Annotated in this window: 57 protein-coding genes and 2 tRNA genes (1 of these 59 cut by a window edge); 34 read left to right on the top strand and 25 right to left on the bottom strand. The window is 63.1% G+C overall.

Translation table 11 applies throughout. The features are described from left to right. The first annotated feature begins 94 nt into the window (after positions 1-94). The 10 genes from nagZ (at position 95) to FJW05_RS01685 (ending at position 9,691) form a co-directional block, all read left to right on the top strand. Positions 95-1,114, top strand: a complete 1,020-nt coding sequence (gene nagZ, locus FJW05_RS01640) for a beta-N-acetylhexosaminidase (RefSeq protein ID WP_140627255.1) — start codon at positions 95-97, stop codon at positions 1,112-1,114. 62 nt (positions 1,115-1,176) lie between these two features. Beyond that, entirely contained in the window at positions 1,177-1,977 is an 801-nt protein-coding gene (locus FJW05_RS01645; protein WP_140546603.1) for a ScpA family protein, read from the top strand. Then, the gene (gene scpB / locus FJW05_RS01650) at positions 1,974-2,729 is read left to right on the top strand and encodes an SMC-Scp complex subunit ScpB (RefSeq protein ID WP_095765016.1); all 756 of its coding nucleotides are present in this window, start codon (positions 1,974-1,976) and stop codon (positions 2,727-2,729) included. The genes FJW05_RS01645 and scpB overlap by 4 nt, the downstream gene beginning before the upstream one ends. Before the next feature lie 179 nt (positions 2,730-2,908). After that, positions 2,909-3,127 carry a twin-arginine translocase TatA/TatE family subunit gene (locus FJW05_RS01655; protein WP_027167260.1) on the top strand — a complete coding sequence of 73 codons (219 nt, stop codon included), beginning with the start codon at positions 2,909-2,911 and terminating at the stop codon, positions 3,125-3,127. 83 nt (positions 3,128-3,210) lie between these two features. Beyond that, positions 3,211-3,939: a Sec-independent protein translocase protein TatB gene (gene tatB / locus FJW05_RS01660; RefSeq protein ID WP_140627256.1), complete on the top strand. Its 729-nt coding sequence runs from the start codon at positions 3,211-3,213 to the stop codon at positions 3,937-3,939. Further along, positions 3,936-4,799, top strand: coding sequence for a twin-arginine translocase subunit TatC (gene tatC / locus FJW05_RS01665; RefSeq protein WP_140627258.1), 864 nt, complete (start codon positions 3,936-3,938; stop codon positions 4,797-4,799). The genes tatB and tatC overlap by 4 nt, the downstream gene beginning before the upstream one ends. A gap of 487 nt (positions 4,800-5,286) precedes the next feature. After that, positions 5,287-6,591: a serine--tRNA ligase gene (gene serS / locus FJW05_RS01670; RefSeq protein WP_140627260.1), complete on the top strand. Its 1,305-nt coding sequence runs from the start codon at positions 5,287-5,289 to the stop codon at positions 6,589-6,591. A 4-nt stretch (positions 6,592-6,595) separates the two neighbouring features. After that, positions 6,596-7,354 (top strand): 5'/3'-nucleotidase SurE, encoded by a 759-nt coding sequence (gene surE / locus FJW05_RS01675; RefSeq protein WP_140627262.1) that lies wholly within the window; start codon positions 6,596-6,598, stop codon positions 7,352-7,354. Positions 7,355-7,367: 13 nt separating this feature from the next. After that, positions 7,368-8,021, top strand: a complete 654-nt coding sequence (locus FJW05_RS01680; RefSeq protein ID WP_140627265.1) for a protein-L-isoaspartate(D-aspartate) O-methyltransferase — start codon at positions 7,368-7,370, stop codon at positions 8,019-8,021. Positions 8,022-8,158: 137 nt separating this feature from the next. After that, positions 8,159-9,691, top strand: a complete 1,533-nt coding sequence (locus tag FJW05_RS01685; RefSeq protein WP_140627267.1) for a peptidoglycan DD-metalloendopeptidase family protein — start codon at positions 8,159-8,161, stop codon at positions 9,689-9,691. Between the two features lie 110 nt (positions 9,692-9,801). Here FJW05_RS01685 and FJW05_RS01690 read toward each other — a convergent pair whose 3' ends face one another. Further along, the gene (locus FJW05_RS01690; RefSeq protein WP_140627268.1) at positions 9,802-10,692 is read right to left on the bottom strand and encodes an NAD-dependent epimerase/dehydratase family protein; all 891 of its coding nucleotides are present in this window, start codon (positions 10,690-10,692) and stop codon (positions 9,802-9,804) included. 96 nt (positions 10,693-10,788) lie between these two features. On the opposite strand from FJW05_RS01690, the gene FJW05_RS01695 reads away from it, so the two are divergent. Further along, positions 10,789-11,625, top strand: a complete 837-nt coding sequence (locus tag FJW05_RS01695; protein WP_181164821.1) for an AraC family transcriptional regulator — start codon at positions 10,789-10,791, stop codon at positions 11,623-11,625. A gap of 10 nt (positions 11,626-11,635) precedes the next feature. Here the strand turns inward: FJW05_RS01695 and FJW05_RS01700 are convergent, their stop codons facing one another. Next, positions 11,636-12,508: an ATP-binding protein gene (locus tag FJW05_RS01700; RefSeq protein ID WP_140627272.1), complete on the bottom strand. Its 873-nt coding sequence runs from the start codon at positions 12,506-12,508 to the stop codon at positions 11,636-11,638. Positions 12,509-12,775: 267 nt separating this feature from the next. Between FJW05_RS01700 and yajC the strand changes: the two genes are divergently transcribed. The 6 genes from yajC to FJW05_RS01730 all read left to right on the top strand — a co-directional run bounded on the left by yajC (position 12,776) and on the right by FJW05_RS01730 (position 18,452). Continuing rightward, positions 12,776-13,114: a preprotein translocase subunit YajC gene (gene yajC, locus FJW05_RS01705; RefSeq protein WP_095765024.1), complete on the top strand. Its 339-nt coding sequence runs from the start codon at positions 12,776-12,778 to the stop codon at positions 13,112-13,114. Positions 13,115-13,168: 54 nt separating this feature from the next. Beyond that, entirely contained in the window at positions 13,169-15,712 is a 2,544-nt protein-coding gene (secDF, locus tag FJW05_RS01710; RefSeq protein WP_140627274.1) for a protein translocase subunit SecDF, read from the top strand. Between the two features lie 28 nt (positions 15,713-15,740). After that, the gene (locus tag FJW05_RS01715) at positions 15,741-16,130 is read left to right on the top strand and encodes an Mth938-like domain-containing protein (RefSeq protein WP_140627276.1); all 390 of its coding nucleotides are present in this window, start codon (positions 15,741-15,743) and stop codon (positions 16,128-16,130) included. After that, positions 16,131-17,000, top strand: a complete 870-nt coding sequence (locus FJW05_RS01720; RefSeq protein WP_246673167.1) for a phytoene/squalene synthase family protein — start codon at positions 16,131-16,133, stop codon at positions 16,998-17,000. A 76-nt stretch (positions 17,001-17,076) separates the two neighbouring features. Further along, positions 17,077-17,502 carry a hypothetical protein gene (locus tag FJW05_RS01725; protein WP_140543708.1) on the top strand — a complete coding sequence of 142 codons (426 nt, stop codon included), beginning with the start codon at positions 17,077-17,079 and terminating at the stop codon, positions 17,500-17,502. Continuing rightward, positions 17,502-18,452 carry a sterol desaturase family protein gene (locus tag FJW05_RS01730; RefSeq protein WP_181164822.1) on the top strand — a complete coding sequence of 317 codons (951 nt, stop codon included), beginning with the start codon at positions 17,502-17,504 and terminating at the stop codon, positions 18,450-18,452. The genes FJW05_RS01725 and FJW05_RS01730 overlap by 1 nt, the downstream gene beginning before the upstream one ends. 8 nt (positions 18,453-18,460) lie before the next feature. Here FJW05_RS01730 and FJW05_RS01735 read toward each other — a convergent pair whose 3' ends face one another. From FJW05_RS01735 to FJW05_RS01755, 5 genes are all read right to left on the bottom strand, one after another. After that, the gene (locus FJW05_RS01735; RefSeq protein ID WP_348639800.1) at positions 18,461-18,682 is read right to left on the bottom strand and encodes a type II toxin-antitoxin system RelE/ParE family toxin; all 222 of its coding nucleotides are present in this window, start codon (positions 18,680-18,682) and stop codon (positions 18,461-18,463) included. An 81-nt stretch (positions 18,683-18,763) separates the two neighbouring features. Continuing rightward, positions 18,764-19,066, bottom strand: a complete 303-nt coding sequence (locus FJW05_RS01740) for a type II toxin-antitoxin system ParD family antitoxin (RefSeq protein ID WP_140627280.1) — start codon at positions 19,064-19,066, stop codon at positions 18,764-18,766. A 73-nt stretch (positions 19,067-19,139) separates the two neighbouring features. Then, positions 19,140-20,549, bottom strand: coding sequence for a methylenetetrahydrofolate--tRNA-(uracil(54)-C(5))-methyltransferase (FADH(2)-oxidizing) TrmFO (gene trmFO / locus FJW05_RS01745; protein WP_140627282.1), 1,410 nt, complete (start codon positions 20,547-20,549; stop codon positions 19,140-19,142). A gap of 430 nt (positions 20,550-20,979) precedes the next feature. Further along, positions 20,980-21,120, bottom strand: coding sequence for a DUF1127 domain-containing protein (locus FJW05_RS01750; RefSeq protein WP_140627284.1), 141 nt, complete (start codon positions 21,118-21,120; stop codon positions 20,980-20,982). Between the two features lie 51 nt (positions 21,121-21,171). After that, positions 21,172-21,312 carry a DUF1127 domain-containing protein gene (locus tag FJW05_RS01755; RefSeq protein WP_095765031.1) on the bottom strand — a complete coding sequence of 47 codons (141 nt, stop codon included), beginning with the start codon at positions 21,310-21,312 and terminating at the stop codon, positions 21,172-21,174. 234 nt (positions 21,313-21,546) lie between these two features. Here FJW05_RS01755 and FJW05_RS01760 point away from each other — a divergent pair, with 234 nt between their 5' ends. Together FJW05_RS01760 and FJW05_RS01765 are read left to right on the top strand one after the other, a co-directional pair. Continuing rightward, entirely contained in the window at positions 21,547-22,665 is a 1,119-nt protein-coding gene (locus FJW05_RS01760; protein WP_140627286.1) for a DUF2157 domain-containing protein, read from the top strand. Continuing rightward, positions 22,662-23,237 (top strand): GDYXXLXY domain-containing protein, encoded by a 576-nt coding sequence (locus FJW05_RS01765; protein WP_140627288.1) that lies wholly within the window; start codon positions 22,662-22,664, stop codon positions 23,235-23,237. The genes FJW05_RS01760 and FJW05_RS01765 overlap by 4 nt, the downstream gene beginning before the upstream one ends. A gap of 154 nt (positions 23,238-23,391) precedes the next feature. Here the strand turns inward: FJW05_RS01765 and FJW05_RS01770 are convergent. Further along, positions 23,392-23,476 (bottom strand) — tRNA-Leu (locus FJW05_RS01770). Positions 23,477-23,911: 435 nt separating this feature from the next. On the opposite strand from FJW05_RS01770, the gene tig reads away from it, so the two are divergent. The 3 genes from tig to FJW05_RS01785 all read left to right on the top strand — a co-directional run bounded on the left by tig (position 23,912) and on the right by FJW05_RS01785 (position 26,709). Beyond that, on the top strand, positions 23,912-25,411 hold the full coding sequence (gene tig, locus FJW05_RS01775; protein WP_140627290.1) for a trigger factor: 1,500 nt from the start codon (positions 23,912-23,914) through the stop codon (positions 25,409-25,411). 177 nt (positions 25,412-25,588) lie between these two features. Next, positions 25,589-26,116, top strand: a complete 528-nt coding sequence (locus FJW05_RS01780) for a hypothetical protein (protein WP_246673168.1) — start codon at positions 25,589-25,591, stop codon at positions 26,114-26,116. 212 nt (positions 26,117-26,328) lie between these two features. Next, positions 26,329-26,709, top strand: coding sequence for a cytochrome c family protein (locus tag FJW05_RS01785; protein ID WP_140627292.1), 381 nt, complete (start codon positions 26,329-26,331; stop codon positions 26,707-26,709). Positions 26,710-27,050: 341 nt separating this feature from the next. On the opposite strand, the gene FJW05_RS01790 is transcribed toward FJW05_RS01785, so the two are convergent. From FJW05_RS01790 to map, 8 genes are all read right to left on the bottom strand, one after another. Beyond that, the gene (locus tag FJW05_RS01790; RefSeq protein ID WP_140627294.1) at positions 27,051-27,524 is read right to left on the bottom strand and encodes an aminoacyl-tRNA deacylase; all 474 of its coding nucleotides are present in this window, start codon (positions 27,522-27,524) and stop codon (positions 27,051-27,053) included. 129 nt (positions 27,525-27,653) lie between these two features. Then, complete coding sequence (locus FJW05_RS01795) at positions 27,654-28,043, bottom strand: cytochrome C oxidase subunit IV family protein (protein WP_140627296.1); 390 nt, start codon at positions 28,041-28,043, stop codon at positions 27,654-27,656. Between the two features lie 27 nt (positions 28,044-28,070). Next, complete coding sequence (locus tag FJW05_RS01800; RefSeq protein WP_140627298.1) at positions 28,071-28,790, bottom strand: heme-copper oxidase subunit III family protein; 720 nt, start codon at positions 28,788-28,790, stop codon at positions 28,071-28,073. A 10-nt stretch (positions 28,791-28,800) separates the two neighbouring features. Beyond that, a complete protein-coding gene (locus FJW05_RS01805; protein WP_140627300.1) occupies positions 28,801-29,505 on the bottom strand; it encodes a cytochrome c oxidase subunit 3 in 705 nt (234 codons plus the stop codon). Next, the gene (gene ctaD, locus FJW05_RS01810) at positions 29,502-31,271 is read right to left on the bottom strand and encodes a cytochrome c oxidase subunit I (protein ID WP_095765041.1); all 1,770 of its coding nucleotides are present in this window, start codon (positions 31,269-31,271) and stop codon (positions 29,502-29,504) included. Before ctaD ends, FJW05_RS01805 begins: the two co-directional genes overlap by 4 nt. Before the next feature lie 21 nt (positions 31,272-31,292). Continuing rightward, positions 31,293-32,177, bottom strand: coding sequence for a cytochrome c oxidase subunit II (locus FJW05_RS01815; RefSeq protein ID WP_140627303.1), 885 nt, complete (start codon positions 32,175-32,177; stop codon positions 31,293-31,295). Between the two features lie 148 nt (positions 32,178-32,325). Beyond that, a complete protein-coding gene (radC, locus tag FJW05_RS01820) occupies positions 32,326-33,087 on the bottom strand; it encodes a DNA repair protein RadC (protein WP_140627305.1) in 762 nt (253 codons plus the stop codon). Positions 33,088-33,122: 35 nt separating this feature from the next. Continuing rightward, a complete protein-coding gene (gene map / locus FJW05_RS01825; RefSeq protein WP_140627307.1) occupies positions 33,123-33,950 on the bottom strand; it encodes a type I methionyl aminopeptidase in 828 nt (275 codons plus the stop codon). A 415-nt stretch (positions 33,951-34,365) separates the two neighbouring features. Here map and FJW05_RS01830 point away from each other — a divergent pair, with 415 nt between their 5' ends. Beyond that, positions 34,366-34,671 carry a DUF982 domain-containing protein gene (locus FJW05_RS01830; protein ID WP_140627309.1) on the top strand — a complete coding sequence of 102 codons (306 nt, stop codon included), beginning with the start codon at positions 34,366-34,368 and terminating at the stop codon, positions 34,669-34,671. A 12-nt stretch (positions 34,672-34,683) separates the two neighbouring features. On the opposite strand, the gene FJW05_RS01835 is transcribed toward FJW05_RS01830, so the two are convergent. Both FJW05_RS01835 and FJW05_RS01845 read right to left on the bottom strand, forming a co-directional pair. Then, positions 34,684-35,370 (bottom strand): aspartyl/asparaginyl beta-hydroxylase domain-containing protein, encoded by a 687-nt coding sequence (locus FJW05_RS01835; protein WP_140627311.1) that lies wholly within the window; start codon positions 35,368-35,370, stop codon positions 34,684-34,686. Between the two features lie 978 nt (positions 35,371-36,348). Further along, a complete protein-coding gene (locus FJW05_RS01845; protein ID WP_140627313.1) occupies positions 36,349-37,320 on the bottom strand; it encodes a LysR family transcriptional regulator in 972 nt (323 codons plus the stop codon). 99 nt (positions 37,321-37,419) lie between these two features. Between FJW05_RS01845 and FJW05_RS01850 the strand changes: the two genes are divergently transcribed. Then, positions 37,420-37,866, top strand: coding sequence for a cupin domain-containing protein (locus FJW05_RS01850; protein WP_246673171.1), 447 nt, complete (start codon positions 37,420-37,422; stop codon positions 37,864-37,866). Between the two features lie 77 nt (positions 37,867-37,943). Here the strand turns inward: FJW05_RS01850 and FJW05_RS01855 are convergent. From FJW05_RS01855 to phaC, 3 genes are all read right to left on the bottom strand, one after another. Then, positions 37,944-38,018 (bottom strand) — tRNA-Glu (locus tag FJW05_RS01855). Positions 38,019-38,472: 454 nt separating this feature from the next. Next, on the bottom strand, positions 38,473-39,633 hold the full coding sequence (locus FJW05_RS01860; protein ID WP_246673173.1) for a YcbK family protein: 1,161 nt from the start codon (positions 39,631-39,633) through the stop codon (positions 38,473-38,475). 326 nt (positions 39,634-39,959) lie between these two features. Further along, positions 39,960-41,795: a class I poly(R)-hydroxyalkanoic acid synthase gene (phaC, locus tag FJW05_RS01865; protein ID WP_140627318.1), complete on the bottom strand. Its 1,836-nt coding sequence runs from the start codon at positions 41,793-41,795 to the stop codon at positions 39,960-39,962. Positions 41,796-41,892: 97 nt separating this feature from the next. On the opposite strand from phaC, the gene FJW05_RS01870 reads away from it, so the two are divergent. The 5 genes from FJW05_RS01870 to recJ all read left to right on the top strand — a co-directional run bounded on the left by FJW05_RS01870 (position 41,893) and on the right by recJ (position 47,977). After that, positions 41,893-42,297: a hypothetical protein gene (locus FJW05_RS01870; RefSeq protein ID WP_181164823.1), complete on the top strand. Its 405-nt coding sequence runs from the start codon at positions 41,893-41,895 to the stop codon at positions 42,295-42,297. A gap of 41 nt (positions 42,298-42,338) precedes the next feature. Continuing rightward, a complete protein-coding gene (locus FJW05_RS01875; protein WP_140627320.1) occupies positions 42,339-43,556 on the top strand; it encodes an LL-diaminopimelate aminotransferase in 1,218 nt (405 codons plus the stop codon). A gap of 57 nt (positions 43,557-43,613) precedes the next feature. Next, a complete protein-coding gene (locus tag FJW05_RS01880; protein ID WP_140627322.1) occupies positions 43,614-44,927 on the top strand; it encodes a homoserine dehydrogenase in 1,314 nt (437 codons plus the stop codon). Positions 44,928-45,069: 142 nt separating this feature from the next. Further along, a complete protein-coding gene (gene glpX / locus FJW05_RS01885; RefSeq protein WP_140627324.1) occupies positions 45,070-46,053 on the top strand; it encodes a class II fructose-bisphosphatase in 984 nt (327 codons plus the stop codon). Positions 46,054-46,192: 139 nt separating this feature from the next. Beyond that, positions 46,193-47,977 (top strand): single-stranded-DNA-specific exonuclease RecJ, encoded by a 1,785-nt coding sequence (gene recJ, locus FJW05_RS01890; protein ID WP_140627326.1) that lies wholly within the window; start codon positions 46,193-46,195, stop codon positions 47,975-47,977. A gap of 163 nt (positions 47,978-48,140) precedes the next feature. Here recJ and FJW05_RS01895 read toward each other — a convergent pair whose 3' ends face one another. From FJW05_RS01895 to folE, 3 genes are all read right to left on the bottom strand, one after another. Further along, positions 48,141-49,106 carry a patatin family protein gene (locus FJW05_RS01895; RefSeq protein ID WP_140628174.1) on the bottom strand — a complete coding sequence of 322 codons (966 nt, stop codon included), beginning with the start codon at positions 49,104-49,106 and terminating at the stop codon, positions 48,141-48,143. 84 nt (positions 49,107-49,190) lie between these two features. After that, positions 49,191-49,649, bottom strand: coding sequence for a phosphoribosyl-AMP cyclohydrolase (gene hisI, locus FJW05_RS01900; RefSeq protein ID WP_140627328.1), 459 nt, complete (start codon positions 49,647-49,649; stop codon positions 49,191-49,193). 43 nt (positions 49,650-49,692) lie between these two features. Then, positions 49,693-50,325 (bottom strand): GTP cyclohydrolase I FolE, encoded by a 633-nt coding sequence (gene folE, locus FJW05_RS01905; RefSeq protein WP_095765060.1) that lies wholly within the window; start codon positions 50,323-50,325, stop codon positions 49,693-49,695. 237 nt (positions 50,326-50,562) lie between these two features. On the opposite strand from folE, the gene FJW05_RS01910 reads away from it, so the two are divergent. Next, positions 50,563-51,009, top strand: coding sequence for an iron-sulfur cluster assembly scaffold protein (locus tag FJW05_RS01910; protein WP_140627330.1), 447 nt, complete (start codon positions 50,563-50,565; stop codon positions 51,007-51,009). 9 nt (positions 51,010-51,018) lie between these two features. On the opposite strand, the gene FJW05_RS01915 is transcribed toward FJW05_RS01910, so the two are convergent. Next, entirely contained in the window at positions 51,019-51,924 is a 906-nt protein-coding gene (locus FJW05_RS01915; protein ID WP_140627332.1) for a LysR substrate-binding domain-containing protein, read from the bottom strand. Between the two features lie 92 nt (positions 51,925-52,016). Between FJW05_RS01915 and FJW05_RS27330 the strand changes: the two genes are divergently transcribed. The 4 genes from FJW05_RS27330 to thrS form a co-directional block, all read left to right on the top strand. After that, the gene (locus tag FJW05_RS27330) at positions 52,017-52,178 is read left to right on the top strand and encodes a hypothetical protein (protein WP_181164824.1); all 162 of its coding nucleotides are present in this window, start codon (positions 52,017-52,019) and stop codon (positions 52,176-52,178) included. 92 nt (positions 52,179-52,270) lie between these two features. Next, positions 52,271-52,624 carry a membrane protein insertion efficiency factor YidD gene (gene yidD, locus FJW05_RS01920; protein ID WP_140628177.1) on the top strand — a complete coding sequence of 118 codons (354 nt, stop codon included), beginning with the start codon at positions 52,271-52,273 and terminating at the stop codon, positions 52,622-52,624. Between the two features lie 145 nt (positions 52,625-52,769). Next, entirely contained in the window at positions 52,770-53,582 is an 813-nt protein-coding gene (gene blaOXA, locus FJW05_RS01925; protein ID WP_140627334.1) for a class D beta-lactamase, read from the top strand. A gap of 163 nt (positions 53,583-53,745) precedes the next feature. Further along, positions 53,746-54,987 carry the 5' portion of a threonine--tRNA ligase gene (gene thrS / locus FJW05_RS01930; protein WP_140627336.1) on the top strand. Its footprint extends 732 nt past the window's final position, so 1,242 of the gene's 1,974 nt are visible here — the first part of the coding sequence; its start codon is at positions 53,746-53,748; its stop codon lies off the right edge, out of view.

Genomic DNA, 54,987 nt, shown 5'->3' on the forward strand with positions numbered 1-54,987 from the left:
GCGCCGGCTTTTCGTTGTGGACGGTTGCGGGCTTTTGCTGGTCCGAGGGCAGGGGTGATTCCCTTGGCTCGCTCAAAGCCTTAAGCTTCCGGGCATGAGCGAATCAAAATCCATGATCCTCGGCTGCGCCGGGAAATCCCTCACAGAGGACGAAATCCATTTCTATCGGGACGAACGTCCTTGGGGCTTCATCCTGTTTGCGCGCAACATCGGCGAGGCCGGGCAGATCCGCGACCTCATCGCCTCGATGCGCGACTGCATCGGTCGCCCCGACGCTCCGATCTTCATCGACCAGGAAGGCGGCCGGGTGCAGCGCCTGCGCCCGCCGCTGGCGCCGAACTACCCGGCCGGGGGCGCGCTTGGCGCATTGTGGCGCGACGATCGCGAGGCAGGCCGCCGCGCCGCCTGGCTGATGGCACGGCTGCATGCCTTCGATCTCTCGCGCCTCGGCATCACCGCCGACTGCCTGCCGGTGCTCGATGTGCCCGTCGAAGGCGCCAGCGACGTCATCGGCGCGCGCGCCTATGGCAAGGAGCCCAATGCTGCGATCGAGCTTGGCCGGGCCTCGGCCGAGGGGCTGATGTCGGGCGGCGTGCTGCCGGTGATGAAGCATATTCCCGGCCACGGCCGCGCCTTTGCCGACACGCATTTCGCGCTGCCGACCATCGATACGCCGATCGAGGAGCTCAGACGGCATGATTTTGCCCCGTTCAAGGCGTTGAACGAGCTGCCGATGGCGATGACGGCGCATGTCGTCTACAGCGCGGTCGACCCTGACAATCCGGCGACGACGTCCGCCAAAGTCGTCGATCAGGTGATCCGCGGCGAGATCGGCTTCGACGGGCTGCTGATGAGCGACGACACGTCGATGAAGGCACTTTCTGGGGATTTCCCGACAAAGGCGGCCTCAATCCTTGCGGCCGGCTGCGATCTCGTCCTTCACTGCAACGGCGTTTTCGAGGAGATGTCGGGGATCGCGTCGCGCACGACGGCGCTGTCAGGCAAGTCTTTGCAGCGCGCCGAGCGGGCGCTGACCTATATAAAGGATCGCGACGCCGCCGATGAAACGGCCATACGCGCAGAATTCGCCACCTATTTCGAAGCGGTGGCCTAAACCGAAGGGACGAAAGGCAAGTGGCGGAGACATTGGAAGGCAAGGCCGCGAAGGCCGCACCGATGGACCGCCTGTGGGCCGAGAACGACGATTCACGCTTGACCGGCGACCCGTCGCTGGTCGTCGACGTGGCGGGTTTCGAAGGCCCGCTCGATCTTCTTTTGCATCTTGCCCGCAACCAGAAGGTCGATCTGGCGCGCATTTCTATCCTGGCGCTCGCGGAGCAATATCTGGCCTTCGTCGAAAAAGTGCGGGCGCTGAGGCTAGAGCTTGCCGCCGACTATCTGGTGATGGCGGCGTGGCTCGCTTTCCTGAAGTCGAAGCTCTTGATACCGAAACAGCCGGGCGAAGAGGGCGAAAGCGGCGAGGAACTGGCGGCCGTGCTGCAATTCCGGCTGAAGCGCCTTGAAGCCATGCGCGACGCCTCGGCGCGGCTGGTGAACCGCAACCGCCTTGGCCGTGACGTCTTTGCGCGCGGCATGCCGGAAATGGTCATTGTCGAGAAGCGCAACAGCTTTTCGGCTTCGCTCTACGATCTGCTCACCGCCTATGCGCAGCAGCGCCAGCGGCAGGCGATCAACAATGTGACGATCGCCCGGCGCGCCGTGTGGTCGCTCAAGGATGCACGCGAGGTGCTGGCGCGGCTGATCGGCTCGGTCGGCGACTGGACGACGCTCGACAGCTTCCTGATCGAATATCTGGCGGCGCCGGAAGAGAAGCGCACGGCGATGGCCAGTTCCTTCGCGGCGACGCTCGAAATGGTGCGCGAGGGCAAATTGGAAGTGCGGCAGGACCAGGTGTTCGCGCCGATCTATCTGCGCGGCCGCGCAGAAGGGGTAAGGGCAGTCGAGGTGGTATCATGAGCGAACGCGCCAACGCTTCGGTCATCCCGTTCAAGGTCGAGGACGAACCGGAAGACGAGATGGCCGAGCAGGGTTCCATCGAAAACCCCGCCGAGCGGCTGCAGTTGTCGGAAGCCGTGCGCATGGCCGAGGCGATTATTTTCGCCAGTGCCGAGCCGGTCAGCGAAAAGCAGCTTGCCGCGCGCCTGCCGGAAGGCGTCAACATTGCCGCCGCAATGGCGGACCTGCAGGAAATCTATGCCAAGCGCGGCGTCAACCTGGTACGGGTCGGCGATGCCTGGGCCTTCCGCACCGCGGGCGACCTGGCTTTCCTGATGAGCCGGGACTCCGTGCAGCAAAGGAAGCTCTCGCGCGCGGCGCTCGAAGTGCTGGCGATCATCGCCTATCACCAGCCGGTGACGCGCGCCGAGATCGAGGACATCAGGGGCGTCGAAACGTCGAAGGGCACGCTCGACACGCTGCTGGAAACGGAGTGGGTCAGGATGCGCGGGCGCCGCCGCACGCCCGGACGGCCGGTGACCTACGGCACTACGGACGCTTTCCTCGATCATTTCGCGCTGGAGGAAATCCGCGATCTGCCCGGCATGGAAGAGCTGAAAGGCGCTGGCCTGCTCTCGACGCGCATGCCGGCGAATTTCTCGATGCCGGTTCCGCCGGCCGATCCGGACGCGCTCGCCGAAGACGAGGATGCGCTGACCGATATCGACCTCGAGGAGCTCGGGCTGCTGACGCCGCGCGTCACCGACGAGTGATCATCAAATCGCCGCGAATGGTCTATTAGCAGAGGCTGCGCGGATTCGTAGCAAGCCGCTCACGCTGAAAGTGCGTGACATCCGCTAGCCATTTTATCAACTTCGTAGCGGTTGTGTTTGAATCCCCGAGCGAAAACGCATAGATCATCGCCGAGGGAAACCATTCGAGAGAGATTGTTATGGGTTCATTTTCGATTTGGCACTGGATGATCGTGCTGGTCATCGTGCTTCTGGTGTTCGGCCGCGGCAAGATCCCGGAACTGATGGGCGACATGGCCAAGGGCATCAAGAGCTTCAAGAAGGGCATGGCCGACGACGACGCCGACGACAAGCGTACCGTCGAACATCGCGCTGACGAGACTGTTTCGCCGGCCAAGGAAAAGGTCAGCAAGAGCTGATCTTGGTTGTTGCTTTGAGCATGCCGTTGTCCCAAAACCGCTTCGCATTTTTGGGCGGCAGGCACCCGTCGGAATAGATTGTCATGTTCGAAGTCGGTTGGAGCGAGCTGCTGGTGATCGCGGTCGTCATGATCGTGGTCGTCGGGCCTAAGGATTTGCCCAACATGCTGCGCACCTTCGGCCGCACCGCGGCGAAACTGCGCGCCATGGCCGGCGACTTCCAGAAGCAGTTCAACGAAGCGCTGAAGGAAGCCGAGCTCGACGATGTGAAGAGCTCGATCGATAGTCTTCGCGGCCTCAATCCGATGAACGAGGTGCGCAAGCAGCTCAATCCGTTCGAGCAGGCCGCGGCCGATGTGCGCGCCGGGGTCGATACGATGATGAAGCCCAAGCCGGCCGCCGATCCGGCGGAGCCGGCAGCGGAAACGCCGCAGGCCGCCGAGCCGCTCAAGAACGGTGCGACGGACCTGCCCGGCGTCGGTGGACCCGAGGCTGCCTCTGCCGCTCCAGCCTTCCCGGCCATGACCGACGCCTCCGTCACCGCACCGGGTTCGGACACCGCCGTGCCGGCCAAACCGGCGAAAAAGGCGGTGACCGCCAAGGCAAGGACCGCCGGCGCAGCGGCGAAAACAGCAGCGGCATCAAAGCCGTCGGCAGCGAAAGCGCCGGCCAAATCCTCGCCGGCTGCGGCTAAAGCCGCCGCGCCCGCCAGCAAGGTGGCGCCCAAGACTGAGACAAAACCTGCCGCGGCGAAGAAGCTGGTCGCGAAGAAGGCAACCGACGGCAAGAAGATGACGGGCGGGACCAAGTGAGCGTTTCGGACAAGGAAAAGGAAGAAATCGAGAAATCGTCCGCGCCGCTGATCGAGCATCTCATCGAGCTGCGCCGCCGCCTGATCTGGTCGCTGGGCGGCTTCTTCGTCGCCTTTCTCGTCTGCTTCTTCTTCGCCAAACGCCTGTTCAACCTTCTGGTCGTCCCCTTCAAATGGGCGACACAGTGGGCAGGGCTCGACCCGCATAAGGTCGAGCTGATCTATACCGCGCCGCAGGAGTTCTTCTTCACCCAGGTGAAGCTTGCCATGTTCGGCGGCATGGTGATCGCCTTCCCGCTGATCGCCACTCAGATCTACAAGTTCATCGCGCCCGGCCTCTACAAGAACGAGCGCAGCGCCTTCCTGCCGTTCCTGATCGCATCGCCCATCTTGTTCGTGATGGGCGCCTCGCTGGTCTATTTCTTCTTCACCCCGATGGTCATGTGGTTCTTCCTGGCCATGCAGCAGACCGGCACCAACGACCAGGTGCAGATCTCCTTGCTGCCGAAGGTGTCGGAATATCTCAGCCTGATCATGACGCTGATCTTCTCCTTCGGCCTGGTGTTCCAGCTGCCGGTGGTGACCAGCCTTTTGACCCGCGTCGGCATATTGTCGTCGCAGGCGCTGGCCGAGAAGCGCAAATGGGCGATCGTCCTTTCCTTCGTCGTTGCCGCCGTGCTGACGCCGCCCGATCCGATGAGCCAGTGCGGCCTCGCCATCCCGACCATCATTCTCTATGAGGTCGCCATCTGGTCCTCGCGCATGATCGAGCGCAGCCAGGCGCGCGACCGCTTGGCACGCGAGCAGGCGGAGGCGGGGAGCTCTGCCGCCAGCAACACGCCGGATGCGCCGTCGGCGTAAGTCGCCCGACACAGGGATTTTGAAGGCTGCCGTTTGTCTTGGTGCAGGATTCTCGGTTCATGTCCGTGAAATCAGCCCAAACGCCGGGATTGGTTGAAGCCGCCCCAACGTCGTCATTCTATGGCGAAGTAAGGAGCGAAGCGACGCGGCGCAGACCATAGAATCCATGCCGTGACTTGGAAGCGCCGCCGCGGTGCAGAATTTTGGTCCGTTGCACGCCTTGGCGAAGGTAACGGCATGGATTCCAGGGTCTTCGCGACGGAGCTTCGCTCCTGCTCCGCCCTAGAATGACGATCGCGATGGGCGTTTCGGCCAATCTCAAAGCCATGCCGCCTGCCAACGCAAACATAGCCGACCGGTCAAAATCCCTGTGCTGGGGAAACTGGACGCACCCCAGGTCGGGAATCGCGGCGATGCGCCTAACCGGCGTCTTGCATCGATGGCGGATGCGGTTTACCCCCTCGATCCTTACTTTTGAGGATCGACCATGCTTGATATCAAATGGATTCGCGACAACCCCAAGGCCCTTGTCGAGGCGCTGGTGAAGCGCTCGTGGCCGGCGGGCGAAGCGCAGTCCACGGTCGACGACCTGGTCGCGAAGGACGAAGCGCGGCGTTCGCATCTCAGCGAGCTGCAGGTCAAGCAGGAACGCCGCAACGCCGCCTCGAAGGAGATCGGCAACGCCATGCGTTCAGGCGATTCAGCGCTCGCCGACAAGCTCAAGGGCGAGGTCAGCGAGATCAAGGCGTTCATCCAGAATGGCGAGGCGCGCGAGCGCGAGCTCGACAAGGCGCTGGACGACGCGCTGGCGGTTCTGCCCAACGTGCCGCTTGAAGACGTGCCGGTTGGTAAGGACGAGCACGATAATGTCGTCAAGCGCATCGTCGGCGAGGTGCCGATGCGCCCGAACTGGGTGAAGGAGCATTTCGAGATCGGCGAAGCGCTCGGCATGATGGATTTCGAGCGGGCGGCGAAATTGTCCGGCTCGCGCTTCACGGTGCTGAAGAGCCAGCTGGCGCGCATGGAGCGGGCGCTCGGCCAGTTCATGATCGACCTGCACACCACCGAGCACGGTTATGAAGAGATCATCCCGCCGCTGATGGTGCGCGACGAGGTATTGTTCGGCACCAATCAGCTGCCGAAATTCGAGCTCGACCTGTTCTTCACGCCGCATGGCGACAGTCGGCTTGGCCTCATTCCGACGGCGGAAGTGCCGCTCACCAATCTCGTGCGTGAAGAGATCACCGCGCATGAAAAACTGCCGCTGCGCTATACGGCGCTGACGCCATGCTTCCGCTCGGAGGCGGGCTCGGCCGGCCGCGACACGCGCGGCATGCTGCGTCAGCACCAGTTCTACAAGGTGGAGCTGGTCTCGATCACCGACCAGGAAAGCTCGCTCGCCGAGCATGAGCGCATGACTGAATGCGCCGAGGAAGTGCTGAAGCGGCTCGGCCTACCGTTCCGCACGGTCACGCTCTGTACCGGCGACATGGGCTTCGGCGCGCGCAAGACCTACGACATCGAGGTCTGGCTGCCGGGGCAGAACGCCTATCGTGAAATCTCGTCCTGCTCGGTCTGCGGCGATTTCCAGGCCAGGCGCATGGATGCCCGCTACAAGGACAAGGACGGCAAGGGCAATCGCTTCGTCCATACGTTGAACGGCTCGGGCACCGCGGTCGGCCGCGCTCTCATAGCCGTCATCGAAAACTACCAGAATGAGGATGGCAGCGTAACCATTCCTGAAGTGCTGAGGCCTTACATGGGTGGTCTCGCCAAGATCGAAGCGAAGTGACTTGATGCGCATTCTCCTGACCAATGACGACGGCATCCACGCCGAGGGGCTGGCGTCGCTCGAACGCATCGCCCGCACGCTGTCGGACGATGTCTGGGTGGTCGCGCCGGAGCAGGACCAGTCCGGCTATGCGCATTCGCTGTCGATCTCGGAGCCGCTCAGGCTGCGCAAGATCGGCGAGAAGCACTATGCCGTGCGCGGCACGCCGACCGACTGCGTCATCATGGGAACGAAGAAAATCCTGCCCGGACCGCCGGATCTGATCCTGTCCGGCGTCAATTCCGGCGCCAACATCGCCGACGACGTCACCTATTCGGGCACCGTTGCAGGCGCCATGGAAGGCGCGCTGCTCGGCGTCCGCTCGATCGCGGTGAGCCAGGCCTATTCCTATGTCGGCGAGGATCGCGTCGTGCCTTACGAGACGACCGAGGCGCTGGCGCCGGCGTTGCTCAAGCGACTGGTGGAGACGCCGCTGCCGGAAGGCGTGCTGCTCAACGTCAATTTCCCGAACTGCGCGCCGGACGAGGTGGAGGGCACCGTCGTCACCGCGCAGGGCAAGCTGGTGCACAGCCTTTGGGTCGACGAGCGGCGCGACGGGCGCGGCCTGCCTTATTACTGGCTGCGCTTCGGCCGCGAGCCGGTCGAAGGCAAGAAGGGCACGGATCTCCATGCGCTGCGCAACCGGCTGGTGTCGGTGACGCCGCTGCAACTCGACCTCACCGCCCATGAACTCCGCGACCAACTGACCAAGGCGCTGTCATAAAATAGGTTTTGGCATGAATACGGGCCTCGACGACCGCGAAGGTTTTGCCGCTTTCCTGCTCAGGCTGCGGGGCAGGGGCGCGGCGCCGAAGGCGCTGGTCGCCGCCTTCGAGGCGACGCCGCGGCGCGGTTTCCTGTCGGCGCAGTTCCATGCGGTCGCCTGGTCGGACGGCATGCTGCCGATCGAATGCGGCGAGGCGATCGAGGGCGCCGATCTGCAGGCGGCGGTGATCGCCGCGCTCCACATCGAGCCGGGCAACCGCGTGCTCGAGATCGGCACCGGTTCGGGCTACACGGCCGCTGTCATGTCGCGGCTTGCGGCGCGCGTCATCACCGTCGATCGCTACAAGACCCTGGCCGAGCAGGCCAAGCAGCGTTTCGAGGCGCTCGCCATCAGCAACGTCATCGCCCGCCAGGCCGACGGGTCAAACGGCCTGCCCAATGAAGGACCGTTCGACCGTATCGTCGCCTGGGCCGCCTTCGACAGCCTGCCGCGCTTCCTGCTCGACCAACTGTCGAGCGGCGGCATCGTCATCGCGCCGATCGGCCCGGAAGAGGGCGAGCAGGTGCTGGCCAAGCTCACCAAGGTCGGCAGCCGCTTCGAGCGCGAGGACATCGGCATGGTCAGGCTGCAGCCGATCCTGCGCAGCGTCGCGATGATGATTTAAGGGCCTCACAGCCCTCGCTAAAATTCCCGCCAATGTTTTAAGAAAATTTTCGTCGGATTCTAATGGGTTAACCGCCCAGTAACATTAACGCGCTTTAATCGTGACCAGTTTGTACCGGGTCTGTGCGGGTTAGTGCGATGCAATTCAATCACTTGAAGGCAAACAGACGTAATCTGGCGCGCGGTTGCGCTGTCCTGATGATTGCCGGCGCGGCGGCCGGGTGCAGTTCCCAGTCGATGCGCTTCAACGGTGTCGACGACGTCTTCACGTCATCCACCAACAATCAGCGCGCCATCATCAACAAGCAGAATGTCGACCAGCCCTATCCGGGCGACACGGTCGCTCCGGCGCCGGTCGACGGCACCCACACCCAGTCGGTGAGCCGCTCGAGCCTCGAGCCGGTCACGGCGCAGCAGCTGCCGCCGCCCTCGCAGCCTGCCGCCGCGCCGGCCAGGCCGATGCGCACAGCGTCAGCCCCGGCACTTGCTCCGGCTCCCGCGCTTGCTCCCGCGCCGCATGTCGACAGAACGACCACCAACACCGTCGCGCCGGCCAAGCCGTTCAAGGCGGCCGAGCCCGACGCCGTGCGCAACGCCAGTGCTGCCCCACATGCGACCGAAATCGTGGTCAGGGACGGCGAGACGCTTTCGGGCCTCGCGCAGCACTATCACGTGCCTGCCGATGCTATCGCCAAGGTCAACGGGATCGATCCGAAGAAGGGCATCCGCAGCGGCCAGAAGATCGTCATTCCCGCCTATGCCTATTCCAGCAAGGCGGAGCCGAAGGTTGCCGAGGGCAAGCCGGTGAATACGCCGAAGCAGCCTGCCGGCGCACCGGAGAAGGTCGCGGTGCTGCCGCAGCAGCCGAAAATCAAGGACGGCAAGTCGGCCGCTCAGGTCGACACGTCGGCCGCGGCCAGCGGCTCGAAGAACCCCAAGCCAGCGTCGCAGATGGCCGAGGCCAAGCCGGCCGGCGCCGGCGGCTCCTACACGGTGCAGCAGGGCGACTCGCTGTCCTCGATCGCCAGGAAGACCGGCGTCGGCGTCGTGGCGCTGAAGAAGGCCAACGGCATGCAGGACGGCCTGCTCAAGATCGGCCAGACGCTCAAGATTCCGGCCGGCGGCACGGTCGCCGTTGCCGCGGCAAAGCCCGCGGCCACCAAGCCGGCGGTCGATCCGGTGACGACGGCAACGACGCCGCCGGCGGCCAAGACCACCGAGACGCTCGCCTCCTATACGCCGCCTAAGAAGGACGCCAAGGTCATCCAGCAGGCCGAAGACGACGATGCGGTGGCGCCCGACGCGACCGGGATCGGCAAGATGCGCTGGCCGGTGCGCGGCCGGGTCATCTCGGGCTTCGGCTCCGGCAAGGACGGCGTCGACATAGCGGTGCCGGAAGGAACGCCGATCAAGGCAGCCGAGAACGGCGTCGTCATCTATGCCGGCGACGGCCTCAAGGAGTTCGGCAACACCGTGCTGGTGCGGCACGAGAACGGCCTGGTCACCGTCTACGGCCATGCGAGCTCGATCGAGGTGCAGCGCGGCCAGAAGGTCAAGCGCGGCCAGGAGATCGCGCTGTCCGGCATGAGCGGCACCACCGACTCGCCTAAGCTGCACTTCGAAGTGCGCAAGAACTCGGCCCCGGTCGATCCGACCGGCTACCTCGAATAGAACAAGAACCGTTTGCGGGCCGCCTGACCTCCAGTCCGGCCCGCCGTCTTCAGCCCGCTCCGCAAGGAGCGGGCTTTTTCAGATTCGTGCAAGATGCCTGCCCGCAAGGTTCAGAGGTGATCGCGCAGCGTGTCGGCGATCATCTCTTCAAGGCTGCTGGCCTTCACGCCAAGAAGCGTCTCCGCGTCGGAGCTATCGACCAGCAAGGGGCTCTCGAACAGGTATCGCATCTCGATGAGCTCATGCATGCCCAGGGCTTTCATCTCGGGGATGGAATAGGAGCGTGTTTCCGGGATCTCTTGTCCGAGCATTGCCGCGGTTTTCCGGATGAGCTCGCGGGGCGAGGCGTACTGCGAAGGAACATGAAACGCCCGTCCCCATTCACCCGTGTAGCGAGAGGCCGCGACAAGCGTGCTGGCGACGTCCTTGGTGAAGGCCCAGGCATGGGTTGCATCGAGGTCTCCAATAAAGGCGGTGGGCTTGCCCTCGATAATGGAGGGCAGCGCGACCAGCGAGAAGTAGCTGATCGCGCCATGTCCGAGATAGTCGCTGGATCGCACTTCGATCGCCGGCACACTGGCGCGGACCGCCCGCTGCCACATGATGGTCCTGGCGGTTCCCTTCTTCGAAGTCGGGTCCAGCGGCATGTCGGAGCGAAGCGGCTTTTCGGCATTTTCGCCATAACCGTATAGGTTGCCAAGCACGATGAGCTTCGTGCCGACTGCTTCCGCCGCGCGCACGGTGCCGTCGATTATGGGGAAAAAGTCGGTCGGCCACCGATGATATGTGGCCATGGCGCACATGAAAATGGCATCGGCGCCTCGGCAGAGGCGTGACAGCTCCGCGGCGTCCGTGGCGTCAGCCTGTATGGTCCGCACATTCGGCAACGCGTTCGAACCGACGCTTCGGCTTGTGAGAACGACGTCGTGTCCTTCTTCGCCAAGACGGCGAGCCGTCTCGCGCCCAACCGGGCCCGCGCCGACAACAACATAGAAACTCATGGCAACCTCTCTTCCAAGCTTGATGGAGAGGCGTGAGTACGAGTTCACGGCGTTGAAAATCGCGCGGGAATTGCCAAATCTTGGACAGGTTTTGCCATGAATCGAGAGAGCATGCCTTCGCAATTCGAGCCGGCCCGATCCTCGTCCGACGTAGCAATGGTCTCCCGGCATGTTGAAGCAGGCGTCCATCGCCTGTCCCGGGCGCCACACCATCGCATCATGGTGCATGCAAGCGCGGCAACGCGCTCCTACTGCAACCAGGTCGGGCGATATTTCGTCAGGCGCGCCGGCGATATCGACCTAGTGCCGGCTGGCGAGGAGGGCGGCTTCGACGCCGAAACCCCGTTCGAGACGATTGAGATCATCTTGCAGCCGGCCTTGATGGAAAGGGTCGCCGCGGAACTTGGCGGCAGGGCGCGAGCGTCGCGGCTCGACACACGCCATTTGCTGCGTGACCAGCGCATCGAACATCTCGCCCGAGCGCTGCAGAGCGACCTCAATGCCGGCGCGCCGAGCGGCCCTTTGTTTGCCGACAGCATCGGCGCCGCCCTTGCGGTGAGGCTGCTCGGTCTCGATGGCCCGGACGTGGTTCGAGTGAACCGGTTGTCGGATGCGCAGCTCAAGCGGGTTCTGGAACACATAGAGACCGCTCTCCACGAGCCGCTTTCGATTGACCGGCTGAGCCGGGTTGCCGGCGCGAGCAGCTCGCACTTGCGGACATGGTTCAAGGTGGCGACGGGCGTCACCCTGCATCGCTACGTGCTGCGACGCCGCGTGGAAAGGGCGCGCGTTCTGCTCAAGCAAGGCGGTCTGAGCACGAGCGAGGTAGCAGCATTGACGGGCTTCGCGCATCAGTCGCATCTGGCGCATTGGATGCGCCGCGAAATCGGCCAGACGCCGCGCGACTTGCGACGGGCGCAGTCGCCCAGGTGACGTTAACGTTTCAATCCTTCAGCGGCTTGCCGAGCCTCCCGGCGAGGTCCTGCGTGAACTGCCAGGCGACGCGGCCGGAACGGCTGCCGCGCGTGGTTGCCCATTCCAGCGCCTCGGCGCGCAGCTGCTCGGGGTCGATCGCCAGATCGTGGTAGCGGACATAGCCGTCGATCATGTCGAGATACTCGTCCTGCGAGCATTTGTGGAAGCCGAGCCACAGGCCGAAACGGTCGGATAGCGAGACCTTTTCCTCGACCGCTTCCGAAGGGTTGATGGCGGTGGAGCGCTCATTGTCGATCATATCGCGCGGCAACAGATGCCTTCGGTTGGACGTGGCGTAGAAGATGACGTTGCCGGGCCGGCCCTCGACGCCGCCCTCGAGCGCCGCCTTCAGCGATTTGTACGACGTGTCGTCATGGTCGAAGGAAAGGTCGTCGCAAAACAGGATAAAGCGCCAGGGGGCCGCCTTCAGGAGACCCATCAACTTGGGCAGCGTGTCGATGTCCTCGCGGTGGATCTCGATCAGCTTCAGCGGCCGGTCGAGCTTGTCGGAGGCGTTGACGGTGGCATGCACGGCCTTGACAAGGGACGATTTGCCCATGCCACGCGCGCCCCACAAAAGCACGTTGTTGGCCGCATAGCCGGACGCGAAGCGCTCGGTGTTGTCGAGCAGGATGTCGCGCACGCGGTCAACGCCGCGGATCAGGCCGATGTCGACGCGGTTGACCTTGCGCACCGGTTCCAGAAAGCCAGGGTCCGCCTGCCACACGAAACAGTCGGCAACGCCGAGGTCGGTCTGCGGCACGGGCGGCGGGGCAAGGCGAGCGACTGCCTCGATCAGGCGGTCGAGTTTCTTGTTCAATGCGTCAATGCTGTCGGTCATGTCAGGTCTTTTTATCGAGGTATTTCAGCGTGTGGGAGCGGCTTCCATGACATCGCTGCAAGAACCAGGCCCAAGCTTTTGTTGGAGCATGATCTTTTCGGTGGCCTCCAAGCCGCTTCCGCTGCGACGCTCTAGCACGCCGCAAACGGCTGGAAAAGCAACGGATCGGGCTCGCAGCGCAGTTGCATTGGCAAGTTTACCGACTATATTCCGGCCAAATTTTCGCGGGGCCGCCCCGGCGGTATTTCACCATCCAGGAGTTTCTTGATGTTCGTTACACCGGCATACGCCCAGGGCGTCGGCGCCTCGCCAGACATGTTGATCTCGATTTTGCCGTTTGTCCTGATTTTCGTGATCATGTATTTTCTGATCATCCGGCCGCAGCGCGCGCAGCTGAAGAAGCGCCAGGAGATGCTGTCGGCGGTGCGCCGCGGCGACACGGTGGTGACCGGCGGCGGCTTTGTCGGCAAGGTGACCAAGGTGATCGACGACAACGAGCTGGAGATCGACCTTGGCGGCGGAACCAAGGTGACGGCGCTGCGCTCCACGATTTCGGACGTGCGCGTCAAGGGCGAGCCGGTGGCGAACCAGAACGCCAAGAAGTAATCCTAACCTCGATGGCGGAACGCTGCCGCTTGTACGCCTGAACGGATAAAACGAATGCTCTATTTCTCGCGCCTGAAGATGATCCTGATCTGGCTCGCCGTGGCCATCACAGTGATCCTCGCCGCGCCCAATCTCTTCCCGGCGAGCATGCTGGCGCAATTGCCGAGCTGGGTTCCGAAGCGGCAGATGACGCTCGGCCTTGATCTTCAGGGCGGCTCGCACATCCTGCTGCAGATGGATCAGAACGACCTGATCAAGGATCAGCTGCAGACGACGCGCGATGAGATCAGGACGCTGCTGCGCGATGCCAAGATCCAATATACCGGCCTTGGCGGAACAGGCCGAACCGTGCAGGTGCGCATCAACGATTCGAGCCAGATCGAAGCCGCCAAGGCAGCGCTGAAGCCGATAACCAACCCGGTCGCAGCCGGTCTGTTTGCCGGAGGCTCCGTGCAGTCGATGGCGCTGGACGATTCCGAGCCTGGGCTGTTGAAGTTCACCGTCACGGATGCGGGCATCAAATACCGCACCTCGACCGCGCTCTCGCAAGCGATCGAGGTGGTCGAGCGACGCGTCAACGCGCTTGGCACGACCGAGCCGATCGTGCAGCGGCAGGGCGACGATCGCATCCTGGTCCAGGTGCCCGGGCTCCAGAACCCGCAAAGGCTCAAGGACATCATCGGCCAGACCGCCAAGCTGACGTTCCAGATGGTCGACACGTCGGTGCCGGTCCAGGACGCGATGAAGAATCGCCCGCCGGCCGGCGACTCGGTCCTGTATTCGCAGGACGATCCTCCGGTTCCCTACCTCGTCGAGAACCGCGTTATCGTCTCGGGCGAAGACCTGTCGAATGCGACGCCGACGTATAATTCACAGACCAATGAGCCGGTGGTTTCGTTCACCTTCAATTCGCGCGGGGCGACCAGGTTCGGCCAGGCGACCCAGCAGAATGTCGGCAAGCCGTTCGCCATCGTGCTCGACAACCAGGTGATTTCGGCACCGGTGATCCGCGAGCCGATCCTCGGCGGCAGCGGCCAGATCTCCGGCAATTTCACGACCGAGAGCGCCAACGACCTCGCCGTCTTGCTGCGCGCCGGCGCCCTGCCGGCCAAATTGACCATCATCGAAGAGCGTACCGTCGGCCCGGGCCTTGGTCAGGACTCCATCCACGCCGGCAAGGTGGCTGGCGTGATCGGCTCAATCCTCGTCGTCGCCTTCATGTTCGTCGCCTATGGGTTCCTCGGTTTCCTGGCCAACATCGCTCTGGCCGTGCACGTGGCGATGATCGTCGGCGCGCTGTCGCTGCTCGGCGCCACGCTGACCTTGCCCGGCATCGCCGGTATCGTGCTCACCATCGGCATGGCGGTGGACTCCAACGTTCTGATCTACGAGCGCATCCGCGAGGAGCGGCGAGCCGGCCGCTCGGTGATCCAGGCGATCGACACCGGCTTCTCGAAGGCGCTGGCGACGATCGTCGATTCCAACGTCACCTCGCTGATCGCCACAGTGGTGCTGTTCTGGCTGGGTACAGGGCCGGTCAAGGGCTTTGCGATCACCTACGCGATCGGCATTCTGACCACGGTCTTCACCGCCTTCACCTTCACCCGCATGCTGGTGTCGATCTGGCTGCGCCGCGCCCGGCCGAAGGAACTGCCGCGCGCGCCGGTCACCTTCATTCCGCCGGGCACGAAGATCCCGTTCATGGGCATCCGCCGCTGGACATTTGCTCTCTCCAGCACGTTGTCGATCCTGTCGGTCGTCGGGTTCCTGACCCTTGGCATCAACTACGGCATCGACTTCAAGGGCGGCTCGCTGATCGAGGTGCAGTCCAAGCAGGGCGATGCCAATCTTGGCGACATCCGCAGCAGGCTCTCCGAGCTCAACATCGGCGAGATCCAGGTGCAACAGTTCGGTGCGCCGAACGACGTGCTGATCCGTGTCGGCACGCAGGATGCCGGCGAGAATGCAGAGCAGACCGTGATCGACAAGGTGCGGGGCGAACTGCAGGACCAATATGACTTCCGCCGCGTCGAGGTGGTCGGGCCGACGGTCTCAGGCGAGTTGGCCAAGCAGGGCACGATCGCCATGCTGATCGCGCTGGCGGGCATCCTGCTCTATGTCTGGTTCCGCTTCGAATGGCAGTTCGCCGTCGGCGCCATCGTGGCCACGGTGCACGATGTGGTGATGACGATCGGCTTCTTCGTCTTGTCAGGGCTGGAGTTCAACCAGTCGTCGTTGGCGGCCATCCTGACTATCATCGGCTATTCGCTGAACGACACCATCGTGGTCTATGACCGCGTTCGCGAGGATCTGCGAAAATACAAGAAGATGCCGCTGCCGCAGCTCTTGAACAACGCCATCAACGAGACGCTGTCCAGAACCACGCTGACCTCCGTCACCACATCGCTGGCGCTGTTGGCACTGGTGCTGTTCGGCGGCGAGGTGATCCGTTCCTTCACGCTGGCGATGCTGTTCGGCGTGGTGTTCGGCACCTATTCGTCGATCTTCATCGCCGCGCCGCTGCTGATCCTCTTCAAGCTGAGGCCGCAGGCCTCGGCTGAGGAGAAGCCGGTGAACGGCAAGGCCGTGGCGACCTGACGCCGTTTCGGCATCATGTTCTAAAGCCATGGCCAAAGGCATCATCATCCGCGAGGCGCATTTCCCGGGCAAGGCGCCGATCGAGGCCTATGGCAATGGCGGCTTTCGCTTTGCCGACATGTCGCATCGCGGATCGCTGCTCGTCCTGCCGTCAGGCATCCATGGCTGGGAGCCGGCCGATCCGCTGGCGCTGAAGGCCGCGGATTTCGACAGGCTGTTCGCCGAGGCCGGCAAGGTGGAGATCCTGCTGGTCGGCATGGGCAAGGAACTGCGGCCGCTGCCGGCGGCACTGCGCGCCGCGCTCAAGGAGGCCGGGATCTCGGCCGACCCGATGTCGACGGGAGCGGCAGTGCGGACCTACAATGTGCTGCTCGCCGAAGACCGCGCCGTGGCCGCGGCGCTGATCGCCGTCGATTGAATGACCGGCACGTCCAACATCGTCAAGAACGGCGACATCGTCATGGATGCGGTGCGCGCCGCCGACCATGACCGGTATCTGTCGGCGCTTTACGCGCCGGCCGACAAGCGCGACGCGCTGCTCGCGCTCTACGCCTTCAATGCAGAGATTGCCGGCGTGCGCGATCGCATCCATGAGCCGCTGCCGGGCGAGGTCAGGCTGCAATGGTGGCGAGACGTCATTTCGGCCGAAGGCGATGCCGAGACAGGCCATCCGACAGCCGACGCCCTGCGAGCAACGATCGCCGCCTGCCGGTTGCCGAAGGCTGCTTTCGACAACATGCTCGAGGCGCGCATCTTCGATCTCTATGACGACCCGATGCCGTCGCGGACCGATCTCGAAGGCTATTGCGGCGAGACGGCCGCGGCGCTGATCCAACTTGTGGCGATGGCGCTCGATCCGGCCGCCGCGCCTGGCTTTGCCGAACTGGCGGGCAGGGCCGGCTGCGCGCAGGCGATCACCGGCTTGTTGTTGCTTCTGCCGCTCCATCGTCGGCGCGGACAGTGTTTTGTGCCCGCCGACATCCTTTCGGCGGCCGGCACGACGCCGGAAGAGTTCGTCAAAGGCGAGGGCGGGGCAGCCGCCGAGCGCGCGGTTACGGCGATGATTGCGCTGGCGCGCGAGCATCTCAACGCCTTCGAGACAGGTGCGCCGGCGCTTCCCGTTGCGCTGCGGCCCGCCTTCCTGCCGCTGGCGCTAACCCATGCCTATCTCGACAGGATGGAGAAGGCGGGATCGCCGCTCAGTGCGACGGCAACGCTCTCAACCTTGCGCCGACACTGGCTGCTCCTGCGTCATGCGATGCGGGGCTGGACGCCCCCTTTGACGTAAACGTCAACCGTGCTAGGGATTCCGATGCGTGGACTCGCGTCAAAGAAATGCGGCCCGCCGGAGGAGCCGTCTTTCCATGAGCCTGCCAGTCCTGGTCGTCCTTGTCGTGTTCGGTATCGCGTTGTCGGTCGCCGCCGTGCATTTCACCGGCGGTACGACGACCGCGACGCTTGCCGGCGTCGATCATGCGCTCGCACGCTTTGCCGAGGATTTTCCCGACGAAAGACCGAGTACCGTGCGGCTGACAGCCGACAGCCATGCCGCGTTTCTCGATCTCGGTCCGCAGCGCTGCGGCATCGTCCGGAGCATAGGCGATTGTTTTCTGACGCGTATCGTCACGCCGCGCGACATTCTGGCGCTGACCAGGGAAGGAAGCGCGATTTCGCTGCGGCTCGATGATTTCACCTGGAAAGGCGGGCGGTTTGCTTTTGCCGACGAAGCCGGCGCGCTGGCCGTGGCGGCGGCATTGCAAAGCCATGATCGGATCCGGGAGGCGGCGTGATGGACGAGTATAATTTCCCGCAGGTCACCCAGCTTGCGATCCCGTTCTTCGTCGCGGCGATCCTGATCGAGCTTTGGCTGGTGCGCACCGGCCGCGCCAAGGGATCGTTCGAGACGCGCGACACGCTGACCAGCCTGATGATGGGGACCGGCAATGTCGTCGCAGGCTTGCTGCTCGGCGTCGTGTCCTATTGGGCGCTGCTGTGGCTGTGGCAATTCCGCTTCTTCAATCTCGGCCTGTCGATCTGGGTTTTTGTCGCCGCCTTCCTGCTCGACGACCTGCGCTACTATGTCTATCACCGCATCGCGCACCGGGTGCGCTGGGTATGGGCCGAGCACGTCAACCATCATTCCAGCCAGCACTACAATCTCTCGACGGCGCTAAGACAAAGCTGGACAGGGCTGTTCACCTTCACCTTCATCCTGCAGGCGCCGCTGGTGCTGCTCGGCTTCCATCCTGCGGTGATCGCCTTCGTCTTCGGCTTCAACCTGGTCTGGCAGTTCTGGATTCACACCGAAACGATCGGCAAGATGTGGGGCTGGTTCGAATTCATCTTCAACACGCCCTCCCACCACCGTGTCCACCACGCCACCAATCCGCGCTATCTCGACGCCAACTATGCCGGCACGCTGATTGTCTGGGACCGCATGTTCGGGACCTTCGTCGAGGAGCTGGAGGAGGACCGGCCGCGCTACGGCATCGTCAAGAACATCGGCACCTTCAATCCGCTGAAGGTGGCCTTCCACGAATGGATCGGCATGTTCAAGGATGCGCTGGCGCCGGGGCTGACGCCTGGTCAGCGCGTCAACTATCTCATCCAGCCGCCGGGCTGGAGCCATGACGGCTCGCGCGATACGTCCGAGACGCTGAAGGCGGCTTATGTGCGGAGGAATCCGGGAGAGGCGGGCAAGCCGGGATTGCCGGGAGCGAGGGCGGAGCCGGCGGAGTAATCAACGCCTTAGGATTGATCGCCAGAACCACCGTCGCGCATCAATCTCTCGTAGTCGCGGCCGCCGTAGAAGATGTTGAGTATGAGAACGACATCGCTTTCGACAACATAGGTGATGACCGCGGAATGTTCGAAAGGGACGGTTCGTAGCCCCGGTGCGATGTCATCGCGCGAGCGGCCGCCGCGAGGTGCGTTGCCGATGCTTCGGCAGCGCTCTCTAATCCGATCCATGAAGCCATTGGCGACGTTTTCGCCGCCGCCTTCTCAAGGATGTAGCTGCCAATCGTTTCGAGATCGGAGATCGCGTTTTCGCTAAGAACGACGACGAGGCGCTGGATCATCATGGCCTTGCGCCAGCTGTGAAATTCGGTTCTTCACCCGGTCGATTGCTTCATCGAGCGGGACGGAGGGTCTCTTGTCCTCAAGCGAAGCCTTCACACGTGCACGGATCGATGCCATGCGCTCGGCATGCTCCTCCTCCTCGCGCTGGAAGGCTCGAAGAGCGGCGCGGATAACTTCGCTGGCCGAGCCGTAGGAGCCGTCCTCGACCTTTTCGCGGATCAGGCGCGCCATGGCTGGCGTGACGGTGACGGACAGTTTCTCGGCGGATTCCATGGCTCATCTCACGTAGGATTGCGAGTAGGATGATATCCTACTTTATATTGGCCTCCAACAGAAACCGAAAAGCCTACTCCGCCGCTTCCGCCCGCGCCGGCAGCCCCAGCCACGCCCTGCAATCCGCCAGAGCGCGCGACGTGATGGCGTGGCGCTTGGCGACGGTCTTGTCCTTGCCGCGCAGGCGCTTGCCTTCGGTCTTCGGCGCTTCCACCGGCGGGAACAGGCCGAAATTGACGTTCATCGGCTGGAAGGAGCGTTTGCCGGGCTCGTCGTCGGAGACGATGTGGCCGCCGGTGATGTGGTTGAGCAGCGCGCCGAAGGCGGTGGTCGAGGGCGGCAGCGACGGCGCCTGGCCGAGCCGTTCGGCGGCGGCGAAGCGGCCGGCGAGCAGGCCGATGGCGGCGCTTTCGACATAGCCTTCGCAGCCGGTGATCTGGCCGGCAAAGCGCAGGCCGGGGCGCGATTTCAGCTGCAGCGAAGGATCAAGCAGCGTCGGCGAGTTGATGTAGGTGTTGCGGTGCAGGCCGCCGAGACGCGCGAACTCCGCGTTTTCGAGCCCGGGGATGGTGCGGAAGATGCGCACCTGCTCGGCATGCTTCAGCTTGGTCTGGAAGCCGACCATGTTATAGAGCGTGCCCAGTGCATTGTCTTGCCGGAGCTGCACCACCGCATAGGCTTTGACCGTCGGATTGTGAGCATTGGTCAGCCCCATCGGCTTCATCGGCCCGTAGCGCAGGGTCTCGACACCGCGCTCGGCCATCACCTCGATCGGCAGGCAGCCGTCGAAATAGGGCGTGCCTTCCCACTCCTTGAACTCGGTCTTTTGGCCGTCGAGCAGCGCTTGGACGAAGGCGAAATACTGCTCCTTGTCCATCGGACAGTTGATGTAGTCCTTGCCGGTGCCGCCGGGACCGACCTTGTCGTAGCGCGACTGGAACCAGGCCGTGTTCATGTCGATCGTGTCGAAATGCACGATCGGCGCGATCGCGTCGAAGAAGGCCAGCGCATCGGCGCCGGTCGCCTCGGCAATCGACTGCGCCAGCGAGGGCGCCGTCAGCGGGCCGGTGGCGATGATCGCCTGGTCCCAATCCGTGGGCGGCAGCCCGGGCACTTCCTCACGCCGGATTGTGATCAGCGGATGCGCCTCGATCTTTGCGGTGACCGCATCGGAAAAGCCGTCACGGTCGACCGCCAGCGCGCCGCCGGCCGGCACTTGGTTCGCATCGCCGGCACCCATGACAAGCGAGTCGGCAAGCCGCATTTCGGCGTGCAGCAGCCCGACGGCGTTGTTCTCGGCGTCGTCGGAGCGGAAGGAATTGGAGCAGACCAGCTCGGCCAGACCGTCGGTCTTGTGCGCGTCGGTGCCGCGCACCGGGCGCATCTCATGCAGCACGACCGGAACGCCGGCTTGCGCAATTTGCCATGCGGCTTCGGAGCCGGCGAGGCCGCCGCCGATGACGTGTACGGGATTTTTGCTCATAAGCGCCGGAATAATCGCTTGGGGAAGCGATTGCAATTGCCAGCTGAGAACGCACGAGGGCGGTGCCTGTGCCAGAAACAACAACACCCGCCGGGGGAGGAGGTCCGGCGGGTGTCGTTTTGGGGGTCGATCCTCGGGAGGAGGTGAAGATCGACCTTATTCGTCATTGCCGGGGAGGAGGTCGGCTTTGACGAAACTCCTTATCGCCCTTGAGGCGAAAATTCTTTTCGCTTTTGAGGACGAAATTCCTTTCGCCTTTGAGAAGGGGCGAAGCCTTCGAAGACGAACTGCGTTCGCTTCTGGAGAACAACGCCCGCCGGGGGAGGAGGTCCGGCGGGCGCCGTTTTGGTGGTCAACCCTCGGGAGGAGGTGAAGGTTGGCCGTATCCGTCAGGGTCGGGGAGGAGGTCGACCCTGGCGAAATGCCTTGCTTAGATCGCCTTGCGGGCGACCATCTTGATCTCGTCGCGAACGATGCCGAGATCATGGAGCTGGCGGTTCGAAAGCCGACCCAGCTCAGCAACGGTGTCGCGATAAACGCGCCAGTTACGATAGCTGCGGACCAGGTTCATTGTCTTAACTCTCTTCAAAACTGGTTCGGACCATTTGCGGTCCGAAGCGGATTAGACCGCCTTGCGGGCGACGTAGTGGATGTCGCTGCGGCTGATGCCGAGGTCGGTCAGTTCACGGTTCGACAGGCGGTTCAGCTCGGAGACGGTGTCCCGGTAGCGGCGCCAGTTGCGGTAGTTGCGGATCAGGTTCATGGTAGTTCTCGTTTCGTCTTTGCTTCGGATCATTCCGTTTGTGTACGAACAGAAAATAGGTGGGATCATATCGGTTTAAAAGTGCCGTTGGCGCATGGCAGCAATGCAAATTGTGCAATGCAACATTAACGGCCGTTCACGCCTGCGTCGCAAAGAAGGCCGAATCGGAAAGTGCCGCCGCGTCAACGGTTTGGCTGTCCCGGCTGAGGAAATGACCAGGCTTCGGGGGAAAGCATGGCGAGCTATACGGCACGGCTAAGGGCGGATATCGCCCGCTGGCGGGAGAGAGGGCTGATCGATCCCGCCACTGCGGAGGCATTGACGCGCGACGTCGCTGCCAACGAGCGCGCGTCGCTGAGTTTCGGCTCCATCCTGGCGATGATGGCGGCGCTTTTGTTCGGCGCGGCGATCCTGATTTTCGTCGCCGCCAACTGGGAGGCTATCCCGCGTGTCGTTCGCGTGGCGGCGCTTTTCGCCGTTATCCTGGCCGGCTATGTCGGCGGCGCGGTGCTGAAGACGCGCGACCATGCCGCGATCGGCGAGTCCCTGTGGATCGTTGCAGCCGCCGCCTTCGGCGGATCGATCGCGCTGATCGGCCAGATGTACCATCTTTCTGGCGACGAGGCCTCGGCGCTGGTGATGTGGTGTGCCGGCACGGCGTTGGCGGCAGCAGCGCTGCGTTCGAACCCGCTGACGGTGGCTGCAGTCGGCATTGCCGATGCCTGGCTGGTCCTCAAGGGGTTCGGCTTCTACTGGCGCGCGGAAATTCCTCATCTCTTCATCGTCATGGCGATCGTCCTGTTCGCCATTTCGTTCTGGACGCGCAGCCGGGCAGCGCGCCACCTCATCATTCTGTCGGTCATTCTCTACCTGGTCTTGCTGGCGACGGATCACGACACGCTGCCGGTGGCCGCGTCGCTGGCCATCGCGTCAGTGCTGCTCTTTGCCGCCGCGGTATTCGCCGGCGATCCGATCGACAGGATCCTGCAGCTCGGCGGCCGGCTGTCCTTGCACGCCTTGCTCGGCTTTCTCACCGGCATGGCGATGATCCAGTTCGAGCTGGCGGATGAAAGCACCTACAATAGCGGTTTCGCCCTCGCCTCGATCGTAGCGCTTGCCGGCATCGTGGCGGCGATCATGTTGGCCGGCCGCGAGAGCAGGGGCCTGCGCTGGCTGGCCTATGCCGGCTTCGCCTTCGAACTCGCCATTATCTATAGCGTCACCTTGAGGTCGATGCTGGATACGGCCGGCTTCTTCCTGGCGGCTGCCGTGCTGCTCGGCATACTGGCGCTGATCATCATCCGCGTTGAGAAACGCATGAGGACGCCCGCCGAGACAGGAGCAGCGGCATGACCGGCAAGAAACTGATCGTCTCGGCGCTGGTGCTGGCGCTTATCCAGATCGGCTTTCTCAGCTGGATCATCGCTGGCCGCGCCGCGATTCTGCGCAACGGCAAGGAAGTGCTGCTGAAAGTCCAACCGGTCGATCCGCGCGATCTCTTGCGCGGCGACTATATCTCGCTCAACATTTCGCGCATCCCGGTGAAGCTGATCGCCAGCCTTCCGCAAGGCAAGCTCTCCAGCGACGACACAGCGATGGTGGTCCGGTTGAAGAAGGGCTCCGACGGCTATTGGCAGCCGACCGCGGCGTGGTTCGGCAAAGCGCCGGCCCCAGCAGGCGAGGACGAAGCAGACATTGCCGGCCATGTCGGGGAAGGCTGGGGGCTCAGCGATCCGGAAGCGACAATCGCACCCGACTACGGGATCGACCGCTTCTATCTCCCGGAAGGCGAGGGCATGGCGATCCAGGACGACATGCGCGTGCGGCCGTTCGGCATCAAGCTCGCGCTCGCGGCCGACGGCACGGCGCAGATCAAGGCGCTGATGGACGGCGACAAGACGCTGTTCGAGGAGCCGCTTTATTAAGGCCGCTTTGGCCAGCGCATCGGAGGGTCTATCGAGCAGGGCGGCGCCCGAGCCAGGATGGCGCCGGTCCTCCTTCGCCAAGGCTTTGGAGGACACCTTCGGCTCTTCGAGCCTCAGGTGGTGGCCTGCCATCCGAAGCTGGAAGAGCGAAGGATGGTGCGGATGAAGGGACTCGAACCCCCACGCCTTTCGGCACTGGAACCTAAATCCAGGGCGTCTACCAATTCCGCCACATCCGCTTTCCCCGGCAATCCCATGTAGCCATCATTCTGTCAATGTCGGGGGCTCAAGTCATGCTTGTCCGGCTAAAGCGCATCGCGTGGAAATAGATTCAGGCGAAGGGCTTTGAGATGCATGCTGTCCTCCAAAAACGCTGCGCAGTTTTGGGCGACATGCATTGGAGCGAAGATAGTTGAAAATTAGCCTAGCCTGTGACAAAAGGCGTGTCGAATGTGACGGAAAGTGAGTTTCCGCTTTTGCAAGATGTGAAAAGTTATAGGAAAAACAAAGACTTATTCGCATCGGGCAAGGCGCAGTTCAGGAGAATTTGAACCGCATTTGCGGTCAAATCGCCAGGTTCCGTCCCAAAAGCCATTTCCGGCAAGATCATACCGGCAGGCTGTAAACGGCTAAGACCGTTTGGCAGTCTCATTGTTGAAAACAAAGGTTCTAGGATGCAGGTCACCGAAACGCTCAACTCCGGTCTCAAGCGCGAGATCAAGATCACCGTGCCGGCCGGTGACATGGAAGCCAAGCTGATGGCGCGGCTGACCGACGCCCGCGGCAAGGTGCGCATCAACGGCTTCCGGCCGGGCAAAGTGCCGGTGCAGCACCTGCGCAAGGTGTATGGCAAGTCGTTCATGGCCGAGGTCGTCAACGAGATCCTCAACGACTCGACCCGTTCGATCATCTCGGGGCGCGGCGAAAAAGCCGCCATGCAGCCCGAAGTGATCATGACCGAGGACGAGAAGGAGGCCGAGAAGATCCTGGCCGGCGGTGCCGATTTCGAATTCAGCCTCAACTACGAAGTCATCCCGCCGATCGAGATCAAGGATTTCTCCGACATCAAGGTGACGCGTCAGGTCTATGACGTGCCGGACGCGGAAGTCGAGGACCAGGTCAAGCGCGTCGCCGAATCGGCGCGCAGCTACGAGCCGAAGACCGGCGAGGCCGCCGAGGGCGACCGCGTGACCATCGACTATGTCGGCAAGATCGGCGGCGAGGCCTTCGCCGGCGGCGCCGGCACCGACCAGCCGCTGGTGCTCGGCTCCAAAGAGTTCATCCCGGGCTTCGAGGAGCAGCTGATCGGAACGAAGGCCGGCGACGAGAAGCAGGTCACCGTCACTTTCCCCGAAAACTACCAGGCGGCGCATCTGGCCGGCAAGGAAGCCACCTTCGACGTCACCGTCAAGGAAGTGTCGGCGCCCGGCGCGCTCGAGATCAATGACGAGACGGCCAAGAATCTCGGCCTGGAATCGCTCGAGCGCCTGCGCGAGATCGTGCGCGGCCAGATCGAGAACCAGTTCGGCTCGATGACCCGCCAGAAGGTGAAGCGCCAGTTGCTGGACCAGCTTGACGCATCCTACTCCTTCGAAGCGCCGTCGAAGCTCGTCGAGGCCGAGTTCAATAACATCTGGGCTCAGGTCAACCGCGACCTGGAAGCCGCCGGCCGTACTTTCGCCGACGAAGAGACGACGGAAGAAGAAGCGCGCGCCGAATATATGCGCCTTGCCGAACGCCGCGTGCGCCTCGGCCTGGTCCTGGCCGAGATCGGCGAGAAGGCCGGCGTCACCGTGTCGGACGAGGAACTGCAGCGCGGCCTGTTCGAGCAGGTGCGCCGCTTCCCAGCCAACCAGCAGCAGGAAGCCTTCGAGTATTATCGCAGCAACCCGGAAGCCATCAACGCGCTGCGCGCGCCGATGTTCGAGGAGAAGGTGGTCGACTATCTGCTCGGCCAGATCTCGGTCAACGACGTCAAGGTCGGCAAGGACGAGCTGATGGCCGACGACGAGGAGGCCGAAAGCGCGACCAAGGCGAAGCCGGCCAAGAAGGCTTCCTCGAAGAAGGCCGAAGCAAAGGCTGGCGAAGCAAAGGCAGGCGAAGCCACCGACGAGGCGGAAGAGCCGAAGAAGAAGGCCGCGCCGAAGAAGAAAGCCGCCAAGGAAGCCGAGTAACAGGTTTCAATGCCGAGATTTCGAAAGGCCGCCTCCGGGCGGCCTTTTTCATTGTGATGTGTTCCATTGTGGCGGCGCGGCAACACAGACAACTTGTCTTGAAGCCCTGCCGCTGGCGATACCAACCGTTGAACATTATCTGCGCTTCATCGCATTCGCGGGTGTTTGGAGGCATTGGTGAGGCTGGGATTCATGATGAGAGGCGTGGTCGTCGCCGCGGCGCTCTTGTTTGCCGCAGCCGCCGGCGTCGCCCGGGCCGAGCCGGCTCTCGGCAACTGGAGCGTTGGCGCCGGCAATGATGGTCAGATCACGGCGTCGCTCCACGCCAGCAACAAGCTAATCACCGGCGGCGGAGCGTTGGGCTATAGCCCTGTGCTGACATTGGCTTGCCGGCCCGACGGCGAACCACGCTGGAGCGAGTGGCTCCAGCTCAACGATGCCGTCTCCGCCAGCCGCAAGATCACCATTTCCGTCGCGGTCGACGGCAGCGGCAAAACCGACGAAAGCTGGTCGGTCGGCCCGCGCGGCAGAACGCTAGTCAGGGATGGAGACGACGGCATCAAGCGTCTGGCTTCGGCGAACCGGTTGACGCTGTCGTGGCGCTTCGGCCTGTTGTCGGGACGCGGCGAGGCCGATTTCGAGCTTGCAGGTCTCTCCGAGGCGATCGGCCAGATCGCGGCGAGCTGCAAGACCGACCCGCCCTGATCGTCACGTTCAGAAGGCTTGGACCGCTTTTGGGCAGCTAGTCCTCGGCGCGCGGCCTAAGCGTTCGCAGACCGGCAATTTTTCCCCATTGGTTCGATTCTGTGGTATGTAGGTGCCGCAATTCCACTGAAGAGACGCGGCCGCCCGCCATGCAGGATACGCCAGCGTGGCGCGGGCCGTCCGACGTAAATGACGATCAGGGAGGAAGTGCCATGCGCGCAACCGCGCTTTTCATGGTCTTGTCAGCTACGACCTTCTTTGCAAGCCCGTCGCAGGCGCAGGACGCCGCCGCAGGCGAGAAGGTGTTCACCAAGTGCAAGGTCTGCCACATTGCCGACCAGGACCAGAATAAGGTCGGCCCGTCTCTGCACGGCGTCATCGGGCGCACCGCGGGCACGCATCCCGGTTTCGCCTATTCCACGGCCATGATCGAGGCCGGAAAATCCGGCATCAAATGGGACGAGCCTACGCTGACAAAATATCTTCACGACCCCAAGGCGATGGTCAAAGGGACGAAGATGGCGTTTCCCGGCCTCAAGAGCGATCAGGACATAGCCAACGTCATCGCCTACTTGAAGCAATTTTCCAAGTAAGCACCGCCGTCCAGGCTCCTTTGATGGTCGCCTGCTTATCCGGAAGGAGACGGCTGGCAGTTGCGCAGATAAATATCGCGCCCAGCACCGTCACGCCGGGAGCGCAAAAAAACCCAATAGCAGCAGAATAGCTATGCCAAGGCCGAGTATGAGAAGCGTCCGCGTGTCCATGACGTTCACCTTCGCATATTGAGAATACCGAAAAGGCTGAAGGACTGGCGGTCGTGCTGCCGATCCTCGGCCCTGGCATGTTTGCCGCAAGGTCGTAGAGCCGCCGGCTGCCCCAGACCGTCGAAAGCAATCAGGCCCTGCCGTGACGCGGCGGCGGGAGTGTCGGTGGGTCAGAAGGCCGGATAGCTGAACCGCGCCTGGCGCGCGTCCGTCGTCAGGTTGCGGAAATCCTTGCCGCTGACATGCACAAGCGTCTTGTGGTCGCCGCCCTCGAAATAGATATCGGCGGCATCACGCAGGCTTTCGTCCAGAATGACTGGCACATCATAAGCCGCACCGATCGGCGGTATGGCGCCGATGTCGCAATCGTCAAAGAGCGATACCACTTCGTCTTCGGAAGCGAGGCCGAGGCGTTTGTCCATAACGTCCTGCAGCTTGCCGAGTTCGATTCTGTGGGTGCTTGGGACCACGGCCAGCGCATAACCGAGTTCGTGGTGAACGACCACGGACTTCGCCATGATGCTGCCGGGCACGTGCGCGGCAATGGCGGCCTGCCTGCTGGTGGCAGTTCGATGATGCCCAACGGTATCGTAGGAGATGCCCTTGCGGTCGATAAAGTTTCTCAGTCTGTTTGCTATCGTCATTGTCCGCGTCCTTTGCTTGAGTTCACGGCGCATACGCCAGATCAAAATGGGCCGGCGGCCTGTAGTTTCAAGGCATCGGAGCCGGCCGTCCCCGGCTGCTCATGCCGCGGCTGGACCCCGTATCGGGTGTCAGGGGCCAGGCCCGAAAAACGCGATTCGGGTCAGCAGCGTATAGTCGGACTCGAAGACCATCATCGCCACGAAAACCAGCACCAGTATCGGCGGCAGGATGATTGCATACATCATCGCCAGCCGCTCCCAGGCCATGTGCATGAAGACGGCGACGATCAGTCCTGCCTTGAGCATCATGAAGATCAGGATCAGCGACCACCTGAGATAGCCGTGAAGGCCGAAATAGTCGACCAGATAGGAGCAGGTGCTGAGAATGAACAGCCACGCCCAGACGACCAGATAGAGCTTGATCGGGTGCTCCTGATGCGTCTCTGCCTTGGCGACGATCGCCGCATCATGGGGATGCAGTGCGTGTTGTCCGAGACCGTTTGCGGTTGCTTCAGCCATGTCTGCCTCTCAACAAAGCCTGCCTTCTCACCAAAGATAAAAGAAGGCGAAGATGAACACCCAGACCAGGTCGACGAAGTGCCAGTAGAGCCCCATGATCTCGACGTTCTCGTAGCGGCCCCTGCGGCTGGTGAAAAAGCCGGGCCGGCCGGTGTCGAAGTCACCACGCCAGACTTTTCTCGCCACGATGATCAGGAAGATCACCCCGATGGTCACGTGAGTGCCGTGGAAGCCGGTGATCATGAAAAAGCACGAGCCGAATTGCGCGGCTCCCCATGGATTGCCCCACGGCCGGACCCCTTCGGTGATCAGCTTGGTCCATTCGAAGGCCTGCATGCCGACGAAGGTCGCGCCGAGCGCGGCGGTCAAAAGCATCAGGATCGCGGTTTTGCGACGATCGCGGCGATAGCCGAAATTGACCGCCATGGCCATGGTTCCGCTGCTCGAGATGAGAACGAATGTCATGATGGCGATCAGAATCAGCGGGATCTCCGAGCCGCCGATGCGCAAGGCGAAGACCTCGCTGGGATTCGGCCACGGCACGCGCGTGGAGATCCGCGCCGTCATATAGGAAAGCAGGAAGCAACCGAAAATGAAGGTGTCGCTGAGCAGGAAGATCCACATCATGGCCTTGCCCCAGGACACGTTCTTGAACGCGCGCTGATCCGAGGCCCAGTCGGCGGCGATCCCGCGCAAGCCCCGGGGGCGATCCATCTGGCTGGTATGCGTCAGTGTGGTCTCGGCCATCGCCAGTCTCCTAGGTCAGCAGCCGTTGGCAAATGCTCACGAACGTCGCCGCCCAACCGGCCAGGACGGCGAAGATGCATAGCCAGACGAAAAGCAGGAAATGCCAATACATGGCGCACAACTCGACACTGAGGCGCAGCCGCTCCCGCCGCATTCCGTTCCAGGCGCCGGCGCTCGTCCTGCCAAGGCCGACCAGCCCGCCCAATATGTGCAGGCCATGCATCGCCGTGATCAGATAAAAGAAGCTGTTGGCCGGGTTGGAGGCCAACAGGTAGCCGTCCTCGGTCAGCTGCCGCCATGCAATCAACTGGCCGGCGAGGAAGGCGAGAGCGGTCAGTCCCGCCGTTGCAAGACCGAGCCTTACCATGTCCACCTGGCCTCTGCGCGCGGCGACCACCGCACATTGCAGCGCGACGCTGCTCAGCGCCAGCACGCCGGTGTTGAGCCAAAGCAGGCGCGGCAGCGGCAGCGGCCGCCAGTCCGACAGGCCCATGCGCATGAAATAGGCGCTGGTGAATAGCGAGAACAGGCAGCCGACGACGGCGAGGAAGACGCCGAGGCCGATCTTGGCGGTGGGCAGGGACGACCGGTCGAAGCCGACGACATCCCCGGCCACGCCTTGCTCCAGCCAGGGCTTCGCCGTCAACCGCTGGTGCGAAAGCCACCAACCGGCAAAGCCGGCGATCACCAACAGGAAGACCAGGATGACGCTCATGCCGGCTCCCTGGAGGGGCCGAAGGAGCCCGGCACGTTCTGCGGGATGAAGTCCTCCTTGGCACCCGGCACGCTGTAATCGTAGGCCCAACGATAGACGATCGGCAGTTCCTTGCCGAAATTGCCGTGCGCCGGCGGCGTCTCAGGCGTTTGCCATTCGAGCGTCGTTGCCCGCCACGGATTGCCGCCGGCCTCACGGCCATGGCGGATGCTCCAGATCAGGTTGAACAGGAACACCATCTGGGCGAAGCCGACGATGAAGGCCATGATGCTGATGAACGAGTTCAGATGGTGGGCCGATTCCGTCATGATATTCATGTCGGTCAGTTCGGCGTAACGCCGCGGAACGCCCATCAGGCCGAGATAGTGCATGGGGAAGAAGATCAGGTAGGCGCCGAGGAAGGTGATCCAGAAATGGAAGCGGCCGAGTGTCTCGTCCAGCATCCGTCCGGTGACCTTCGGATACCAGTGATAGATCGCGCCGAAGATCACCAGGATCGGCGCGACGCCCATGACCATGTGGAAATGTGCGACGACGAACATCGTGTCCGACAGCGGCACGTCGACGACGACGTTGCCGAGGAACAAGCCCGTCAGGCCGCCATTGACGAAGGTGACGATGAAGGCGAGCGCGAACAGCATCGGTATGGTGAGGTGGATGTCGCCGCGCCACAACGTCAGCACCCAGTTATAGACCTTGATCGCGGTCGGCACCGCAATGATCAACGTCGTGGTGGCAAAGAAGAAGCCGAAATAAGGATTCATGCCGCTGACATACATGTGGTGCGCCCAGACCACGAAGCTCAGCGCGCCGATGGCGATGATGGCCCAGACCATCATGCGATAGCCGAAGATGTTCTTGCGCGCATGTGTGCTGATCAGGTCGGACACGATGCCGAAGGCCGGCAGCGCCACGATGTAGACTTCCGGGTGGCCGAAGAACCAGAACAGATGCTGGAACAGGATCGGGCTGCCGCCATTGTGTTGCAGTTGCTCGCCCATCTCGACGATTGCCGGCATGAAGAAGGAAGTGCCGAGCAGGCGGTCGAGCAGCATCATCACACAAGCAACGAACAGTGCCGGGAAGGCCAGAAGCGCCATGACCGTGGCGGTGAAGATGCCCCAGACGGTGAGCGGCAGGCGCATCAAGGTCATGCCGCGGGTGCGGCCTTGCAGCACCGTCACCACGTAATTCAGGCCACCCATGGTAAAGCCGATGATGAACAGGATGAGCGAAGAGAGCATCAGGATGATGCCCCAGTCCTGGCCGCCCGGCGTGCCAGTCATGATCGCCTGCGGCGGGTAGAGCGTCCAGCCGGCGCCTGTCGGCCCGCCCGGCGCGAAGAAGCTCGACACCAGGACCAGTACGGCGAGCAGATAGACCCAATAGCTCAGCATATTGACATAGGGAAAGACCATGTCGCGGGCGCCGACCATCAGCGGAATGAGGTAATTGCCGAAGCCGCCAAGGAAGAGCGCGGTGAGCAAATAGATCACCATAATCATGCCGTGCATGGTGATGAACTGATAGTAGGCCTCCGGAGTGATGAAATCGAACGTGCCGGGGAAGCCGAGCTGCAGGCGCATCAGCCAGGACAGCATCAGCGCGACGAGGCCTATAGCCATGGCCGTCGCCGAATACTGGACTGCTATGACCTTGGCGTCCTGTGAAAAGACGTATTTCGTCCACCAGCTGTGCGGATGGTAGAGCTCCATCTCCGCGACTTCGGCGGGTGGAACGGCATCTGCGGGTGTGACGTCGACCATGGGAGCACCTCCGCGCCCTGTTCAGCGGGCCTCGAGCGTTTCGAGTTTTGCCGCGACGTCCAAACTGGACGCCATCGTCTTTTCCGACGGTTGGTTCGCCGAGCCCGTTTGCTTGGGCGCGGACAATTGCGCAAAGGTCTGCTGCTGGCCGAGCCAGGCCAGATAGTCCTGCTCGGTGTCGACCATGACCACGCCATGCATCAGCGGATGTCCCTGGCCGCACAGCTCGGCGCACAAGACCTGAAAGGTTCCGGTCCGCGTTGGCGTGAACCAGAAATATGTGACCGATCCCGGAATCATATCCATCTTGGCGCGGAATTCCGGGATGTAGAAATCGTGCAGCACGTCGATCGAGCGCAACAGCACCTTGACCGGCTTGCCGACCGGCAGGTGCAGGTCCGCCGCCTCGACTACGATATCGTCCTGGCCGTTCGGGTCGCCGGCTACGATGCCGAGCGGGTTTTCAGCCGAGACGACGCGGGTGTCGGAGGTGCCGAGCTTGCCGTCCTTGCCGGGCAGGCGGTAGCTCCATTGCCATTGCTGGGCGACAACCTCGATATTGGCGGCCTCGCTGGGAACGTTGACGAAGCGGCTCCAGACGAAGAGGCCGGGAACCAGCAAGGCGGTGACACCGGCCGCCGTTGCGATCATCAGCCACGATTCGAGCCGCCTGTTCTCCGGTTGATATGCCGCGCGATTGCCTTCCCGATGCCGGAAGCGGAAGACACAATAAGCCATAAAGAGCACGACAGCGGCAAAGACGATGCCGGTGATCCAAAAGCTTATGATGATGGTGTTGTCGATGTAGTCCCAATTCGAGGCGATCGGCGTCCACCACCATGGGCTCAGGAGGTGGAACAGCACCGAGCCCACAACGATCAAAACGAGTACAAGCACAATGGCCATGTCCCGTCCTCCCGGTATTTCACGGGAGCGCGAAGCATGCCGGGGAAATACCAAGTCCCATCATGCTTGATTTCCTGCTGAAATTCCAGAGCCGACTATCTGATGAGGAGACGATGTCCCGGCAATCCAGAAATGCCGGGCAAACGCCTCAGATCAGCAGCAGACCTTTCATCGAGGCGTTGCCCTTGCGGCCGATGATGATGTGGTCGTGCACGGCGATGCCGAGCGGCTTGGCCGTATCGATGATCTGCTTGGTCATCTCGATGTCCGCGCGGGAAGGTGTGGGATCTCCCGAAGGATGGTTGTGCACCAGGATGACGGCGCTGGCTGAGAGCTCGAGCGCGCGCTTGACCACCTCGCGCGGATAGACCGGCGTGTGGTCGACGGTGCCGGTCTGCTGCACCTCGTCGGCGATCAGCCCGTTCTTCTTGTCGAGGAACAGGACGCGGAACTGTTCGCGAGCCTCGAAGGCCATGGCGGAGCGGCAATAGTCGAGCAGTTGCGTCCAGTTGGACAGGACTTCACGGCCGCGGATCTCGCCGCGCGCCATGCGCTGTGCCGTCGCGGCGATGACCTTGAGATCGGTCGCGACGACCGGTCCGATGCCTTTGACTTCTTCAAGCAGGGATGCCGGCGCGCCGAGCACTTCGGCCAGCGAGCCGAAGCGGGCGATGAGCGCCTTGGCGATGGGCTTGGTGTCGACGCGCGGGATCAGCCGGAAGAGCAGCAGCTCGAGCAGTTCATAGTCGGGCAGGGCGTCCGGTCCGCCGGCGGCAAAGCGTTCGCGCAGACGGTCGCGATGGCCATGATAGTGCGGTTTCTCGGCAGGTGCCGCCTTCTTTTGCACTGCCTCAGGCGGTTCGATCCAGCCTTCGGAAAAGAATGCCCGCTCGTCCTCGACTTTGCCCATGGTCCGCCCGCTCCCCTCAGGCTTAGGTCGAAGTGCTACGCCGGCAGGCCGGGGCGGTCGAGCTTTTTCGGCGACAGCGTGAAGATCTCGCAGCCGGTGTCGGTGACCCCGATCGTGTGCTCATACTGCGCCGACAGCGAGCGGTCGCGCGTGACCGCCGTCCAGCCGTCCGACAGCACCTTCACATGCGGCCGGCCGAGATTGATCATCGGCTCGACGGTAAAGATCATGCCCGGCCGCATCTCGACGCCTTCGTTGACGGTGCCGTAATGCAGGATGTTCGGCGCGTCGTGGAAAAGCTGGCCGACGCCGTGGCCGCAGAAGTCGCGGACCACCGAGCAGCGCTCCGCCTCGGCATAGGTCTGGATCGCGGCGCCGATGGCGCCGGTGCGGGCGCCGGGCTTGATCGCGGCTATGCCGCGCATCAGGCACTCATAGGTCACTTCGAGCAGGCGCTCGGCGGCGCGCTTGATCGTGCCCACCGGATACATGCGCGAGGAATCGCCGTGCCAGCCGTCGAGGATGTAGGTGACGTCGATGTTGACGATGTCGCCTTCCTTCAACGGCTTGTTGTCGGGAATGCCGTGGCAGACAACATGGTTGATCGAGGTGCAGGACGATTTGGTGTAGCCGCGATAATTGAGCGTTGCCGGCAGCGCACCATGGTCCATGCCGAATTCGAAGACGAAGCGGTCGATTGTTTCCGTGGTCACGCCGGGCTTCACGATCGGCACAAGCTCGTCGAGGCAGCGCGCGGTGAGGTCGCAGGCCTTGCGCATGCCGGCGAAGCCTTCCTCACCATAGAGGCGGATCTGGCCGGTATTTCGAAGGGGCGCGGTGGAGGCGTCGAGATAAGTAACCATTTTGTCCGTTTGCCGGCGTGGGCTTCAAAGGAGCCGAATGCGAAAATCTGCTCCAGATTTGGCACCGCAAGCCGCAAGGTTCAAGGACGAAGTGCGGTTGCCGCGCCCATTGCGGCCGTCCCCTGGCCATTTCCATGGTTAGGTCGGTCCTGATGTTCGGAGGAAGGAACGGCGGCGATCGTGCTCGGCGCCATCCTCGCGCTGCCGTCCCCCTATCTGCTGACGGTGGTTACCCGCATGGCCTATGACGCGAAGGAGAATCCGGCCAACCAGTAGCGGCAAGGGCCTGATCCAGGCACCCGCGAACCGGTCCTTCACCGCACTGAGGTCACATTTGCGAGTCAGAAGGCCGCAAAAGCAACTTTTCACATCGAACGGCGTTGCTCTCGGCTGCGCCCAGTTCGGGAGACAGGGAATGGACAGACTGCAATTCGAAGTGCCGGTGCGCATCACGCGCGCGCCCGGCCTGCCGGTCGAAGAAATCTACAGCGTCGAGCAGGCGCTCGATTTCCTGCAGGATTGGCCGAAGCGCCGGCAAGGCAAGGTCTATGAAGCCGCGTTCAATGCCTGCTTCGGGGCGACGGTCGACGTGGCCAGCGCCGAGGAAGCCTGCCGCGCGTTCGCAGCCTTCTGCCGCGTCAGCGGATTGCTGGCGAGAGACGCGATGTTTCCCGGCAAGCGTGGCAGCGGGGCAGGGACCTATCGCGAAGCGCGAGCGTAGATTTCGATCGGTTCAGCCGCCGAACGACACGCCCCGATAGCGCATACCCACCTGCACGCCGCGCACGATCACGCGCGAAAGGATTTCCATATCCAGCGGCATTTGCGGACGCCACACGTCGAGCAGGAGAGCGACGCGCGGCTGATCCGAGTTGTTCATGACCTCGTGCTCGAACGTGTCGTCCCACAGCAAGCATTCGCCGTCGGCGATGCGTCTCTCCTCGCGATTGATCATCATGATCGTTGCCGGACGGCCGTCCGGCTGCTTGGGGATGACCAGGCCGAGATGGAACCGCATGATGCCGCGAAAAGGTCCGCGGTGCGGCGGGATGTGCTTGCGCGGGGCGAGGAACGAGACGGCGGCCGATTTGACCTCGGGGTACTCCGAAAGCAGCCGGCTCAGGACCGGCATGCGCGCGAGGTTTTCCGGGATCGTCATGTCATAGGCCTTGAGCACGAACATGCGCCAGTCGAGACCGTCATTGGCCGAGATATTGGCCTGTTCCGGCATGATGTCGTGGAAGCGCGGCGCCTGGTTCAGCTTCGCCGCCAGCGCCTCATCGCGGATATCGCGCCAGGCGGCGGTGAACTTCGCGGCATTGGGAAAATGCGTGCCGGCATCAAGAATGGCCGGGGCATCTATGCGTTTTTCATAAATACGGCGGACCAGATTGGTTCCGAGATCGTAGGCGCCTGACATCTCATTACCTCAACGACGCTGTTATATAGTGGGATATTGCTTGCGGCCACCGCTCACGGAGATTTGCTCGGGCCGTCAACACGGAGATGGACATCGCAGGCCGCCATGCCAAAATCGAAACGATGTCGGCCTCGCTCGCTGCATCGTGACAGCGCGACTGTTGCGGAACTGCGTCACAACATGCGGATTTGGCGATACGATGTTTGCCAGGACGCCACCATGCCCGTAGGCAAGATTTTGCCTTGCGCGGCAGCCATGCTCACTGCTGCTTCAAATTTCGCGCGCCCGGTCCGACACGCGCAAGATGACGTGTGAACAGACGCAGGCACTGATCCAGAGCCAGCACGCTGCGGTGCTGAGCACGGGACCGAATACCTATGATCGTGATGTCCGCCGATTCGGCAATGAGTGCGATGCGCCTGACGTGCCGATGGTCGACTATGTTCCGACCGGCGACGGCCGGTGCATGGTTTACCGGTGCGAAGAGCCGGCTCCAATGGTTCCGGATTGACCGGAGGCCTGTGACGCTCTCCCGGCTTTTCACGGGAGCCTCAGACACTGGCCGATGCGGCTTACTTGACCTTTTGTATCTCCGGTTGAATCTCCGGGCTCGGCGTCTGATCAGTTGCCGGGGCCGGCGTGCAATCCGGGCCCTTGCAGTCCAGCACGGGATCGTCGGCCGGAGGAAGACAATTTTGCCCCTGGCAATGGACTGCTGGCGGCTGCGGCGTTGCTTGGCTATTCGGCTGGGCAGGCTGATCGTCTGCGTGAACGGGCGGCACGCCTGGCAGGCCGGTCATTGCCGCGCATAAGAGCGCTGTCCGAAGCATCTTCATTCCCGCCTCCACGGCTGAGAGCGGAGGGAATTTTACACTTTCGGGTCGAGGACGGCATCCTGTCGTCCGCGAACGGCGTTAACAGCGCGTTTCCGCTTGCGTCCTGCCTTGTTACCGACAAGGCACGACACTGGCCCGCCATTCAGGCCGGGCGTGGTTCGTGGACGCTGCTGCCGGTTTCGCCGGCGCTCAGCTGCGAGAGCAGCTCCAGAACCATTTCCCGCAGCCAGCGGTGCGTGGGATCGGTTGTGTTGCGTTTGTGCCAGACGATGCAGATGAGGGCAGGATCGATCGGCATGGGCGGACTGTAGATCGCCAGCCCCAAGCGAGATGCTACCCTGCGCGCGAGCTGTTCCGGAACGAGCGCGACCAGATCGCTTCCTGCCACTGCGTTACAGACGCCGCCGAACACCGGCATCGTCATGGCCACCCGCCGTTCGCGCCCCATCCGGGCCAGCGCCGCGTCGCCCATGGCCTTGAGCTTGCCCTCGGGCGAGAAGACGACGTGGCCGAGGTCGCAGAAAAGGTCGATCGGAATGACGTCTCCGGGGCTCACCTTCGCCCGCTCGAGCCTTGGGTGCCCAGCGCGGGCGATCGTCACGAATGTCGACCGGAAGGCAGGAAGATAGTCGATCCAGCTGGGGAAATCGACCTTGGGAACGAGGGCAAGGTCGATACCGTGCTTTTCGAGCGTGCCGACATAGTCGTCGGGCACAAGATCCACCAGTTGGACCAATATCTTGGGAGCGTGGCGTGAGATTGCATTGGCCAGGGCAGGCATCAGCATCTCGGCAAAGAAATCCGAACCTGCGATCTTGAAGTTTTGCTCGGCTTCGGCCGGATTGAAGCTGCCAGGCCCGCCAAGCAGCGCCGACAATTCGTCGAGGATGCGGCGAAGCGGAAGCTCGAGGTTGCGGGCGTATTGTGTCGGCACGATGTGCTGTCCCTGGCGCACGAACAGCGGATCGCCGAGAAAATTCCGAAGTCGTCCCAGGCTGGCCGATATCGCCGGTTGCGACAGGCCGATGCGTTCTCCGGCCTTTACGGTCGATTGCTCGCGCAACAGCGCGTCGAGTACCCGCAGGAGATTGAGGTCGAAGCTCGATAAATTCATTCGCCGAATATATTTTATAATAGCTATCGATTTCAATTATGAAATCGGTTCTGGCAATTTCCCTGCATTGAAAATGGCGTCGGATCATGGGAGGTTTCGGTGGCCGTTGCTTCAGTACCCTACAGCGTCCAGTGGCTTGGCACGTCCTACCGGATTTGCCTTACGGCGGAGCAAACGGCCTCGCGGCTCGGAATGTTCGAAAGCCTCGATCAGCCCGGTTATGGTCCTCCGCGCCATGTCCACAATAGCGAGGACGAAACCTTCCAGATCCAGTCCGGCGAAGTAGAGTTCTGGATGAACGGTCAAACGCGCATAGTCGGCCCGGGCGGTGTCGTGCACGTTGCGCGCGGAATCGAGCATGCATTCCGGGTGATTGGCGATCGACCCGCCAGAATGCTCACCGTCATGACGCCCGGCGGCTTCGAAGGCTTCTTCGCGGAGATGGCGAAACACAGGTGCCGAATCCCCGACGACATGGATCAGATCGCGGCCATTGGGGCGCGTTTCGGTCTGACCTTCACAGGCCCGCCCCTGGACGCGGCCTGAAACGGCAAGAGGACGAACCGCCTTCGGGTCCTTCATCGAGACCGAAGCGTCGACCGGAAACAACCGACTGAAGAAACTGGTACGCCCAAGGGGAATCGAACCCCTGTTACCGCCGTGAAAGGGCGGTGTCCTAACCGCTAGACGATGGGCGCGCTCAGACGAAGCGGCTTATAATTGCGTTGTTGCCAACCGGCAACCCATCTGCAGCCACATGCGGCAACTTTTTTCAAAGGCGGCAAAGGCGCTCCGCCGATGCACTAGGCGTGGTTTCCGACTCCACTTGATCGTGCACCTCGGAGATTGGCTGGAAGGCCTCTCGCGGTCGTCATTCTATGGCGGAGCAAGGAGCGCAGCGACGCGCGCAGACCATGGAATCCATTCCGTGAGGCTGACGTGCCGCAACGGTGCAGAACCTGCGAGGCTGCACTCCGCGAGCAAGGTCACGGAATGGATCCTCGGGTCTGCGCGTCCGCTTCGCTCCCGCTCCGCCCGTGGATGACGAAGCGACGGATGCCTCGGCCAATCGCCAACGTCTGTGATGGCGTTGGCGGCGATCGGCTTTCAACCGATCAAACATGCCATGCCCACGAGACCAAGCCGAACGTGTCAGCCGTCCTCGCCGCCGCCGCTGCGCCTGCGGCAGCGCCAGTTCCAGTCGCGCTCGGGGCCGACGTCGATATGGACGGATTCGGTGTGGCAGTAGGTGCCGACGCCGCCGCGGCCGGGCATCGAGCGGACGTAGCTCGCCAGTTCCCATTTCGACACGCCGGGCAACTGGATGTCGGCGGCGGCGCAATACATGTGCAGCGAGTTCTTGGCGCCGTTGGCGCGACGGTTGCGCGAGGGATCGCGATAGCCGGAGGTGACGATCATCTTGCGGCCGAAATGGCCCTCGATCGTCTTCAGCACCCGCACCAGCGACGGCTTGAGGCAGGCGACGTCGACGCTTTCGTTCTGCTTCAAAAGGCCGTTGGGCGCGAGCCTGGCCAAGCCGGCGGCCGACGCCACCTGGTAGGAACCGCCGCCGCCCTCGTCCTCGTTGAGGTCGACGTCGCTCTCGTCGTCGATGCCGGATTTGCGCTTGATCTCGAACAGCGCCGTCTGGCGCACGCCGGGAAGAGCGTCGGCGCCCGTGATGTGATTGCTCGGATTGTCGAGCGAGGCCAGTTGCACCGGCTTCTCGGCCGGGGTCGCCGAGGCCAGCGTCACGATCGGCTTGGCCGGCGGCGGCGTGGCCTTGGCCTGCTCGGCGGGCTGGTCGCCGGAGCGCGCATTGTTGATCAGGGGGGCGGGCGCGGCCGAAGCCGGCGTGGTGCTGAACAGCGAGGCGAACAGGCTTTTCTTCGGCGCGGCGATCTGCGGCTGCACCGGCTCGGCCGCGGTCACATAGACGCCGTTGCTCATGGCCTGCGTGGTCGCCTGCGCCTTCGACGCGACGGTGGCGGCATCGCCGGCGGCGACCCGCTTGGCGACGCCTAGTGTCTGTTCCGCCGTTTGCGCCTGCTGAACCAGCGGTTGCGGCGTGCTCCCGGCAATCGCCTGGGCGCCGGCAGGGATGACGATGGGGAAGGTGCCGTCCGGCCGCGTCTCCGGCACGTAGGCGACCTTCTCGGGCAAAGGCGCATCGCCCTCGCTCATCACGGTCGACGTCGCTTCGGCCGGCGCCGATGCCTGCAGGGACGAATCGGCCGAAGTCGCGGTCTTGGCGCTGGATGTCGCGCTCATTTCGCCGGCGGTTGAATTGTAGGCGGGCGAAACGACCGACATCGTCGGGTCGCCGGTCGATGTGCAGGAGGCCAGAAGCACGGAGAAAAGCGCTGCCGCAATGCTGCAGCTTCCCCTTCGTGCAAGACGCCAACCTGCTGGTTTCAAAACAAATTCCCCCTCGATATCCGGTCGGTTCGTCATCGCCGCGCCACTCCAGTACCGCGCCGCGATAACCCTCCTGTTCCCAACCGGAAACGGGACGTGTGTCGAATCTGCAAGCCTCGGAATTATTCTGCGTCGGAAGGTGATTTGAGGCCGCCGAACGATTGACGCCACCATTTCGCCCTGTTTTGGCGGCCCGTCAACTCACCACACATTACAGCCCGTTACACACGTACCTTGACATAGGTGCCCGGCGCATCTCCCAAGGTTTTCATACGCTTGCCGGGTTTGCGGGCGGGTACGCGGATGTCGTCCTGGGCCTCGATCCAGTGCTGCCAGTGCGTCCACCAGGAACCAGGATGCTCGTGCGCCGCGGCAAGCCACGCGTTGAAATCGCCTACCGGCTTGCCGCCGGTCCAGTACTGATATTTCCTGGCGGCAGGTGGGTTGACGACGCCGGCGATGTGACCGGATCCCGCCATGACATACTCGACGTCGCCGCCGAAAAACTGCGACCCCAAGAACACCGAAAGCGCCGGCGCGATGTGGTCTTCCTTCGTGGCCAGGTTGTAGACGGGGATGGTGATGTCGGCCAGAGAGACCGTGCGACCGGCAAGCTCCATTGTGCCGCGCGAGAGATTGTTCTCGAGATAGCAGTTGCGCAGGTAGAACGAGTGATTGGCCGCCGCCATGCGCGTGGAATCGGAATTCCAGTAGAGCAGGTCGAAGGGCAGGGGCTCCTTGCCGCGCATGTAGTTGTTGACGACATAGGGCCAGATCAGGTCGCCCGAGCGCAGCATGTTGAAGGCGGTGGCCATCTTGGTGCCGTCGAGATAACCCTTCTCGCCCATCGAGCGCTCGACCGCGGCGACCTGGTCCTCGTCGACAAACACCTTGAGGTCGCCGGCATAGGTGAAGTCGACCTGGGTGGTGAAGAAGGTGGCCGATTTGATGCGGTGGTCGCCTTCCTGCGCCAACAGCGCCAGTGCGGCAGCCAGGAGCGTGCCGCCGACGCAGTAACCGATGGCGTTGACCTCCTTCTCGCCGGAGGCCTTCTCCACCATGTCGAGGCCGAATTGCAGGCCTTCGCGGATATAGGCCTCCCAGCCCTTGGCGCCGTGACGCTCGTCGGGATTGATCCAGGAGATGACGAAGACGGTGTGGCCCTGCTCGATCGCCCAGCGGATGAAGGACTTTTGCGGGTTGAGGTCGAGAATATAGAATTTGTTGATCCATGGCGGGCAGATCAGCAGCGGCCGTTTCAGCACCGTCTCGGTTACCGGGTCGTATTGGATGATCTCTGCGACATCGCTGCGGCCGATGACCTTGCCGGGCGTGGTGGCGATGTTCTTGCCGATCTCGAAGGGCGTGTAGTCGGCCTGGCGCAGCTTCAGGTCGCCCCGGCCCGCGGCGATGTCCTCGGCCAGCATCTTCACGCCGCGCACCAGGTTCTCGCCGTTCGAGGCCATGGTCTCGCGGAACAGCTCGGGATTGGTCAGGATGAAGTTCGACGGCGCGATCGCGTTCGACACCTGCTTGACGTAGAAGCCCGCCTTGTGGCGGGTGTGTTCGTCCAGGCCCTCGGCATGCTCGACAAGCTCGTTCGCCCAGCGCGAGGTGACGAGATAGGCCTGCTTGAGGAAGTCGAAGAAGGCATTGCGGCCCCATTCGGGGTCCTGGAAGCGCTTGTCGCCGCGCTCGGGCTGAACCGCGTCCTGTGGCGCTTCGGCGTTCGGATTGACCTTCTGGATGGCGTTCGCCCAGACGGTCATATAGCCGGCAAACAGCCGCGTCTGCGCTTCGAGCGCGCGTTGCGGGTCGCCCAGCCAGTATTCCGAAAGCTTTGAGAAGGTCTTGACCATGTCGACGACGGGTTCGGCGACATGGTCGCGCACTTCGCCTTTCTCGCGCGGTTCGGCCCAGGCGGAAGCCGCCTTGCCGGCCTGCTCGACCATGCGCGCCATGTTCAGGGCGAAGCGCTCGGGATCCTTCACGAGATATTGCTCGATGGCCGAAGGTCCGCCATTTTCCGCTTTGTCCGAATCGTCAGGTTTGGACATGGTTCGCGGGGTTCCTCCCGGAGCGTTTTCTTGACATATTACCATGGGACATCTGACCGGGTCCAATTCGCTCTAACCCGGCTGCCAGGAAAACAATATGACGATTAATGTCGGCGGGACTTTTTTTCTCAAGCCGGGTTCGATTTGCCGCATGGCGCTGATGGCGGGGCTGGTCGGCATGCTGCTGCCCGCTGCCGGCTGCACGAGCACCAGCACGAACAATGCGCCGACGGCGTTAACGGAAGGTCCTAAGGACACCGGTTCCTATCCGAACCTCAACATCCCGCCGCAGGTGGCCGCCAAGCAGCTCACCAAGGAAGAGACCGCGGCGAACCTCGCCCAACTCAAGGCCGAGGAGCAGACGCAGATTGCCAAGGGCAGCGGCGTCAAGGCGCCGGCGAATTCGGCCGCGCTCAACACTTTGGCCAAGACGCATGGCGCCGACACGCTGAAGCAGATCGAGGGCAAATGCGACCCCGCCCTCGACCCTAGCTGCAATTAGGTCTATATCGCGCGCCGAAACTCTGATGGTCTGGAACTGAAATGGAAGAATTTCACAAGGTCCGCCGGCTTCCGCCTTACGTGTTCGAGCAGGTCAACCGGCTGAAGGCCAGCGCCCGTTCGCGCGGCGCCGACATCATCGACCTTGGCATGGGCAATCCGGACCTGCCGACGCCGAAAGCCATCGTCGACAAATTGTGCGAAGTGGTGCGCGATCCGCGCACGCATCGCTACTCCGCCTCGCGCGGCATTCCGGGTCTGCGCCGCGCCCAGGCGAATTATTATCTGCGCCGCTTCGGCGTGAAGCTCAATCCCGACACGCAGGTGGTGGCGACGCTGGGCTCGAAGGAGGGCTTCGCCAACATGGCGCAGGCGATCACCGCGCCCGGCGACGTGATCCTGTGCCCCAATCCGACCTATCCGATCCACGCCTTCGGTTTCATCATGTCGGGCGGGGTGATCCGCTCGCTGCAGGTCGAGCCCGATGACGGTTTCATCCCTGCGGTCGAGCGCGGCATCCGCCACTCGATCCCGAAGCCGCTGGCGCTGATCCTCAATTATCCGTCGAACCCGACGGCGCTGGTCGCCTCGCTCGATTTCTACAAGGACGTGGTGGCATTCGCGAAGAAGAACGACATCATCATCTTGTCGGATCTCGCCTATTCGGAAATCTATTTCGACGGCAATCCGCCGCCGTCGGTGCTGCAGGTGCCGGGCGCGATGGATGTCTGCGTCGAGTTCACTTCGATGTCGAAGACCTTTTCCATGCCCGGGTGGCGCATGGGCTTCGCGGTCGGCAACGAGCGGCTGATTTCGGCGCTGACGCGGGTGAAGTCCTACCTCGACTATGGCGCGTTCACACCGATCCAGGTTGCGGCGGCGCATGCGCTGAACGGCGACGGCGCCGAGATCGAGGAGGTGCGCGAGGTCTACCACAAGCGGCGCGACGTGATGGTCGATTCCTTCGGCCGCGCCGGCTGGACCATTCCTGCGCCGGCGGCCTCGATGTTCGCCTGGGCGCCGATTCCGGAACCGTTCCGCCATCTCGGCTCGCTGGAATTCTCCAAGCTGCTCATCGAGCATGCGGATGTCGCGGTGGCGCCGGGCGTCGGCTTCGGCGAGCATGGCGACGATTATGTGCGCCTGGCGCTGGTCGAGAACGAGCACCGGATTCGCCAGGCCGCGCGCAACATCAAGAAGTTCCTCGCGACCACCGCCAAGCAGCCCAACAATGTGGTGCCTTTAGCCGCTCATCGTTGAGTTGCCTGACATTTTTTGCACCTGACATTTTTTGCAAGTTGAGGGGCCTCTCCGGACATGGCTGAAGCGTTGCGTATTGGAATTGCCGGCCTGGGCACGGTGGGCGCCTCGGTGGCGCGCGTGCTGCGCGACAAGGCGGCCGAGCTTACCCGGCAGTGCGGTCGCGACATCGTTGTGACCGCCGTTTCGGCTCGCGATCCGAAACGCGACCGAGGCATCGATCTCAGCGTCGCGAAATGGTTCGACGATCCGGTCAAGCTGGCCGAGAAGGCCGATATCGACGTCTTCGTCGAGCTGATCGGCGGCGATGAGGGGCCGGCACGTCTGTCGGTGAAGGCGGCGCTCGAGGCGGGAAGGCATGTCGTCACCGCCAACAAGGCGCTGCTTGCCAAGCATGGCGTGGCGCTTGCCGAGATCGCCGAGAAGAAGGGTGTGCTGCTCAACTACGAGGCGGCAGTGGCCGGCGGCATCCCGGTTATCAAGACGATGCGCGAGGCGATGGCGGGCAACGCGGTGACCCGTGTCTTCGGCATCCTCAACGGCACCTGCAACTACATCCTGACCCGCATGGAGGCGGAGGGCATCTCCTTCGACGCCTGCCTGAAGGATGCGCAGCGGCTGGGCTACGCCGAGGCCGATCCGACCTTCGACATCGAAGGCCACGACACGGCGCACAAGCTGTCGATCCTGACCAGCCTTGCCTTCGGCACCAGGATCGCTGCCGGCGACATCTACATGGAAGGCATCTCCAACATCACCCAGGCCGACATCCGCGCGGCGGGCGATCTCGGCTACCGCATCAAGCTGCTCGGCGTCGCGCAGCGCACCGACAGCGGGATAGAGCAGCGTGTCCATCCGACCATGGTGCCGACGGCGTCGGTCATCGCGCAGGTGCATGGCGTCACCAACGCGGTGGCGATCGAGACCGATATCCTTGGCGAGCTCCTGCTTTCCGGTCCGGGCGCCGGCGGCAATGCGACCGCTTCGGCGGTCGTCGGCGACATTGCCGACATCGCCAAGAGCCGGCCGGGATTCCAGCATGGCCCGGTCTTCGGCTGGCCGGCGAAGGAACTGAAGCCTTACAAGAAAGCGCAGATGCGCAGCCATGCCGGCGGCTATTTCATCCGGTTGACCGTGCATGACCGCACGGGCGTCTTCGCGGCCATTGCCAAGCGCATGGCCGACAACGACATCTCGCTGGAATCGATCGTCCAGCAGGCTGCCGGCGCGGAAACGCAGGCGCAGAAGACGGTGATCCTCGTTACCCACGAGACGACGGAAGCGGCGGTGCGCAAGGCCGTCGAAGGCATCACCAAGGACGGTCATCTGACCGACAAGCCGCAGGTGATCCGCATCGAGCGGGCGGAATAAGCCAAGTCCGGTTCTGCCTTCAATCGATTGATTTTGCTGTCATTTCAAAAATTGACGGGGCAAGTCTTGCCGTTGTCATGGAGCTTTGCCAGAAGAAGCGCACCTCTGGCGGGAGGTTGAGTTTCACGAGGAATTTCTGTCTATGAACATAGCCCAGGACATCACCGCCGGTCTCGACCGGATCCTTACGATGGAAGTCGTGCGTGTGACCGAGCGGGCCGCCGTCGCGGCGGCAAGGCTGCGCGGGCGCGGCGATGAGAAGGCTGCCGATCAGGTGGCGGTCGACGCCATGCGCCAGGAGCTCAACCGGCTGGCCATCCAAGGCACGGTGGTGATCGGCGAAGGCGAGCGCGACGAGGCGCCGATGCTCTATATCGGCGAGGAGGTCGGCACCGGCAAAGGCCCGGCCGTCGACATCGCGCTCGATCCGCTCGAGGGCACGACGATCTGCGCCAAGAACCTGCCCAACGCACTTGCCGTCATCGCGATTGCGGAAAAGGGCAGCCTGCTGTTCGCGCCCGACGTCTACATGGACAAGATCGCCATCGGCCCCGGCTATCCCGAAGGTCTGATCGACATCGACGCCTCGCCGGCCGAAAACCTCGCCAATCTGGCCAAAGCCAAGGGCGTGGCCGTCTCCGACATCACCGCCTGCATCCTCGACAGGCCGCGCCACGCCAAGCTGATCGACGCCGTGCGCGCCACGGGTGCGGCGATCCGGCTGATCGGCGATGGCGATGTCGCGGGCGTCATCCACACCACCGATCCGGACGAGACCGGCATCGACATCTATCTCGGCACCGGCGGCGCGCCGGAGGGCGTTCTGGCGGCGGCCGCACTTCGCTGCACCGGCGGACAGATGCAGGGCCGGCTGATCCTCGACACGCCGGAGAAGGTGGCGCGCGCGCACAAAATGGGCATTTCCGACCCGAAGCGGATCTATCGCGCCCAAGACATGGCGCGTGGCGACGTGCTGTTCGCGGCGACCGGCGTCACCGACGGCAATTTGCTCGACGGGGTGAAGTTCGGCCGCACCTTCATCACCACGCACACCATCGTACTGCGGTCGTCCTCGCGCACCGTGCGCGAGATCAAGGCGCGTCACCAGGATCTGGATAAGTTCTGATTTGGCTTCGTCCGGGCGCTTTGCCGCAATTCGAGGAAAAACGTTCCACACCTTTCCCCGCATTGCCCGCTTGCCCGCAATTGCTCCGGCCGTCGCATATTGATATCTGCGCAATGATGATGTGCAGACGGCGCGTCGCATGACGGGCGAGAAACGGTTCTTCCTCGATGTCAGGCAGTCGGCGACCGGTGTTTCCTGGGAACACCGGCTGACCGAGCGCCAGGACATGGCCGCCTTGGCCATGGCGCAGGGCCATGGCGTGCCCGACATCGTGGCGCGGGTGCTTGCCGGCCGCGGCGTCAGCGTGGAGCAGACCGAGCGCTTCCTCGATCCAACCATTCGCGAGCTTCTGCCGAATCCAGCATCGCTGACCGACATGGAGAAAGCGGCGGCGAGGCTGGCCGATGCGGTCGTCGCCCACGAAAAAGTGGCGATCTTCGGCGACTACGATGTCGACGGCGCGGCGTCGTCGGCGCTGTTAAAACGCTTTCTCACGCATTTTTCGGTGCCGTCGGAAATCTACATCCCGGACCGCATCTTCGAAGGCTACGGGCCCAATCCGGAAGCGATGCGGGACTTGATCTCGCGCGGCGCGAAGCTGATCGTCACCGTCGACTGCGGCACCAACAGCGCGACCTCGATCGACGCGGCCAGGCAAGCCGGCGCCGATGTCGTGGTGCTCGACCATCACCAGGTCGGCGGTCCGTTGCCAGCGGCGGAGGCCGTGGTCAATCCCAATCGCGAGGACGACCTGTCGGGGCAGGGACATCTGTGCGCCGCCGGCGTCGTCTTCCTGTGCCTGGTGCAGACGGCCAAAGTGCTGCGCGCGAGGCTGCCGGACGCCGCACCGGTCGATCTGCTTTCGATGCTCGATCTGGTGGCGCTGGCGACGGTCTGCGACGTGGTGCCGCTCACCGGCGTCAACCGGGCCTTCGTCGTCAAGGGGCTGCAGGTGTTGCGCCAGCAGAAGAATGAGGGGCTGGCGGCGCTGGCGCGGGTCTCGCGCATCGGCGAGCCGATCAACACTTTCCATCTGTCCTTCCTGATCGGCCCGCGTATCAATGCCGGCGGCCGCATCGGCGATGCCGCGCTCGGCAGCCGGCTTCTGGCCACCGACGATCCTGTCGAGGCGGCAGGCATTGCCGAGACGCTGGACCGGCTGAATCAGGAACGCCAGCAGATGGAGCAGGAGATGCTGGCGCAGGCGCGGGCTGAGGCCGATGCCGAGCTTGCCGGCGGCAACGGCCCGGCAGTCATCGTCACCGCCAGCAACAGCTGGCATCCCGGCATCGTCGGACTGATCGCCTCGCGGCTCAAGGATCATGCGCGCCGGCCGGCTTTTGCCATCGCCTTCAACTCGACCGGCATCGGCACGGGCTCCGGCCGTTCGGTGACCGGCTTCGACCTCGGCCGGCTGGTGCGCGAGGCGGCCGAGGCGGGGCTGATCGTCAAGGGCGGCGGCCACGCGATGGCCGCCGGCATCACCGTCGAGCGCGCCAAGCTCGGCGAACTGCGCGCCTTCTTCGAGGAGCGCGCCGCGGCCGACGTGTTCCGGCTGCAGAACGAGGAAAGCCTGGCGATCGACGGCGCCTTGGCCGCCGAGGGCGCCACGATCGCGCTGCTCGACGCGCTGGAGAAAGCCGGGCCGTTCGGGGCCGGGCACATCGCACCGGTGTTCGTGCTGCCGCGCCATCGGCTGGCCGACGCGCGCGCGATCGGCACCAACCACATTCGGGTGGACCTCCAGTCGCAAAGCGGCGGCAATATTCAGGCCATTGCATTTCGCGCCGTCGACACGGCTCTCGGCGAATTCCTGTTTAAAAACAGGGGCAGGACCGTGCATATCGCCGGTTCGTTATCGGGCAACTACTGGAACGGCAACCGCATGGTGCAGTTCCGCATCAGTGATGCGGCCCTGGCTTAAGGTATGTTGATATTCAGGTGAGGCCGGTCTGCAAATGGCGGCTTCCTGCGCTTCCGGTGCTCACGTACGAAAAGTACGCTCCGCTCCGGTTCTCAGAACCCGCCATTTTCGACTCGGCCTGACCTGAATCTCAACACACCTTAGGGCGGTGCCCTACCGGAGTTCACACGAGAACGGACTGCAGCCGGGTCAGTTCGTTGATCTGGGACTTCGTCGCCTGATAGCCGAGGCTGATCGCCTCGTCGGCGCGATGGAATTCCGTCAGGCCGATATGGCTGAGTTTGGGCTGCAGCGACATATCCGGCGGATCGCCGGCCAGCCTGGCCCGCGAAATCCGGTCCTGAATGATGTTGAAAGCCTCGACCATGACGCCGGTGATGCCAAGGCGCGTCTGGTGTGACTGAGGATTGACCTGGCCGGGACGCGGCGCGTCGTTCTCGACAAGCAGCTCGCCGGCGCTGTGCTTGATGACGGCGGCGCGGCCGAACAGGTCGTAATGCAGATTGACCGCAACGACGAGCGGCTGCTCATAGGCGCGGCAGACCGAGACCGGCACCGGATTGACCAGCGCGCCGTCGACCAGCATGCGGCCGTTGCAGGCCACCGGCTCGAAGACGCCCGGCAACGCATAGGAGGCGCGCATGGCGGTGACAAGCGAGCCGCTCGACAGCCAGATTTCATGGCCGGTGCGGATTTCGGACGCGACGGCGACGAAGGGTTTCGCCAGGTCTTCGAAGCGGGCGCCGTCGAGATGCTCGCGCAGGCGCTGATCGAGCCTCATGCCGCCGAACAGGCCGCTGCCGCGAAGATTGAGATCGAGAAGGCCAAAAATGCGCCGCTTGGTCAGGCTTCTGGCGAATTCTTCCAGTTCGTCGAGCTTGCCGGCAAGGTAGCAGCCGCCGACCAGCGCGCCAATCGAGGTGCCGGCGATCATCGATACTTCGATGCCGGCCTCGTCAAGCGCGCGCAACACGCCGATATGGGCCCAGCCCCTGGCGCAGCCGCCGCCGAGCGCCAGCGAGATACCGGCTTTCCCACCTGGCTTCGGGTCGGACGCGCCGCCTGACGATGCGGGGCCGTTGGCCTCCCGAACGTCAGGTCTGCTGCGCAATGACGCCCATTCGAGCATCATGATCTCCCTTGTCCCGTATCCCTTCTATCGCAAGGATATTTGAGAATAGTGAATCTGAGTGGTTTGTGAATATTGAATGGTTCACACCGGCTTCCGATACGTTTGGTCCGTATCGAACAGCGGCCTGCTGCCGTCGCCGGCAAGCGTCGCCTTGCCGTCATTCAGCCCCACCGTCCGATAAAAGCAGGAACGCCGTCCGGTGTGACAGGTTGCGTCGTGGCCCAACACTTTGACGCGCAACCATATCGCGTCTTGGTCACAATCCGTGCGCATCTCGACGATCTGCTGGAAATTGCCCGAGGTTTCGCCCTTCTTCCACAGCGCGTTGCGCGAGCGCGACCAGTAATGGGCAATGCCGGTCTCCAGCGTCAGCGCCAGCGCCTCGGCATTCATATACGCGACCATCAAGAGCATGCCGTCGCCGGCATCGGTGACGACGACGGTGACGAGGCCGGCCGCATCGAAGCGCGGAGAAAGGACGGAGCCTTCCTCCAGCGATTTCTTATCGGATGGGGCTTTGGGGAATTTCGGTGCCGACATCGCCGGTCGATCTTTCCTTCTAGTGGCCGGCGATGGCCGGCGATCAGCCGCCGGCGCGCACCATGGTGACGAAGCGGACCTGCTCCTCCGGCGTGTCCTTGAAGACGCCGGTGAAGGTGGAGGTCAGCGTGGTCGAATCCTGCTTGCGGATGCCGCGCATGGCCATGCACATATGCTCGGCCTCGAGCATGACGGCGACGCCGCGCGGGTTGAGCACATCCTGGATGACGCCTGCGATCTGCGCGGTCATCGCTTCCTGCGTCTGGAGGCGGTGCGCGAAGATGTCGACGACGCGCGCGATCTTCGATAGGCCGACGACCTTGCCGTCAGGCAGATAGCCGACATGCGCCTTGCCGATGATGGGCACCATGTGATGCTCGCAATGCGAATGGAATTTTATGTTCCTGACGATAACGAGATCGTCATAGCCGGCGACTTCCTCGAAGGTGCGGCCAAGCTCGTCGGCCGGGCACATGTCATAGCCGTTGAACATTTCGCGGAAGGCTTTGGTGACGCGCTTGGGCGTGTCGATCAGGCCTTCGCGGTCCGGATTGTCGCCGGTCCAGCGCAAAAGCGTGCGCACGGCGGCTTCGACCTCGGCTTCGCTCGGCCGGTCGGTGACGGGCTTTTCCAAATATTCGGACGGGGGCATAATTTTCTTGATGACGGCATCCATAAAGGCGTCTCCCGTAGTCCCACTCAAAGGTGGAACGAGTTGAACGGACCACGACCTTTTGGGTGAAAATCGCCCATTTCCATCCCGCAAGCGGCGTGAACAGATGAGCAGCGACAACGGCTTTTTCGTCGCCTTGTCGATGCCCGACTGCGACCATTATATATGGTTCGAGCGGCGCGAAAGGAAGACGCGAGAGCGGCAAAGCCTGTTCGCTTGGCGGCGACGGATTGGAAAAATATGATCGACGACGTCTACAATGCGAAAATTCTCGGTTTCGCCGGGAATATAGGGCGGATCGGCCGGCTCGACGATGCCGACGCGACGGCCAGAGCGCATTCCAAATTATGCGGCTCGACCGTCACGGTCGACCTCAAGATGGACGGTGACGTGGTGACCGATTTCGCGCACGACGTGAAGGCCTGCGCGCTCGGCCAGGCATCGTCCTCGATAATGGCCCAGCATGTGGTCGGCGCCAGCGCCGACGAATTGCGCGCCGTGCGCGAAACCATGCTGAAGATGCTGAAGGAGAACGGCGCGCCGCCGGAAGGCCGTTTCGCCGACCTCAAATATCTGGAGCCGGTGCGCGACTACAAGGCGCGCCATGCCTCGACCATGCTGACCTTCGACGCGGTGGTCGATGCGATCGGCCAGATCGAGAAGAAGCGCGCCGAACAGGCGGCTTGAGCGCAGCGGTCAGGCCGCTCCCCTGGTCACGGCGAATTCGCTTCGTATCCAGTCGGCAAAAGCATTGGCGGGTTCCGGTAGATTCCGCAAACTCCTGGCCACCAGCCAATAGGCGCCGGAAGCGACGTCGATGTCGAACGGCTTGATCAAAGTGCCTGACACGAGTTCCTCGCCGACCTGCAGGAGGTCGCCGAGCGCCACGCCATGTCCGAGCAGCGCAGCCTGCTTCGACAGCGAGACATCGGCCAGCATTGGGCCGCGTGCAGGCACCGCATCGGCGGGCACGCCGGCGGCCTGGAACCAGCGCGCCCAACCCTGGCGGTTTTCCTCATGCAGCAGCGTGTAATGGCGAAGATCGATCGGCTTTTCCAAGGGAGGGCCGGAGGCGAGCAGCGCCGGCGACAGGACCGGCGAATCGACAGTCGAGGCCAGGCGCTCGGCCTCGCTACGCGGCCATGACGTGGCGTGGGCGCTGAAACGCAAGGCGAGCTCGGGCTGGTCGCTGCGGAACTCGATCGGCCGCGGATCGACTTCGAGCGACACGTCGATATCGGGCCGCAATTGGCGGAAGCGATTGAGCCGGGGCAGCAGCCATATGGCGGCAAGGGACGGTTCGACGCTGACGCGGACAATCGCCTGCGCCGGCGAGGTCGTGAGCTCCGAAAGCACGCGGTCGATGTCGTCGAAGCTTCTGACCAGTCGGTCGAGCAGCAGATGTCCCGCATCCGTCAGCTCGACGCGGCGATGGAGGCGCAGAAACAGCGGTCTGCCCAAAAAGGTCTCGAGCTCGCGGATCTGCCGGCTGATCGCGGCCTGCGAGACGTAAAGCTCGTCGGCCGCCAGGCTGAAACTAAGGTGCCGGCCGGCAGATTCGAAACTTCTGAGCGCCGTCAGCGGCAGCCGCCCTCGCTTCATTCGCATAACCTCAGGTTATCCGACGCGGAAATTATACTCGTTTGAGGCGGGAGGCCAGCGGCAGTCTAATCGGTGCTCAAAGGAGCACTGCCATGAACCAGTTCCTGGCCATTCTAAGCGACGTCATGCTGATCGCGACGTTTCAGTGGCGCGACAAGAGCCGGCACCCCGGCTGGCACGAGGAAAGGCCCGGCAGTTCCACGCGCCATGCGCCAGTGGCCGACCGGCATCCCGTCCGTCGCGCCAGGCCATGAGGAGGAAGGGCGTTGCGTTCGAGGTCGGAAGGACACATCTATCGCGTAGCAAAACAACCGCGGAGACGTGGGTGGGCGACCATCCCGGACATATGCATGGCGGCCGGCCAATCCAGAGCGGACGCAATTGGCCGGGACCTTGGCGCAAGACGCCCGGGCGCATCCTGGGCACCTCGCTCGTGCGCCTCTATCAGCTGACGCTGTCCGGCTTTGTCGGCAACAGCTGCCGACACCTGCCGACCTGTTCCGAATATGCGCATGAGGCGATTGCCCGCCATGGCCTGTGGGCCGGCGGCTGGATGGGACTGTTCCGGGTGCTGCGCTGCGGGCCGTTTGGGACGCATGGCATCGACCGCGTGCCGGAGACGCTTGCCCAACGCTATGTCTGGTTCATGCCCTGGCGCTACTGGCGGATCGGCAAAGGGCGCAGCGAGCCCGAAATCTGATTGCTTCGCCGTCCCGCGCGACGCGGATTTTAACGGTTCGGTAGGGTTAACGCGAAGCTGCACGAACACTGCGAATTTGAGACAAAATCGAGACAAGTCGTCTCGCTAAGCCGCTCCCGTAATCTCATACCGGAGTGACTTCGCCATGCGCCAGATGGACCGCTATCCTTTCATTTTCGCCATCGTTCTTTTCCTGCTGGCCTGGATGCTGGGCTTGCCGGTGCGGGCGCAATCGGCGCCGCTCGGCGACATCCACTGCACGCTGATCCAGGACCAGCAAAGCGGTGCAACACTTTACCAGGACGGCGTCTGCGACCAGCGCGTCAGCCCGGCTTCGACGTTCAAGGTGCCCTTGGCGCTGATCGGCTACGATGCCGGCATCCTGAGCGACCAGCACATGCCGAGCTGGGACTACAAGCCCGAGTTCAAGGCGGCGAAGCGCGACCAGAAGACCGTCGATCCGACGATCTGGGAACGCGATTCGATCGTCTGGTACTCGCGCGAGATCACGCGGCGTCTCGGTGCCGAGAAGTTCGCCGGTTATGTGGCGAAATTCGGCTATGGCAACAAGGACGTCTCGGGCGATGCCGGCAAGGACAACGGGCTGACGCAATCCTGGATCAATTCCTCGCTCGAAATATCGCCGGTCGAGCAGACGGCTTTCCTGCGCCAGCTGCTTACCGGCAAGATGCCGGTGTCGGCGAAGGCGCATGAGATGACCAGGGCGATCCTGCCGACCTTCGCGGCAGGGGACTGGACGGTGCAAGGCAAGACGGGCAGCACCAGGCTCGGCCAGGACGGCAAGCGCTCGCTCGGCTGGTTCGTCGGCTGGGCCGAGAAGAACGGCCGCCGCATCGTCTTTGCAAGACTGGTCGTCGATGCCAGGCGTACCGAAGAGCCGAAGGGTCTCGCGACGCGGGCGGCGTTCCTGAAGGATTTGCCCGGCCTCATCAAATAGAACGACTAGCAAATAGATGGCTGGCGGCTTTACGGCGGCGGAAACTCCTCATAAAAGACTGCCGCGCCGGACGCTTCCGGCTAACCCTCTGCAAGCCGCACGCATCCTGCGACATGCATTTCACCACCCGCGCTCGTTTGCGGGACTGGATAGGAGAATCCTGATGCCGAATTCCGTTTCCCTGACATTTCCCGATGGTTCGGTCCGCGACTACGACGCGGCGCTGACCGGCGCCGGCCTTGCCGAGTCGATCTCCAAGTCGCTGGCCAAGAAGGCTGTCGCCTATAGCCTCGACGGCACCGTTCGCGATCTTTCCGATCCGCTCGGCACGTCCGGCAAGGTCGAGATCATCACCCGCGAGGATCCGCGCGCGCTGGAGCTCATCCGCCATGATGCCGCGCATGTGCTGGCCGAGGCCGTGCAGGAGCTGTGGCCGGGAACGCAGGCGACGATCGGCCCGGTCATCGAGAACGGGTTCTATTACGACTTTGCCAGGAACGAGCCGTTCACGCCGGACGATTTTCCGGTGATCGAAAAGAAGATGCGCGAGATCATCGCGCGCAACAAGCCGTTCACCAAAGAAGTGTGGTCGCGCGAGAAGGCGAAGAAGATCTTCGCCGAAAAGGGCGAGCGCTACAAGCTCGAGCTGATCGACGCCATTCCGGAGGACCAGGACCTCAAGATCTACGCACAGGGCGACTGGTTCGACCTGTGCCGCGGTCCGCACATGGCTTCGACCGGGCAGATCGGCAATGCCTTCAAGCTCATGAAGGTGGCGGGCGCCTATTGGCGCGGTGACTCGAACAATCCGATGCTGACGCGCATCTACGGCACAGCCTTTGCCGACCAGGCGCAACTCGATGCTTACCAGACCCTGCTGGAAGAGGCCGAGAAGCGCGACCACCGCAAGCTCGGCCGCGAGATGGACCTGTTCCATTTCCAGGAAGAGGGACCGGGCGTCGTCTTCTGGCACGCCAAGGGCTGGAAGATGGTGCAGAACCTGATCAACTACATGCGCCGTCGCCTCGACGAGCACGGCTATCAGGAAGTCAACGCGCCGCAGGTGCTGGACAAGAGCCTGTGGGAGACGTCGGGGCACTGGGGCTGGTATCGCGACGCGATGTTCAAAGTCACGGTCGCCGGCGACGACACCGACGACGACCGCGTCTTCGCGCTGAAGCCGATGAACTGTCCGGGCCATGTGCAGATCTTCAAGCATGGGTTGAAGTCATACCGCGAACTGCCCGTAAAGCTTGCGGAATTCGGCAATGTGCATCGCTACGAGCCGTCGGGCGCGCTGCACGGGCTGATGCGCGTGCGTGGCTTCACGCAGGACGATGCGCATATCTTCTGCACCGAGGAGCAGCTCGCGGCCGAATGCCTGCGCATCAACGACCTGATCCTG

The organism is Mesorhizobium sp. B2-9-1 (genome assembly GCF_006439455.1).
In the GTDB taxonomy this organism is placed as follows: Bacteria; Pseudomonadota; Alphaproteobacteria; order Rhizobiales; family Rhizobiaceae; genus Mesorhizobium.

What these genes read in the sequence shown, in the direction of transcription:
- nagZ (WP_140627255.1), top strand. Translation starts at nt 95, where the DNA reads ATGAGCGAATCAAAATCCATGATCCTCGGCTGCGCCGGGAAATCCCTC.
- FJW05_RS01645 (WP_140546603.1), top strand. Translation starts at nt 1,177, where the DNA reads ATGGACCGCCTGTGGGCCGAGAACGACGATTCACGCTTGACCGGCGAC.
- scpB (WP_095765016.1), top strand. Translation starts at nt 1,974, where the DNA reads ATGAGCGAACGCGCCAACGCTTCGGTCATCCCGTTCAAGGTCGAGGAC.
- FJW05_RS01655 (WP_027167260.1), top strand. Translation starts at nt 2,909, where the DNA reads ATGGGTTCATTTTCGATTTGGCACTGGATGATCGTGCTGGTCATCGTG.
- tatB (WP_140627256.1), top strand. Translation starts at nt 3,211, where the DNA reads ATGTTCGAAGTCGGTTGGAGCGAGCTGCTGGTGATCGCGGTCGTCATG.
- serS (WP_140627260.1), top strand. Translation starts at nt 5,287, where the DNA reads ATGCTTGATATCAAATGGATTCGCGACAACCCCAAGGCCCTTGTCGAG.
- surE (WP_140627262.1), top strand. Translation starts at nt 6,596, where the DNA reads ATGCGCATTCTCCTGACCAATGACGACGGCATCCACGCCGAGGGGCTG.
- FJW05_RS01680 (WP_140627265.1), top strand. Translation starts at nt 7,368, where the DNA reads ATGAATACGGGCCTCGACGACCGCGAAGGTTTTGCCGCTTTCCTGCTC.
- FJW05_RS01685 (WP_140627267.1), top strand. Translation starts at nt 8,159, where the DNA reads ATGCAATTCAATCACTTGAAGGCAAACAGACGTAATCTGGCGCGCGGT.
- FJW05_RS01690 (WP_140627268.1), bottom strand. Translation starts at nt 10,692, where the DNA reads ATGAGTTTCTATGTTGTTGTCGGCGCGGGCCCGGTTGGGCGCGAGACG.
- FJW05_RS01695 (WP_181164821.1), top strand. Translation starts at nt 10,789, where the DNA reads ATGAATCGAGAGAGCATGCCTTCGCAATTCGAGCCGGCCCGATCCTCG.
- FJW05_RS01700 (WP_140627272.1), bottom strand. Translation starts at nt 12,508, where the DNA reads ATGACCGACAGCATTGACGCATTGAACAAGAAACTCGACCGCCTGATC.
- yajC (WP_095765024.1), top strand. Translation starts at nt 12,776, where the DNA reads ATGTTCGTTACACCGGCATACGCCCAGGGCGTCGGCGCCTCGCCAGAC.
- secDF (WP_140627274.1), top strand. Translation starts at nt 13,169, where the DNA reads ATGCTCTATTTCTCGCGCCTGAAGATGATCCTGATCTGGCTCGCCGTG.
- FJW05_RS01715 (WP_140627276.1), top strand. Translation starts at nt 15,741, where the DNA reads ATGGCCAAAGGCATCATCATCCGCGAGGCGCATTTCCCGGGCAAGGCG.
- FJW05_RS01720 (WP_246673167.1), top strand. Translation starts at nt 16,131, where the DNA reads ATGACCGGCACGTCCAACATCGTCAAGAACGGCGACATCGTCATGGAT.
- FJW05_RS01725 (WP_140543708.1), top strand. Translation starts at nt 17,077, where the DNA reads ATGAGCCTGCCAGTCCTGGTCGTCCTTGTCGTGTTCGGTATCGCGTTG.
- FJW05_RS01730 (WP_181164822.1), top strand. Translation starts at nt 17,502, where the DNA reads ATGGACGAGTATAATTTCCCGCAGGTCACCCAGCTTGCGATCCCGTTC.
- FJW05_RS01735 (WP_348639800.1), bottom strand. Translation starts at nt 18,682, where the DNA reads ATGGATCGGATTAGAGAGCGCTGCCGAAGCATCGGCAACGCACCTCGC.
- FJW05_RS01740 (WP_140627280.1), bottom strand. Translation starts at nt 19,066, where the DNA reads ATGGAATCCGCCGAGAAACTGTCCGTCACCGTCACGCCAGCCATGGCG.
- trmFO (WP_140627282.1), bottom strand. Translation starts at nt 20,549, where the DNA reads ATGAGCAAAAATCCCGTACACGTCATCGGCGGCGGCCTCGCCGGCTCC.
- FJW05_RS01750 (WP_140627284.1), bottom strand. Translation starts at nt 21,120, where the DNA reads ATGAACCTGGTCCGCAGCTATCGTAACTGGCGCGTTTATCGCGACACC.
- FJW05_RS01755 (WP_095765031.1), bottom strand. Translation starts at nt 21,312, where the DNA reads ATGAACCTGATCCGCAACTACCGCAACTGGCGCCGCTACCGGGACACC.
- FJW05_RS01760 (WP_140627286.1), top strand. Translation starts at nt 21,547, where the DNA reads ATGGCGAGCTATACGGCACGGCTAAGGGCGGATATCGCCCGCTGGCGG.
- FJW05_RS01765 (WP_140627288.1), top strand. Translation starts at nt 22,662, where the DNA reads ATGACCGGCAAGAAACTGATCGTCTCGGCGCTGGTGCTGGCGCTTATC.
- tig (WP_140627290.1), top strand. Translation starts at nt 23,912, where the DNA reads ATGCAGGTCACCGAAACGCTCAACTCCGGTCTCAAGCGCGAGATCAAG.
- FJW05_RS01785 (WP_140627292.1), top strand. Translation starts at nt 26,329, where the DNA reads ATGCGCGCAACCGCGCTTTTCATGGTCTTGTCAGCTACGACCTTCTTT.
- FJW05_RS01790 (WP_140627294.1), bottom strand. Translation starts at nt 27,524, where the DNA reads ATGACGATAGCAAACAGACTGAGAAACTTTATCGACCGCAAGGGCATC.
- FJW05_RS01795 (WP_140627296.1), bottom strand. Translation starts at nt 28,043, where the DNA reads ATGGCTGAAGCAACCGCAAACGGTCTCGGACAACACGCACTGCATCCC.
- FJW05_RS01800 (WP_140627298.1), bottom strand. Translation starts at nt 28,790, where the DNA reads ATGGCCGAGACCACACTGACGCATACCAGCCAGATGGATCGCCCCCGG.
- FJW05_RS01805 (WP_140627300.1), bottom strand. Translation starts at nt 29,505, where the DNA reads ATGAGCGTCATCCTGGTCTTCCTGTTGGTGATCGCCGGCTTTGCCGGT.
- ctaD (WP_095765041.1), bottom strand. Translation starts at nt 31,271, where the DNA reads ATGGTCGACGTCACACCCGCAGATGCCGTTCCACCCGCCGAAGTCGCG.
- FJW05_RS01815 (WP_140627303.1), bottom strand. Translation starts at nt 32,177, where the DNA reads ATGGCCATTGTGCTTGTACTCGTTTTGATCGTTGTGGGCTCGGTGCTG.
- radC (WP_140627305.1), bottom strand. Translation starts at nt 33,087, where the DNA reads ATGGGCAAAGTCGAGGACGAGCGGGCATTCTTTTCCGAAGGCTGGATC.
- map (WP_140627307.1), bottom strand. Translation starts at nt 33,950, where the DNA reads ATGGTTACTTATCTCGACGCCTCCACCGCGCCCCTTCGAAATACCGGC.
- FJW05_RS01830 (WP_140627309.1), top strand. Translation starts at nt 34,366, where the DNA reads ATGGACAGACTGCAATTCGAAGTGCCGGTGCGCATCACGCGCGCGCCC.
- FJW05_RS01835 (WP_140627311.1), bottom strand. Translation starts at nt 35,370, where the DNA reads ATGTCAGGCGCCTACGATCTCGGAACCAATCTGGTCCGCCGTATTTAT.
- FJW05_RS01845 (WP_140627313.1), bottom strand. Translation starts at nt 37,320, where the DNA reads ATGAATTTATCGAGCTTCGACCTCAATCTCCTGCGGGTACTCGACGCG.
- FJW05_RS01860 (WP_246673173.1), bottom strand. Translation starts at nt 39,633, where the DNA reads ATGTCGGTCGTTTCGCCCGCCTACAATTCAACCGCCGGCGAAATGAGC.
- phaC (WP_140627318.1), bottom strand. Translation starts at nt 41,795, where the DNA reads ATGTCCAAACCTGACGATTCGGACAAAGCGGAAAATGGCGGACCTTCG.
- FJW05_RS01870 (WP_181164823.1), top strand. Translation starts at nt 41,893, where the DNA reads ATGACGATTAATGTCGGCGGGACTTTTTTTCTCAAGCCGGGTTCGATT.
- FJW05_RS01875 (WP_140627320.1), top strand. Translation starts at nt 42,339, where the DNA reads ATGGAAGAATTTCACAAGGTCCGCCGGCTTCCGCCTTACGTGTTCGAG.
- FJW05_RS01880 (WP_140627322.1), top strand. Translation starts at nt 43,614, where the DNA reads ATGGCTGAAGCGTTGCGTATTGGAATTGCCGGCCTGGGCACGGTGGGC.
- glpX (WP_140627324.1), top strand. Translation starts at nt 45,070, where the DNA reads ATGAACATAGCCCAGGACATCACCGCCGGTCTCGACCGGATCCTTACG.
- recJ (WP_140627326.1), top strand. Translation starts at nt 46,193, where the DNA reads ATGACGGGCGAGAAACGGTTCTTCCTCGATGTCAGGCAGTCGGCGACC.
- FJW05_RS01895 (WP_140628174.1), bottom strand. Translation starts at nt 49,106, where the DNA reads ATGCTCGAATGGGCGTCATTGCGCAGCAGACCTGACGTTCGGGAGGCC.
- hisI (WP_140627328.1), bottom strand. Translation starts at nt 49,649, where the DNA reads ATGTCGGCACCGAAATTCCCCAAAGCCCCATCCGATAAGAAATCGCTG.
- folE (WP_095765060.1), bottom strand. Translation starts at nt 50,325, where the DNA reads ATGGATGCCGTCATCAAGAAAATTATGCCCCCGTCCGAATATTTGGAA.
- FJW05_RS01910 (WP_140627330.1), top strand. Translation starts at nt 50,563, where the DNA reads ATGATCGACGACGTCTACAATGCGAAAATTCTCGGTTTCGCCGGGAAT.
- FJW05_RS01915 (WP_140627332.1), bottom strand. Translation starts at nt 51,924, where the DNA reads ATGAAGCGAGGGCGGCTGCCGCTGACGGCGCTCAGAAGTTTCGAATCT.
- FJW05_RS27330 (WP_181164824.1), top strand. Translation starts at nt 52,017, where the DNA reads ATGAACCAGTTCCTGGCCATTCTAAGCGACGTCATGCTGATCGCGACG.
- yidD (WP_140628177.1), top strand. Translation starts at nt 52,271, where the DNA reads ATGCATGGCGGCCGGCCAATCCAGAGCGGACGCAATTGGCCGGGACCT.
- blaOXA (WP_140627334.1), top strand. Translation starts at nt 52,770, where the DNA reads ATGCGCCAGATGGACCGCTATCCTTTCATTTTCGCCATCGTTCTTTTC.